Genomic DNA, 54,693 nt, shown 5'->3' with positions numbered 1-54,693 from the left:
GTCAACGGGGCCGCACTTGTCCTCGACGGCGGAATGACGGCGGCATGAGGACCCTCTCCGATACCAAGGCGATCTCCGCCGACCTGAGCAAGATCGTGGGGCCGGTCAACGTGGAAGTCCGCCCGGCGGCCCTGGTGCCCTACCGGACGGACGCCACGTTCGGCTTCGCCGACTGGCCGACCGCGGTCGTCAGGCCGGGCTCGGCAAAGGAGGTGTCACGGATCCTGGCGTGGGCGAACGAACGCTCAATCCCGGTCGTCCCGCACGGCGCCGGCAGCAGCCTCGCCGCCGGGGCCGTCCCGGTCCAGGGCGGGATCAAGAAGACCTTCGACCCGGCGGGCATCCTCAACCCCGGGAAGGTCACGCAATGATCGATGTCTTCGACGCCGACGACCTCGGCACCTGCATCTCGTGCGGCTTCTGCCTGCCCTCCTGCCCGACCTACAAGCTGACGGGTGACGAGTCGTCCTCGCCGCGCGGCCGCATCGGCCTCCAGGACTCCTGCCACCTGCGCAACGGGCTGGGCGTCAGCGAGGCGCCCCGGCGCGTGATCAGCGCGCTCGGAGACCACATCGAGGTGCCCGGCGCGGCCGACTGCTGCGACGCGGCAGGCACCTACTCCTTGCTCAGACGCCGCGACAGCCGACGAGTTCTGGCCCCAAAGATGGTGGAATTAGCCAGCCTTAAACTAGATTTCTTGGTCGTGGTAAACCCTGGCTGCCAGCGTCAGCCGACTACGGAGGTACGCCGGGCTCGGCTCCGCACGCGCGTACTCCATCTGGCCGAACTCGTCGAGATGGCCCGGACGGGATCACGATGAGCGGCCCACCGGCAGAGGAACCCGCAGTGGAGATCGTCGATCTCGCCCCGCGCGATCCCCGGGACGCCATGTCGCTCCAGACCGCGTGGCTGCGCAGCTTCCTCGCCGTGGCCGACAAGGGCGGGTTCGGCGCGGCCACCCTCGTGCTGCATCTGTCGCAGTCGCGGGTCAGCGCGCACATCGCCGCACTGGAACACGCCCTCGGCGTGACCCTTTTCGACCGCAAGGCACGCCCCATCTGCACGACCGAGGCGGGTGAGCTGTTCCGCGGCCACGCCCTGAACGCCCTCCTTGAGCTCCAGCGCGGCGTCGAGGCGGCCCGCAGCACGCTCGACAACTTCGTCGCCCACGTCAAGATCGGCAGCTATCCGAGCGTCAGCTCCACCTACCTGCCCTCGGTCCTACGGGCCCTGACGGCGAAGTACCCGGGCATCACCATCGAGCTTCACGAGGGAACCGCCTCGACGCTGGAGGAGATGGTCGTTAGCGGCGCCGTCGACCTGGCGTTCCGGCCCCTGCTCCCGAAGATGCACGAAACGACGCTCTGCCACCGGACGATCTGGCGCGAGGACATCGTCGCCGTCATGCGCGAGCAAGATCCCCTCACCCACAAGGCCTCGCTCAGCGTCGCCGACATCCTGGAGCGCCCACTGATCGGCAACCCGGCCGGAAGCGAGGAGGAAGGCGGCGGATTCGACCTCCGCAACACGCTCGGCGAGGACGCGGCACGAGCCGACATCGCCTACCTCACCGACCAGCCGGCTACCCTGGTCGCGCTCGTCCGCTCGGCCTTCGGCATCGGCATAATCAACCACCTCGCCCTGGAGACCACCAGCACCGAAGGCCTCGCGACCCGCACCATTGACTCCCCGACCGCCCATCGAGAAGTCGCCCTCTTCTGGACCAGGCGCCGCTCGGATGCCGCCGTCGTCAAGGCCTTCCTGGACGCCCAGGAACAAGCCAAACTCCCCCCCGGCGTCCAGCCCATCAGCAGCCGGTGAACCGCCGGCTAGGTTAAGGTCAGTGGTTGTGTAAATCGGGCGGGTTTGGCCGTGCAGCTCGGCCTCATTGATTTGCGCTCCCGCGGCGCCCTCTACGCGGAGCAGCTGGTCGAGTGTCGCTGCCAGAGCCGGGCCGTCACCTCGTGCGGGCTCGACCTCGACCTTCGCCACGGGTTGAACGGCTGTCATCCAGCCTGAGCCGCGGACCCAATTCTCCGGCCACTGGTGGTCGCAGGCCTCAACCGCCAGCTTGAACGTCACGGCCGCAGCCTTCTGATCGAAGGACTCCGACTGCCAGGTGCCTGTCCTGCTACCGCCGAGGCGCCAGTGGATGCGATAGGTCTTGGTCTTACCGTCCTTCTGGACGCGGGTCTCCATTCGTGCCACACAGTAAGTTTCAGCTGGTCAGCGGCCCGGCCCAAGGAAATCGGGAAGATCATTCAATGGGCGGTGAGCCAACGGTGAGCCCACAGAGATCAACAACCGGAGTAGCAATCAAGGGATTGCCTGGTCAGAGGCTATAGAAGGGTGGAGCGGGTGACGGGAATCGAACCCGCGCTGTCAGCTTGGGAATCATCTACTGATCTTTGGGGCCTGAGCTGGGAAAACAGGGGAGCAGGTCGGGGCCGGTCGAGTGACCGTGAGTCCCCGTGAGTGACCGCGGTTCTCCGCTTGTTCTGGCACGCATCTGGCACACGATCAAGGTCCTGGCCTCTTCTCTGCCGTGATCACGTCAGGCGCGATCAACAGCTTGCAGTACCTGGAGACTAGGGACAGAGTGAACTGCATGATCGAGGTCGACGGTCCTTTTTGCCGTGTGAGCGAGTCCGGTTTCGAGATGCTGATCCCTCGATGGGAAGGGCATGAACCTGAGACCGCCGAGGAGGCCGATGCGACGATCACCTTCCCCGACGGCTCCCGGCGATATGCGACTTTCATGACCCTGGACGTAGTCAGACAGATCATGGACAAGAATGCGCGCACGGGTGAGTCTCTCGGCGGCCGGTACTTCTGGTGCTCGGACTTGATCATCGTTAGGGATGTCGGGCTCGAAAGCATGGTGGCGGCGATCCGCGACCTGATCTCCTCGGGAGATATTGAAGGAGCCTGTGGTCTCCTCGACCCTCTTGATGAGGACGAGGAGGAGACCGATATTCAGAAAGAGCTGAGGTGAACTTCAGTACCGTTGGAGCGGGTGACGGGAATCGAACCCGCGCTGTCAGCTTGGGAAGTCTCTATCGCACCTGGCCGCTGAGCTGGCGAAACGCTGACCTGCGGGGGAGCGGGTCGAGTGCCCGTGATTCCCCCTTGATCACCCTCCTGACGGACACGCAACGGGCACAACGTCAGTACGCCTGCCCGGAACTGCATCAGCAGTTCCGGGCAGGCCGCTCTGATCAGCCACACATGGACCAACCCGCCGATGCTCTAGGCAGGGGCCTGTGAAACATGAAGGCCTCGGACGACCGCGTCGAGCGCGTCCTTCGTCGACTCCGACGTGGTGACCCTGAGCACCACCCCGTGATCCGCCACCCACATCATGTCTGTGCCGTCCCCGGAGACCACCGGATCGGTGGCCTTCTTGGGCTCGACGGGATTCCGCATGACATTCAGGGCAAGGATGTCCAGAGCATCGCTCATCTCGCGCTGTGGATGGTAGACGGACACCTGCACCATTCGATCACCGTCGCCTCGCCAGCGAAGCGCCGTTCCGCTCAGGTCAGCGGCCGTTGCGGGTACGGCTTCCGGCTGGCTGAGGCCATCAGGCAGGTAACGTACTTCAACCCCATCGACCTTGAGGGCAGGGGGGCCTGCGGCGGCGATTTTAGCGGGCTGTGAGGTGACGACATAGGCCGAGCCTGCCGCCACCGCGACGAGTACGGCCGCGACCGTGGCAACCAGTTTGGGGCGGGCTACTCTTCGCCGAGGCGCTATCGGAGCGGTTTCCTCTGCCAGCATCTGGGGCTCGGGCTGTGACAATCGTTCTCCTTATTACAACGAGGATCAACAGTAACGCAGATGCGGATTCGTGAAGATCGAAGTTGGCGCGGCCGAACCTCTGGCGCTTCAAAATTTTGATCTGGAATCGCTCTGATCTACGACTGTGGCCAACCCCGATATTCAGTGAGTCAGGGTGAGGAACGAACCCTGACTCGTCGATCGCCCCTAGCCAGAGCGGACTTCAGTCACGATGAGGCGATCGTCATTGTCGATATCTAGTCCCAGAAGATGAGTGACGATTCTGTCCCGGGACGTGCACGACGGGTGATCTAAGAGGTGGCGTGGACGTTCGGGGCCGGCGAGGGCGAAAATACTTCCCGCAGCGTGAGACCTGAGGTCACAGCGCCCCGGGGGGGCCGGGCAGGGCGATCTCGAAGAAGCCCTGCGCTCTATACGTGGCGAGCTTCCTGGCCTTGCCGGTCCTGACGTTCAGCGCGTAGGCGGTCATGGTCCGGTACGGCGAGTCGATTATCGCGGGCTCGTCGTCTGGCACCTTGGACGCTGGTCTGCACCGCACGGACATGGTTAGAGCCGTGACCTCCTCGGTGCTGAGCCAGGTGCGCAGCGAGATCTGGGAGACATCAGGGGGCAGCCCGCTGATGACGGTCGTCTTCCGCTTCTTGCCGGTGAGCGTGTCCATCAGGGCGAGGTTGCCCTGACGGCATGGCCTCTCGGCGGTGCTGCGGTTCTCGATCACCGCGACGGTCTTCCCATCGGGGGCGAGCGGGCTGAAGAAGTAGTGCACTGGCAGGATGACCGACGTGGAGTCGCCCCTTGAAGAGCTCGGCCACAGGTTCGAGATCGTCCGCAGCTGTGATCTGGGCGAGTATTCCGCGAGCGTGATGGTGGCGCCGTCCTGTGACAGGCCGATGGGGACCCCACGGTTCGGCAACTCGCGGACGACCCCGTCGCGCATATCGATGAGCAGCGCGGGGTCCTTGAAGTCTGGGACCTTGCTGAAGGCCACGAACCGCCCATCGTCCGACAGCATCAAACGCGAGATGCTTCCCAGCAGGGACTTCGGCACCTTGCTCGCAGCCGTCGTCTTCTGGCCCGAGGCCAGGTCGCGGACCTGGAAGGTGCCTTCCTTGGCGCTGTAGTAGGCAATCTTCTGGCCGTCCCGACTAATTGCCAGCGGGCTGTCGCGCAGGCCGGTACGGCCGGGGGCGAGGCTGGGAAGCGCCTCCGGCACGTGGTAGGTCTTGCCGCTCCGGGTGACCACCCGCCAGCCTCCGTCCCGGCAGCCCGACGGTGCCTTCCCGCTGTCCGGCTTGCAGAAGGTCTTGTACGCGTGGCTCAGCGGCCCCACCCCGCGCGCCGGCAGGTCGTCTTTGGAAGCGGCTTCCTGCGGCCCGTCCGGCAGCAGCCGGATGGTGGCCGTCGTACCAAGAGCGATGGCCACGACCATGGCCGCCGAGAGGAGCGAGATCACGGTACGCCGCCTGCGATCATGCGTCGCGATCGTGCGTTCGGCCAGGTCCACCTGTGGAGAGTCGTCGGCCAGGTCGACGAGCGCGTTCCGTAGCCAAGTCATCGGTAGGCCTCCTCGGTTTCCAGGTCGGAGAGCTTCGGCGCCAGTTCGGGCGCCAGTTCGCGTAAGCGGGCCAGCGCGTAGTGGGCCTGGCTCTTCACCGTCCCGATTGAGCAGTTCAGCAGCTCGGCTGTCTCACGTTCGGTCCTGTCCTCGTAGTAGCGCAGTACGATCACCGCCCGCTGCCGGGGCGGTAGCCGCATGAGAGCCTGGCGCATGACAAGCCGCACGATGGTGGAGTCCTCGCCCGAGTACGGCCGGTCAGGCGGGTCGGCGGTCGGGAGCTCGGTCCTGACCCGGCGCCGCCGCCACGAGATGTGCTGATTCAGCAGCGCCTTACGCGCGTACGCCTCGGGGCGCTCGACACGTGACAGCTTGGACCAGCGTCCGAGCACTTTGAGCAGGACGCTCTGCAACAGGTCCTCGGCCTGGTGGGCGTCTCCCGTGAGCAGGTAGGCGGTGCGCATCAGCGCCTGCTGATGGCCGGCGACGAACCCGCGAAAGCTGTCATTGCGGTTCAATGCGACTCCTCTCAACCGTTACTGACGCCGGTGACATGTCGAAAGGTTCGGTCCCGCCCGGCTAGAACTTCGGGTTGCGTTCGAGCACACCGGTCGGCACAGCCCGATACCGCTGCAAGGCAACGGCTATATCCACCAGGGCCAATCCAGCCTCACACGGGGTTTTCGGTGTAACTCCTGATCAAGGAGATACACCTGGTGAGTACTGTGATTCAGGCATGCTGCCGGGCCGGTGCAAGGGCAAGGCACACAAGGCCGAACACCTCGGCTACGCGGGCCGTCGCGTCCTGGTCTCGCGCAAGTGGTCCAACAAGACCCTCCGCGAACACAAGGCCGACCGCCGGGCCTGGGTCCTCGACATGCTCGGCCTGCCAGACGACACCGTATGGCCCGGATAGGGCATGACAACGTGCGTGCCGCGACGATCTACCAGCACACCGTACGGGGTGCCGATCGGGCGATCACGGACGCGATCGACAGGATGTTGGAAAAGCGAGACGACGGCGATGTCGATGAGATGCCCGCAGGATGATCACGGAGCTAATGGCCCGAGAAGATCGAACAGTCTTGGAAACGGCTAAGGCCCGGGTCGGGAATCCATCCCTGGCCTCGACCTGGACCATCTGGACGGCACGGTCGTCTTGACCGCCGACGCGCTCCACACCCAGCGCAAGCTCGCCGCCTTCGTCGTCGAGACCAAGGGCTGGCACTACCTGTTGCCCGTGGCCCGCAACCAGCCCCTGCTGTTCACCCGCCTGGATGCCCTGGCCTGGAAAGACGTCCCGATCGCCCACACCCAGACCGGCCGCGGACACGGCCGCATCGAAAAGCGCACCATCCAGATGCCGCCCGCACCCGAGAACATCACCTTCCCGCACGTCGCGCAGGTGTTCCTGATCGAACGTGAGGTCTATGACCTGGAGGGGAACTCACCTCGGCGATCGCCGCACTCGGCATCACCAGTCTGACCGCCGACCAGGTCACCGCAGCCCAACTTGCCACACTGGTCAGATCACACTGGTCCAGTGAAACCAGTCACTACGTGCGTGACGTCTCCTACGGCGAGGACGCCAGCACCATCCGCACCGGCACCGGACCCGCCGTCATGGCCGCACTGCGCAGCTTCGCCATCGGCGCCCTCCACCTGGCCGGCTTCCCCAACATCGCCGCAGGCCAACGCTGGTCACACAGCGACTACGCCAACCCACTCAGCATCCTCGATCTCAAAATGTGAGAACGCCGGAACCGTGCGAGCCCGCTCCCCTCATGGGGTAATTGCGTGTCCGAGGGGGGACCGCAACCAATTGCACATGTCCCCGATTACCCAGTCGGTGCTGCGTGCGTGGCTGAACTTGGTGGCCCACGTCCCCGGGAGAGTATCGAGGAGAAGGCCTGGCGCGATGTCCCCAGGACTTGGCGTCGGGCACTGCTTGGATAAAAATGATTGTTCCCAGCGCAGACACGCCTGACGTGGTGGGTGGATCGGTGTGGTCGCACGACGTGGATGGCGAGCTGTGCCTGCACGGCGCGGACGCGCGGCGGTTGCGGCCAGCGCGGCTGCTGCTGTTGTTTTCGGGGCTGGCCGCGCTGACGTTGAACGCCGCCGAGCCGGATCGGCAGGGTGCCCGAGGGTTACGGCTCCTCGCCGTGAGCGCGTCGGCGGCCTTCGTCGAAGAATTCGTAGATGGCTTCGGTGTGCGGCAGTTGGGTGAGTGGGCGGGCGGCGCCGAAGGAGATGTTCCAGAACTGGCCGGTTCGTGGTTGCCCGGGGCCGACGTAGGCGTACGGCTCGGGTATGTGCCTGTCACCCGGCGAGACGCCGTAGTTGACCTCGTCCAGGGTGACGCCGATGTCGAAATGCTCCGGCCAGAGCACCGGCGTCATGCCGGGAGCAAGCCTGCGCAGGGCCGCATCACCGTCGCCGAAGGCGCGGGCGATCACCATTGCCGCCTGCGGATCGACATGTACGCGGTCGTCGGCCGTGACCCCGGAGCCCTCGGAGTACAGGCCCTCGGGGGCGCCGGCTACGATCCCGGCGGCAGCCGCGAGTTCGGCGTAGGTCACCCCGGTCAGCTTCCCGAGCGGTCGGCCGCTGGTGAGCAGCAGGTCTCCGTTGACGGCCACGTCGGGGTGCTTGGTGGTGGCGAAGCCGCCGGGGACGGCCCGGAGCCTGATGGTGCCGCTTTGGCGGTACTGCGGTCCGGCCAGTACGAGTTCAGCCACTCCATGCAGGCTCTGCCTGGTCAGGACCAGTGTCGTCATGTCCACCGGCGTCTCCTCCCACGTCGTGTAACCCCGAAAACCCTGCCATGTACGGTCGAGTACCTCGCGCTCTGTGGGGGACTGCTAGGGCTGGGCCAGCTGCCAGAGGGCTGCTGAGGACCACAGGATTGCGATGAGGGTGAACAGGGTGCCGCCGGCGAGTGGCAGCGCCCAGGCGGGTAGGCGCCGGCTGCGGACGAGGAGTACTTTCGCGGCGAATGCGCCGTAGAAGAAGCAGCCCGCGAGGGAGTGCAGGGCGACCCGGGTGCTGTGCGTCTGTACTCCGTAGGCGGTGATGCAGTGGTAGGCGATGGGTAGGGAGAGCGCGAACAGCACGGCTCCGCCGATGCGGTGGGCGAGGGGTACCGGGCGGGGGGCGGCGCCGGCGCCGGGTAGCCGTCGGTACATCCACAGCGCCAGTATGAGCTGGTAGAGGGCCAGGCCCAGCAGGGCGGTGCCGACTTGCGCCTTCAGGAGGTTCGCGTCGTTGCCGCGGAGCCCGAACAGGCTGCTGGCGTAGTCCGGCGCGTGTATCCGGCCGAACGCGTACAGGGCCACCGTCACGGCGAGGGCGAGGGCGGCGGCTGCCGTCAGCCGCAGCCCGGCCGGGCGGGGTGGTGACATCCTGTGGTCTGCTCCCACGTTCCTCCGATCCCTGCGTGTTCTCGGCTGTCGGCGCCGCCGCAACAGCCCGCTCAACGTAGTTCAACTAGTTATGTCCCGCCTTCGCGGTGTCCCCGGCGTCAATCTCCCGAAAACCGGGGAATGCCAGGTTTTGCTGTGCTCTGAAATTCGCGGGATTATGTTACTGAGAAATACTTGGGGTTATTGCCCCGCCGGGTTTCGTCGCCCGTCAATTTATGCGTAGGCGCCGACGGTGCGATCCAGCCAGCCGCAGGTGGCCTCTATTCGGTACCAGAAACTCGCGCGGGATACCAGTTCACCCGCCCTTGACATCCGGCGGCAAGATCGACAGCGGCACGCGCCACGAGTATCGACATGCGGCGTGACCAGTATGGATGATTATTCGGCACCCGTGAGGCCCTTCGCCGGCTTGCGCATGGCCAGCCGCCAGGCCGCGAGCAGTAGGGTGACGGCGAAAGCGCCGCCGGCCTGGAGCAGGAACGCCGTGCCGATGATGTGGATGTGCCGGTAGCCGCCGTTGAGGTAGAGGTCGGCGTGGATGTAGCCGCTGACGGCGATGGCGGCGGCCGTGCTCAGGCGGGCGGCGAGGGCCGCGGACGCCTTCATGTCAGCTTGTGATTGGTGACGGCCAGGCCGCCTACGCCCTTACGGTAGGTGACAGTGCGGATGCCCAGTGCGTCCTTGAGTCGGCCGGCTGGTACCACCTGCGGGAGGGGTCCCGGCCCGATGCCCGGTTTGGGCAGCGGGTAGGCGGTGGTGGTGGCGCTGTGAAAGGTGACGTTGCCTTCGGTCTTGGTGAACAGCTGGTGCACGTGGCCGTTCAGGCAGGTCACAGAGGAGAAGCGGCGTAGCAGGCCTAGGACCTTGATGGCGTCATCGGTGCCCCAGCCCCAGGCCGGGTACATGGCGAACAGCGGGATATGGCTGAACACCACGATGGGAGTGTCAGCCGATAGACCGGTGACGTCTTTGCGGACGAAGTCGATCTGGTCGGTGCCAAGGTGCCCGAGTTGCTCCATGTGCAGGGTGTTGACCAGAGCGATGAAGTGGACGCCATGGGTGTCGAAGCTGTACCAGCCGTCGCCGAGGGTGTTTGCACCGAATCGCTGCCGGTACGCATGTCCGGCGTCGCCGATCGAGTCGTGTTCCCCGGGCACCGTGAAGACGCGACCGGTACGCAGGCCGGTCAACATCTGCTTGACCTGGTCGAACTGGCCCGGGGTGGACAGGTGGGTGAGGTCGCCGCTGTGCATGACGAAGTCGGGCTGGAAGCCCAGGCTGTTGACCTGATTGAGCGCTTCGACGAACGTTCGGTTCACGTCGGTGTTGGCGGCGCCGGTGAAGCCGATGTGGCTGTCGGAAATCTGCACGAACCGCAGCGCGCCAGAGTCGGCGGCGGCCTGTGCGGCGGCGCTGTCCTGGCTGCCTGCGATGCTGCTGATTACTTGGCCGTCGGCCACCGTCAAGACCACGGCGGAGCCGAACCAGCCGGCGTGACGCAGCAGTTGGCGGCGAGACATCCCGTGTTCCGGCGTCGGCTCGGCTCCACGCGGATCGATAGGGCCGGTCACTGGGTCACCGTCACAGTGGCGGTCATGAACGGGTGGATGCTGCACAGGTACTTGTAGGTGCCCGGCGTGGTGAACTTGTAGGGGTAGCGGGCACCGGACGCCAGCGCGGCGGAGCGGAGCGGACCCTGGCCCTGGCTCGTCACGGTGTGCGGTTCAGGGTCCTGGTTGATCCAGGTCACCGTAGTGCCTGCCTTGACGGTCAGCGCAGCGGGATGGAAGGCGAAATTCTTGATCGTCACGGAGTTCGGGCCCACCGGCGTGGCCGGCGCGCTGCTTGTGGGTGCGGCTGTGGCCGTGTTGGGCATCTCCGGGATAGATGCCGAGCCGGTGCCGCCGGGCCTGCCGGGCAGGCTCTGGCCGGCGCCCGGGGTGATCCCGGCGGACGCCGGGCCGCGGTGCGGCGAGCCGCCGCAAGCGGTGACCAGACCAAATGCGCCGATCAGAGCAAGTGCGCCGATCAGGGCCGGTAGGCGCGGTATGCGGGGATGAATACCGTGACTCATACTCATGTCCCTCTCGATGGCTGGAGTGCCGATCCATTCAGCGCGAATCGGCATCGACACTGTGAGATAGCACGCCGGGTTACCCACGGAACTGGTGGCCGGTATGGAGCAGGAATGGGGTGACGTTGCCCCAGTGGGTGAACTCCGGTGCCTTGAAGTCCGGATGGGTCGGCCGGTAGTCGCCGGGTTTGCCGGTGGTGGTGTAGGGCGGGGTGGCGTCCGCGCCGTCGTGCGCGCGCAAGGCGAGGATGTCGCGGGCGCCTGGGCACCGGCCTGGATGCCCGCCTGTTTAACGGGGCCGCGGGATGCCAGGCAAGGTCGGCGGCCAACTGGTGGTCCAGGTTGGTCTTCTGCGCCGGGTACATGATCCTTCTCCTGATCAAGTTTGGAAGAAAGGTGACAGGCCGCTCTGGCACGTCCACCAGCGCAGACCGTGGCTGGGACTCGACTGCGCCGACGTGCTGAAACCCGATCCAGAGCGTTTTTACCCTGAACTGACCGAAGCAACGTGAAACCACTGGATGTGCGACGTTGCCACTCATATCGCCGGAGATGGATGCATAGTTAAACTATTTCCTCAGTTATGTCCCACCTTCGCGGTATCCCCGGCGTTAATCTCCCGAAACCGCGGAATGCTAGGTTTTGCTGTGCTCTGAAATTCGCGGGGATATTTTACTGAGAAATACCTGGGGTTATCGCCCCGCTGGGTTTCCTCGCCCGTCAATTCATGCGTATCGAAACGGCTCGCTTCCGTAGGTGCTGACCGAGAACACGCTTGTGCCAACCGCCGCGTCTTCCTCACGCCGTCGACGGTTACGTCCGGCACGGCCCCGGCGTTCTCGGATGGTGAGACACCAGGTGCGGCGGTGCAGATCACGAGTTGATCGCTGAGAGCGTGTCAGCAGGGCAAAACAGCACGAGGCCCCGCTAAACAGGTGATTCTCTACGTCATCTGTCCCTGCGGAGCCTCGTTGTTCGTCAATCCTGCCATCCTGATCGGCCTGGCCCTGGACGGCAAGGCCGTTCGTGGCGCGGCCGGCCCGGACGGCCGCTGCGTGCACCTGCTCTCCGCGATGCTCCACACCGCCCGCGCGACGCTGGCCATGCGCGCCGTCGACCGCAAGACCAACGAAATCACCCAAGCCGTGCCGCTGCTGAGCAACCTCGACCTGGACCATCTGGACGGCACGGTCGTCTTGACCGCCGACGCGCTCCACAGCCAGCGCAAGCTCGCCGCCTTCGCCATCGGCGCCCTCCACCTGGTCGGCTTCCCCAACATCGCCGCAGGCCAACGCTGGTCACACAGCGACTACGCCAACCCACTCAGCATCCTCGATCTCAAAATGTGAGAACGCCGGAACCGTGCGGGAGCACGGTCGAGAATCGATTTCGTTCTGAAGGGCGAGCGTATTGTCATTGAAACAAAGATGACGCGAAGGACGCTCAGCAAGAAGGATGTGGCCGAAGAGCTCATCGTAGACATCGAGCGATATAAGGGACACCCGGACTATGGGGCTCTCGTTGCTTTGGTCTATGACCCAGAGCAACGCATCGATAATCCTCGCGGATTCGAACGCGATTTAACACGCAAGCACGATGGTCTTATGGCTTATATATACGTGATTCAATGAAAAACGACTCGGCGTATCTATAATTCAAAGCGACGGGCAACCCTCTTAATCTTCAAGCAGATGAACGCCGTCGTGGTGGCGGATGGCTGGCGCTTGGTTGTGGTGCATGGCGTCGAGAACGCGGATGGCGAATGCCTCGGATGCGAGTTCCTGGACCTGGTCCGCGGTGACCCAGCGGAACGCGCGGGCCTCGTTGGTTTCGGTGAGGTGGCCGCCGATGACCTTGCAGCGGAAGACCGGGGCGACGATGCCGCGTGTCATGTTCTTGTAGACGCCGGTCAGGGTGACGGGCTCGACGTGCAGGCCGGTCTTTTCGTGGATATCTCGGAGGAGGCCGGTGGTGATGTCCTCGTCGCGTTCGAGGACGCCGCCGGGTGCTTCCCCGTGGCCGTTGTCTCGGCGTTGGGTGAGGAGCGCGCGGCCTTGGTCGTGGCCGAGCTGCCGTTTCCGGATCTGGACCCGACCAGCGATCGGGCCGTCTTCCGGCAGATCGCCGATCACGTCAGGCATGCGATCGAGCGGGGCACTCTGGCCGAAGGTGACAAGGTGCCCTCGGAAGCTCGGCTCATGCAACACTACGGCGTCGCGCGGATGACCATTCGCAACGCGCTCCAGGTCCTCCAGGGCGAAGGGCTGACGGTCGCCGAGCACGGGCGCGGAGTCTTCGTCCGTTCTCATCCTCCGGTGCGCCGGCTGGCCTCCGACCGGTTCGCCCGTCGCCATCGTGAGCAGGGCAAGGCCGCGTTCATCGCGGAGACCGAGGGTGCGGGCGGGAAGCCGACCGTCGACTCCATCAAGATCACTGAAGAGCGGCCCTCTGCGGACGTCGCCGAACTGCTCGGGATCGGCTCGGAAGATCATGTGATCGTCCGGTCGCGCCGGTACCTGATCAACGGTCAGCCGGTGGAGACGGCCGTGTCGTACATCCCAGCGGAGATCGCGCGGGATACGCGGATCGCGCAGCCGGACAGTGGTCCGGGCGGGATCTACGCTCGGCTGGAGGGGTTGGGGTTAAGGCCCGGGTTGGAATCATGTTCCTGACCTGGGCCTTTGAACTTGGAGCGGGTGACGGGAATCGAACCCGCGCTGTCAGCTTGGGAAACATCGACCGATCTTGGGGCACTGACCTGCGGAAACGAACGTCCAGCGTACAAGCGTGAGATGGGACGCCCCCGACTCTCAATGACCGCGCCTGACCGACCGTTCTGACACGCATCTGGCACGCTCCTGTGGCGAACCTTCTGATCGGGAGGTCCCCAAATGATCTCTACGACGGCTCGGGATGGCTCGGCCCGACGGTCCGGAAGTCCCGGTCAGAGGCTGTCGAGGAACTCCACGAGCAGGCGGTTGACGTCGTCGGGGCGTTCCTGCTGGATCCAGTGGCCGCAGTCCAGGAGGTGACTGCCGGTGAGGTTGGGGAGCGTTTGCGGATAGGCGTCTATGGCGTCGGAGAGCCACATGGTGGAGGCGTCACGGGTGCCGCCAAGGAAGAGGGACGGCTGCTTGATCGGGGAGCCCGCGTACGTAGCCAGGTCCTCCCAGTCGCGGTCCATGTTGCGGTAGCGGTTGAGGGCACCGGTGAAGCCCGTGCGCTCGAACTCGGCGGCGTAGAAGTCGAGGTCGTCCTGCGTCAGCCAGGACGGCAGCGCGCCGGTAGGGAAACGCTCGCGCAGTGTGCCGCCCTGGGCGATGAAGTGCGGGTCTGAGGCGTCCGCCGCAGCCATCGTGTCCGCCGATAGGGCGCTGTAAAACCCAGCGAGCCAGCCGCGCACGTTGGGCTCGATCTCGGCCTCGGCTCGTCCGGGGCGCTGGAAGTAGGAGACATAGAACTCTTGCCCGCCGCCCATTCCCGCGAACACTTCGCTTGGCCGAGGCCCGCCGGGCGGGGTGTAAGGGACGCTCAACAATCCGACCGCACGAAACACCTCGGGCTCGACGAGTGCGGACTGCGCTGCGATCGTCGCCCCCCAGTCGTGGCCGATGATCACAGCGGAGCTTTCACCGAGTGCCCGGACCACCGACACGTTGTCACTGATCAAGTCGAGCATCCGGTACGCGGCGGGGTCCTGAGGCTTGGACGAACGCCCGTAGCCCCGTACGTCGAGCGCGACGGCCCGGTAACCGGCTGCCGCCAGCACGGGAAGCTGCCGCCGCCAGGAATACCACGACTCGGGGAAACCATGGACGAGCAGCACCAGCGGGCCGCTGCCCTGCTCTACGACGTGAATCCGCTCCGCGCCCGCTTCCAAGATCCGGTGCTTCGCCGTCATTGTCCCCCCTTGACCAGGACTCGTTGATTGTCCTGACCATAGGATCGAGGGAGGTCAGGGCCCAAGTTCTGTTGCCATTCCAGCAAAAGGACACATCAACCCGACCTTCGGCGGCTGCATGCTCACGGAGATCACGTCCCGCCAGATCCGCGTCTGGCACACGGGCCTGACCAAGCACGGTCTCGGCGCATCGACGAGGGCTCGGCGGGTGTGCTCGTGCCGAGCGCCTGAGGAGCAAGATCACTTGTTCTGGCACGACGGTGAGAATCAGCCCAGAAAACAATCAATGCCCGGGTCGGGAATCATCCTCTGACCTGGGCCTTCATGATGAGAGCGGGTGACGGGAATCGAACCCGCGCTGTCAGCTTGGGAAGTCTTTCAAGATCATGCTGTCTGAGCTGGGGAAAGGCTCACCTGGGCGTATGCCAGTCGAGTGACCATGACTTCCCGTGATACCCCGCTGGTCGCCGACCGAACGGGCACGCAACGGGCACGCACCTTCTGACGATCTGTAGGTCCCCGAACAACCTCCAGAACCGTTCAGAGCTGTTCGCCCTGCTGCTCATCGGGACTGCGGCTATTCAGGTCCGTCCGAATCAGTTCATGATCGTCCGTCCGGGCGGCTCCCAGGATGGCTCCCGAAAGGTTCGCCGGATCACCTGCATGCAAACGGTGGGCAGAGTTGATCGCGTGAGGGATCATGAGCCGGAAAGTCGCCGCCACCTTCCATCGGACGGTTTGGAGACCGGAGTGAATGCCCTACCAGGAGCCCGGCAAGTGGATCCACGCGGCAACACCCGCTGGAGAACGCCCGCGATCGTACTTGCCGCGCTCCTAGCCGTCTCCCTGGTCGTCGCGGGACTCGTGTGGAAGCGTGAGCACGACAGGGCGACGGCTCAGGAGCGCGCCGCACTGGCTCATGGGCTCGCGCTCCACGCCGCGGAACTACGCGACGCCGCCCCTGGCACGGCTCGGGACCTCGGCCTGGCCGCAGTCAAGATCCACCCTGACGGGCAGACCCGGGCGGGGCTGATCGACACGCTGGTCGGGGAGCGCAGCAGCGAGCTCACACCGGACGCCTCCAGCGAAGTGGCGCTGAGCGGCGATGGACGGATCGCCCTGACCGGTGACGACGACGAGGTGAGCGTATGGGACCTCACGACCTGGCTTGACCCAAAGATCATCGAGAAGTCCGATCGGATCGCCGTGTTGAAGGGCCACAAGGAGGACGTGGGCGCGGTGGCGCTGTCCTTCGACGGGCGGACCGCGCTGACCGGCGACGACGACGGCACCACGATCATGTGGGATCTCACCGATCCGGCCAAGCCGGTCCGGATGGCCGTGGTGGTGAACGAGAGGGACACCGAGTACGCCAATAGCGTCCTGGCCGTGGCATTGTCGCGCGACGGCCGTACGGCGCTGATCGCCGGCCTCGGCGGCGACGTGACCGTGTGGGATCTGACCGACCGGTCTCGTCCGGCGCGCCTGTCGATGACAGCGCACGCCTCATCCATTGACGACCTCGGACTCAGCGCGGACGGCCGGAGCGCCGTCATCGTGGACAACGATGGGGCGGTGACGGTCTGGGACCTCTCCGACCCCTCGCATCCGGTCAAGTCGGCCGACCTGACCCTGCCCGCGAAGTCCGCGGTGGCGACGGCGATGAGCGCGGACGGGCGTGTCGTCCTCGTCGGGAACGCGCATCGGGCCGAACTCTGGAACCTCGATGACCGGTCGCGTCCGGTTCGCACGGCTGCGTTTGATGTGCCCCTCGCTGACATGTATGACATGGCCTCGGCCCCCGATGGGAAGACCGCCCTGCTCGCCGGACCGGGCGATTCCGGGATCCTCTGGGACCTCTCCGACCCATCCAGGCCGGCAAGGCTGGCCGCGTTGAAGGGATACACGCGGGAGATCGATTCCGTGGCTCTCGGCGCCGATGGCGGCGTCGCCCTGGCGGCCGGCCCCGGCGGGGTTTCCCTGTGGGATCTCCGGGGGCTCGCCGAAGTCGTCGCCGATCCGGAGGGGGCCGCTTGCCGCGGTCACACCAGCGCGGCGATCAGCAAGGCAGACTGGGCCCGCTACACGGGCAGCACGGACTGGTCGGACTACGGGGAAGAGGACTGGGGCGCCCTTGCCGTTTGCCTCATCAGTCCGGGCTCTACATGATTCTCTGTCGGCTAGAGCCGGTGACCTCGTCTTCCTTGCGCGGTGCGCACGCCTCACCCTCCTGATCTTCCCGTCTGCCTCGACCCACCGCGAAGCGGCAGCGGGCCAGCGACGGAGGGGCAAGCCCGCCTTCGCGTGTACGCGAGCCGGTCACCGTTCCTCGATCATTGGATGCCAACAGCCACAGTGGCTTCAACACCCGGACGCGCTGGGTGGATGTGGTCAAGGAGATGGGCGGCCCGGGTCTTCACTTCCATGACCTTCGTCACACTGGCAACATGCTGGCGGCCGAGTCCGGTGCGGGGCTCAAGGACTTGATGGCCCGGATGGGGGCACGACAACGTGCGGGCGGCCATGATCTATCAGCACGCGGTACGCGGGGCGGACAGGGCGATCACGGACGCTATCGAGCGGCAGATCAATCGGACGTGATGAGGATGACGGCTCGGCGGGGTCGGTGGGCTGATCACGAACTAATGGCCCGCTAATGGCCCGCGAAGATCAATCAGCTCAGGAAACAATCAAGGCCCGGGTCGGGAATGTGTCCCTGACCTGGGCCTTCACGATGAGAGCGGGTGACGGGAATCGAACCCGCGCTGTCAGCTTGGGAAGCCTCTATCGCGCCTGTCCTCTGAGCTGGGGAGACGCTGACCTACGGGGGAGCGGGGTGAGTGACCGTGATTCCCCGTGAGTCTCCCTTGATCACTCTCCTGACGGGCACGCAACGGGCACGCGAAGGGCAGGGCGCGTCTGCAACCTTCGTTGCCCTGGTGCTCGGTGGGCCGGGGTTGAGGCACGAAACCCCGGACCGTCGATCGCCCCCAGCCCCGTACGGCGATCAGCACCCCTCAGGCGATCGTGAGGGCAGTACCGGCCTCATGTGGATGCAAGCGATCAGTGGGACTGTGTGGTGGTGCGGTGCGAGTCCTTCCATCGCCGCCATTCCATGGTCACCCCGCGAACAACCAGATGCACCAGCAGAGGTACGCCCACGATCAGTGCGGCTACTCGGAAGAAGGTGGTCTCAAGCTCACCAGATAGTGACTTGAATACCAGAAAGAAGCCCATGTAAAGCTGGTAGCCGCTACCGAACCACGCCCGGATGCGCGGGATGCTGTGGAGAATGGCCACGCTAAAGAGGGCGAAGCTAAAAATCAGGAAGAACGCGGGGGCTGTAAGAGGCTCAAGGAGGAGTAGGGCCATCCCTCCGGTGAGGCCGACCACCGAGGCGGTGATCGTGACGACCTTTTGGGGCAGAGAAAGGTAGTCAAACCACGACTTCGAGTCCACAGGGATCACCTGATCACCCTTCCACAACGAGACGATGGCTGACCAGTTCCGTGATGGAGGGCAGCAACCACGGAACGGCATTCCGGTCACAATCATCATGGAGCAGGGCCGGTAGACGTCAGCCGAAGGGGCCGGCAGGGGCCGTGTAGCGGTTGGGTTGGTGGCCGAAGTGCTCCTTGGCGGTGGCGCGCCACCAGATATGGCGGGTTGGTTGGGTACGGCGCGGCGCGGGTGCGGCGACGGCCCGGAGTCCTGCTCGCGCGCCGGGACCGGCCCCCAGGCCGCATGCCCGGCGCGCGCCGGCAGGCGCAGGGCCGGGCGACGGCGCGCAGCGCCGCCGCCCCTTGGTGCGGCTCCCTGAGGAGGTCATCAGGCACGCTCTGAAGTGGATGCATACGGAGAGCTGGGATGAGGACTCGTCTTGGTGGAGGGAGCAGAAATACCCAACGCGGTAGTCCTCGCAGGAACCGGAGCCGCCGACTTGTATGTATGGTCGACTCGCCAGGCAGGCGGGCGGGCGGGATGATCAGGCTTCCACCTCAGCCAGCTACGGCCTCGGCTGAGGTGTGGGCGATCATCCTGGAGCCGAGGCCCCCTGCCGGAGGCAATATCGGACTTGCCGTTCCCAGACGAGGGACGAACAGAGTTTTGAAAGGACGATATGCCCGCTGAGGCCACTGCGGATTCTTACGCATGGATAAACCATGAAGGCTACGCCGGGCTGCTGATTTCCGGGTTGTCGGTGATTTTCGTGCGCGATCGGGACCACACATCGTTGCTAGGAGCGCTGGGCCTGCCTATGCCAGTGGATGAGGCAAGCATGCTCACACCGGGAGGGCCCTTCATCGCGTCCGTCTACGCTCACCCGGCAGGCGTCACCGTGGTCGAACGTGGCGGTTACGTGGGCGCGCTCCGCCCCGTCATCGAGGGCCTGTCCACCGGCACGATGGCCGCCAGCATCTCACAGACGTTCGAGACCGACATCTATTTCGCCTACGCGGAAGACGGTGAGGTGATCTCCGCCTTCAACATCGACGATCCGGCAGTCAGGCACGGGCGCTCGCCCGACGCCATCGCAGCCCACATTGCAGATCTCGGCTTCCCAACTTTCGATGACGACCTTGAAGAAGACGAGGACGAAGACGAAGAAGAGGACATTTACGCCGCGGTACCCGGCAAACGGCAACTGGCGCTCTGCTGCGCGCTGGCTCTGGCCACCCGGCTGACAGGGCTTCGGCTGACGGAAGACCAGTTGGCGGCGCCGCTGCCCCGATACTCGACCTCGTCGCTCTATTCCGCAGGCGGAGTCGCGGCCCCGATCGCATGAATGCGTCATAGCCCTTTGGTCCGTGGGCCCGTTTATCCTCTGGGCTCAGGCCTTGCTCGTTCACCGAGGTGATCATCTCGCCTTGCACCGAGGTGATGGCTGTGTGCTACCCCTACGAAGCGGTGGTCCGTCTGCACCACATGGCAAGGCGGGAAGAGGGGACGACATGCGCGCACGAGGCTCTCACTCAGCTCGTACGGGCGGACCGCCGTCTCCTCCGGCTGATGTTCGACCGGCTCGACTATCAGTTCAGTAGGAACAATAGACACGAGGCCGATCCCGACCTCTTCCTGAAACTGGCCGGATTGCGTTTCGGTGATCCCCACGAGAGGTTCTACATCGTGGAGATTCGCCACAGCAGGATCGTCGGCGTGATCAAAGATGACAGCGGTTATGGCTGGTGGGCACAGGACTGGGTGGCCGTCCCTGATCGCTGAGCGGCGCGGCGCTGTGGCCGCTGGCTTGATACCTATAAGAACAATTCGGCAATGTTTATTCTGAGTGCGGGATATGAAGATTGCTTAGTTTGAGAGCCGAAAATCCTCGATCTTCTGCATGATTAACATGATTGGATCTTGGCTGCTTATCTTGAGTTGGATCATCTGGCGCAGATCGTCGTCCTCAAGAAATAGGATCAGCTTGCCTTGTTCCTTCCAGTGCTCGCGACGCACATCGTGTGCTGATTTATTAGCTCTCTTTCTACCGACTAGTGCACCAAAAAGTCCAAGCCCTTTATCGGACATGTAGTTCGAGATCTGTAAAACATCGGATTTAGTAATGCCCTTGCAGCTGTTCTTTGCGTCGAACACTATTAGGTGGGCCTGGTATACGGTTCGAAGGTACGCAAAGTAGCCGTCGAGGCAATAATTCGGCAATATGATATCTCGTCGATTGCTTTTTAGTTGAGTTGCATGCTCTGTTATTGGACTCTCAAGAGGAGGGCAGAAAAGATACTCCAGTATGTCCCTGCATAGCTTTTGATACTTCACCCAATCCTGGGTGCCGCATGGCGTGTCGTTAAGTCCTTCTAGAAGGTGTTTGGATGCGTAAATGTTTGCGAGTCGCCTTGTTATTGCCCGGGATTCTGGATCGGGTGCAAGATTTCCAAGCACCCGGACTGTCTCATTTTGTAGACCGTGACGAGAAGCCTGTCTTGCAATTTCCTCTCCGTCCATAACCTTGACGTTTTGCGAGGAGAGGTAATCGATATGCTCTGAAGTTAATGCTGTCGGTATTACTAATGTCAACTCGACGGTAGGGTTGTTTGGATGCTTTTCGCGAAAGCGTTCTTCGTAATGCTTGAGCTGTTCGACTGTTTTTCTTAGTCGAGTGCTAGTTTGGGGAGTGGTGGCCTTTACTTCGAAGGCGATGACTTCATCTCCCTTTCTTGCGATTAAGTCAACTCCTGCATCCTCTCTTGAGGTGGGCGTCTCAATTGAATATCCTTTTAGTGTATATTTTAAAATAGACTCGACGAGCCGCTCGAACTCATATCCGCTAATATTATGCTGCATAATGCTCATTTTCTTGTCAGTTATTTTTGGTGAATTGTTTATCCGTCAATGTGGAGCGGGTCAGTCTAAAAGTTCCGGTCTGCGTACAGCTAAGGCCTGCCGAGCGGCGACATAACGCTCATGGAACTCTCTTGCGAGAGTTTCGCGGCGGTAGTGCTGCAACAGGAAGCGGTCGAGGTCTCCAGCCCGGTGAACGAGGTCAGTAAGGGAGCGGCGGTCGATGTCGAAGGCGGCCATACCTTGTCCTACTGCGGCGTCAAGGTCACCACGTCGGGCGTGAACTATGCCGAGATCTATATGGGCATCGGCGATTCGCATGGGGGCGTTGGACGTGCCGTCCGGGCGAGTGTGCATTTGAATTGTCTCAAGCGCGTGTTCCTCAGCTCGGTCGTTGTCCTCAAGCCAGGTGTAAGCCGTAGCGGCGTAGAAGACCCACTTGGCGTGGTCGAACACGAAGTGATGATCAGGGTTGCCCGGGAGCGGGAGTTTTGCCAAGGCATCGGCTCCACGAGTGAGAGCCTTGTCCGCTTCGCGACGGTCGCCGATGCGGGCCAAGCCGCGGGCCTCTTGAAGAGTGAGTTGAACTTGGGCGCTGGAGTGGCCGGCGACGGCCTGGCCCGTGCGGGCGGCGGTGACCACGTCTTCGTAGCGGCCCTCGACCAGGGCGAACCACGCGGACATCTCGTAGGCCCAGCCCATGAGTTCGCCGTGGCCGACCTGGCGGCCCATCTCGTAGGCGGCGCGGCGGGCGGTCTCGGCCTCCTCGCGCTCTCCCAGGTCGTAGTGAACGCACCCGAGCAAGGCCGTCAGCCATCCCGTGATGACGAGGAGTTCGCGGTGCTGAGCGAGGGTGATCCGTCCACCGAGTAGACCGTTGACCTGAGCGAGACGTTTCTGTGTGCGGTCGCGCAAGGTGGCGGCCGAAACGACGGGGTAGGCGCGGCAGAGCAGATCGACGGCCTCGGCGAGGGCTTCGAGGGTGCCGGTTCCGACGTCGGATGCCTGGAGCTGCTGGGCGAGTTCCATGGTGCCGTACAGGTCGGCCTCGGCCCGCAACGCATCCATGGGAATGATGCTGGTGGCTTCAATGAGCTGGCCGGCCCCGCGTCTGTTCGGCCGAAATCCCAGGTCTTCGGGTTGAAGTCCGGTCAACTGGGTGATGGCGATCCGGTACGGAGAATGGGGCCACCTGACCTCTCCGGCCTCCCAGCGCCGAATGCGCTCCTCATCGCAAGCCAGCGACTCCTTGATGCCGATCGGTGTCGCGTTGATCCGGTTGGCCAATTCGACGCGCGTCAGACGGTGCTCATTACGCCACGCCCGGAGCTGGACGTTGGGGATGTTGTCGGGCATCTGGGGCCTTCCTCTCGGCTGGGGGCTCAAGAGGGGGAATTCAGGGGGGCCGTGTGGGGGGCCCGTCCCGCCCCGTTTGCCGGTGGACTTGCCATCAAGCAACCACGGTACGTCAGCCCGCCTTCCGCCGCAGGGAGCGCGGATCAAAACGAGGAGATGGCGACGGTGACCCGGCCAGACGAGAACAGCGAGACACGCCCTTGCCCTGCGTGCCGGGGACGTGGAACCAAGCTGCGCAGCTCACGCCGTGCCCTTCTCCTCGGCGAGAGCAGCGATGACCACGAGACACACGGAGAACAGGAATGTCTCGACTGCCTCGCAAGCGGCCGGGCCGAAAGGAACGCCAGATGAATCCGATCATGCAGGCCGCCGCGGCCCGTCTGTACGAACAACAGCAGCAAAACGACGCCCGTCTGCTCATCCTCCTGCGGGACGCGCTCCTGCCGCTCGGCGTGCGGGCTGAGCTGCGCGACAACGACACCGCGCGGATGATCCCCCGTCCGCAGGTGGGGCTGCCGGTGTGGGTGTTCGTCGGCTACGGCGGCGGCTACTACTCCTGGCAGTCCGCCGAGAAACGCCACCCGGTCAACGACCTGGACGGCGCGGCCCAAGTTCTGGCCGACTACGTCAGTCGCTAGGCGGGCGCGGCGAGGTGGGGTCCTCCGGTCTGGAGGGGTCCGGGGAGCGTTGCCCCTGCCTCGTCGCGCTCTTCATCTCCCGGCAGGCAGCCAGACCGGTACGTGTGGTCCGCCCCCGCACCGCACGTCTTTCCCCCGGCTCTGCCTGCCGGGCTTCTGTACTTCTCCGGCCTCCCTGTCTGCCGGTCGCGTGACAGGTGAGGAAAGCCAAGTTACGCTCTAACTTGGTAAAACAACCTGTCGGGTGATGGACGGTCGTAATGTCACTAGAGTCCGTGCCGCCGAAGTACGCACAGCTCGTGCAGGCGCTGCAACGGCGCATCGAGTCGGGGGACTACCCTCCGGGCTCGCTGCTGCCCAGTGAGAACCAGCTCATCAACGAGTTCGGTGTCTCCCGGCCCACCGTCGTCGCCGCCTTACGTGTGCTGCGTGAACAGGGCTGGATCGACTCCCAGCAGGGCAAGGGACGCTTCGTGCGCGGTCGCCCGGCCATGGCCTCGGCGGAACGACCCCGTCCCGGGCAGGCCTACCTGACCGCTCCGGAGACCGCTTCTGACGGTGAGGTGCTGGAGGCGGCGGTGCTGGCCGTACCCAACCGCATCGCCTCCCTGCTCAACCTCGCCCCGAAGACCAAGGCGTTCCTGCGCCGGCGACTCATCAACCGCGACGGCGAACCCACCGAGATCGTCTCAGTGTGGGTGCCCCTGGAGCTGTCGGAGGGCACCGACCTGACCAGCGCCGAACCCCTCCCACGGGGCCTTCGTGAGCACCTCCAGGCGCGCAAGGGCGTACGGTTCGACCACATCGTGGAACAGATCACCGCCCGCATGCCCACCACCGACGAGGCCAAGCAACTCGGCATGCCGAAGAACACGCCGCTGCTGGCCGTCTACGGCGCGGTCCGCGACGCCGCCGGTCAGGCCTTGGCCGTGGTGGAGGTGCTGCTCCCGGCCGACCGGCATGAGCTGGAAGACGCCTATCCGATCGCCTGAGTTGCCGCTCCTTGCCTGTCGGGACAGTCATCATCTCCGCCGTCGCACTCAACACAGTAAGACGTGGTGTCGGCGCGCTGGGCGGTGGAGCTGGGCTGCCCTAGTCACTCCCGATGAAAGCTAAGACGATCAGCAGGGAGAGGGCCGCTCCGGCGCCGAACAGCCACGTGGCGACTTTTCGGCTGCTCTGCAATGCGATGACAGTCGCCGCCACGGGTGCTACCACCATCACGATTCCGGCAGCCGCCTTGAATCGTGCGGCTCGTTCATGGTCGACGAAGGGGCGGTCCCAACTGGCCATGACCCCCGTGGCGAACAGGTACGGAGTGCCCAGCAGCCAGACCAGGGTCAGGACCGTCAGGGCGACACCGCTCCAGACGCGTAGCTTCGCAACCTCTGACCTCATGATCTGGATTTTCGCTCCGATGCCTGGTGGTGGCCAGGGGCGAAATAGCAACTGACATCGAGTCGTTGCACTCCGGCCACGCCGTCCACGGCAACTTCACCTGGGTACTTGACCTACGAAGTTGAGCCGTCGCACTCTCAGGATGCCTCGCCTATTCGATCAAGGTTCGCGCGATGCGCGCTCCCCGCACCGGTGGTGAGCAGTCGCACGATCGAGAGGATCGAACAGGCTGAGACCGTGAGTACACTCGGCGCTCTCGTCCAGGTCAGAGCATGGAGCCAGAATGACGAAGCCCCGCGAGCTCAGTCCCGTCGGGTGCCTTGCTCTCGCCTACTCCGGCCTTGTGCTGGCCCTGGGTATCTACTCGATCGTGGTCCTGCTGACAGTACAGGATCCGATCCTGCTGTCCGGGGTAGCGCTCATCTACCTCACGTTCCCCCTCGGCTGGTTGATCTGGCAGGCGTGGGACCTGCTGCCGATCGAGATGACGAATCCGATCGTGCTCACCCTGCTCCTCGTGGGGGCGGGTTGGTTCCAGGCGTGGGCGGGCTCGCGCCTCGTGTGGTACCTGGAACGTCGGAGCGGAGAATCCGACTAATGGCACGCTAATGGCACGCGAAGATCGAAGAGTCTCGGGAACAATCAAGGCCCGGGTCGGGAATCCATCCGTGACCTGGGCCTTTGAAGTGGAGCGGGTGACGGGAATCGAACCCGCGCTGTCAGCTTGGGAAGCTGATGTTCTGCCATTGAACTACACCCGCAGCGGTCTACCGCGTCCCCTACTGTAGCGGAACTTCGCACAACTCTCGCAGTCCAGGGGCAGAGTTTCTCGGCCTGCCCGGGGACGTGGCGTTGGTAGGTTGCCTCACGTGCTGCTTTCCGATCGTGACATCGCCGCCGAGATCGAGTCCGGCAGGGTCGGGCTTGACCCCTTCGAGCCGGAGATGATCCAACCGTCCAGTGTTGACGTCCGTCTGGACCGTTACTTCAGGGTTTTCGAGAACCACAGGTATCCGCACATCGATCCGGCGGTCGAGCAGCCCGATCTCACGCGGATGGTCGAGCCGGATGGTGACGAGCCGTTCATCCTGCATCCCGGTGAGTTCGTTCTGGCCAGCACCTACGAGGTCATCAGCCTCCCGGACGACATCGCCTCGCGGCTGGAGGGGAAGAGCTCGCTGGGGAGGCTCGGTCTGCTCACCCACTCCACCGCCGGCTTCATCGACCCCGGGTTCAGCGGGCACGTGACGCTTGAGCTCTCCAATGTCGCGACGCTGCCCATCAAGCTCTGGCCCGGCATGAAGATCGGCCAGCTGTGCATGTTCCGGCTCAGCTCGCCCGCCGAGCATCCCTACGGCTCGCAGAAGTACGGCTCGCGGTACCAGGGGCAGCGGGGGCCGACGCCGAGCCGTTCCTACCTGAACTTCCACCGGACCAGTATCTGAGGAGTCCGGAGGGGACCGCCTGACAGGCGGATCACGGGACTCGCGGGCCGCCGTGACGGAAATCACTAGATTCGCGACATCTCAGGGCGCCGTGGGGTTTCCGATAGCCCGGACTCCTTCGGGATCGATGTTCACGGGGCGGCAGTGTAGGGGAACGGTGGGCCGGGCGCCCTTGGGGGGGAGGGCCGCATACGTGCTGAGTTTCCGCATAACATGGCCCAAAACGAGCAAAACAGTCATCGGAAAGATGCCCCCAAGGCTCCCTCAAGCTGAGTGTCGCCAGGTACATGCCAGATAGCGACAACTGGAAGAGTAGGTGTCTAGCGGGTGAAGTTCGTATTTCCGCTGGTAACCCTTACCCTTCTCTGCGGACCATCCCCGCACATCTGGAGAACGACGTGCGCCTGCGTCTCACGCCTAGTGAGGACAGCTACTACGACTTGTTCGCCGACTCGGCGAACAACCTCGTCACAGCGTCCCGTCTGTTGGTAGAGATCATCAGCGACGGATCGGACAGGGAAGCCCTGGCCGAGAAGATGCGCGCCTGTGAGCATGCCGGTGACGAGCGCACCCACGCGATCATGAACCGGCTCAACGAGAGCTTCATCACGCCTTTCGACCGAGAGGACATCTACCGCCTCGCGTCGAACCTCGACGACGTGATGGACTACATGGAGGCCGCTGCCGACCTCATCGTCCTGTACCAGATAGACCACCTTCCCAAAGAGGTCGTCCGCCAGGTCGAGGTCCTGGAGCGCGCCGCCGAACTGACCGCCGAGGCCATGCCCCGGCTGCGTTCGATGAGGAACCTGAACGAGTACTGGATCGAGATCAACCGGCTGGAGAACCAGGCCGACCAGGTGTACCGCCGCCTTCTCGCCAAGCTCTTCGGCGGGGAGTACGACGCGTTGACCGTCCTCAAGATGAAGGAGGTCATCGATCAGCTGGAGATGGCCGCCGACGCCTTCGAGCATGTGGCCAACACGATCGAGTCGATCGCGGTCAAGGAAAGTTAAGTGGACCTTACGCTCGCACTCGTCATCGGCGTGGTGGTCGTGGCGTTGGCGTTCGACTACACCAACGGCTTCCACGACGCCGCCAACGCGATCGCGACCTCGGTCTCGACACGTGCGCTGACGCCGAGGGCCGCCCTGTTCATGGCCGCGGCCATGAACTTCCTGGGCGCCCACCTGGGTACGCAGGTGGCGGCGACCGTCGGCAAGGGCATCATCGACGCTCCAAAAGGAACCCACGGGCTGGTGATCGTCGGCTCCGGTCTGATCGGCGCGATCGCCTGGAACCTCGTCACCTGGTATTTCGGTCTGCCATCCTCAAGCAGTCACGCCCTGATCGGCGGTCTGGTGGGCTCGGCGCTGGCCTCGTCGAGCGTCGTCCACTGGAGCGGCGTGCTGGACAAGGTCATCATTCCGATGATCCTGTCCCCGGTGGTCGGCTTCACCCTGGCCGGGATCATAATGATCGCCATTTTGTGGGGTTTCCGCCGTTCCCAGCCGGCGAAGACCAATCGGGGTTTCCGCTATGCGCAGACGGTCTCGGCCGCGGCCATGGCTCTCGGCCACGGCCTGCAGGACGCGCAGAAGACCATGGGAGTGATCTTCCTGGCGCTCGTGGTCGGGGGATACCAGAACGACGGTGACCCGATCCCGCAGTGGGTCATCCTCTCCGCCGCGGGGGCCATCTCGCTGGGCACCTACGCGGGTGGCTGGCGGATCATGCGGACGCTCGGCCGCCGGATCATCGCGCTCACCCCTCCGCAGGGGTTCGCCGCGGAGACGGCCGCCGCGACCGTGCTCTACACCGCTGCCATCGGCTTCGGCGCACCCATCTCCACCACGCACACGATCACCAGTGCGATCATGGGCGTGGGCGCCACCAAGCGGCTGTCCGCCGTGCGCTGGGGTGTCGCGGGCAACATCGTGACCGCCTGGATCCTCACGATCCCGGCCGCCGCGTTCGTCGCCGCGCTGTCCTACTACGCGCTCCACTGGATGGTCGAGTAATCACCGCGGAACGCCGGCCGGAGACTCCCGGCCGGCGTTCGCGCGTTCCGCTCCGAGCCCGTTTCGCTCCGGGCCCGGTCCACTCCAAGTCCGTCGCACTCCGAGCCCGTTCCCGTCCGCGACCGTTCTCGTGTGCGACGTCAACGCCGGTACATGACGTCGACGTCCCAACGGGTGAAGCCCAGCTTCTCGTAGAGGTGGATCGCCGCGGTGTTGCTCTCGTCCACGTACAGCATGACCTGGGCCAGGCCCCGTGCCCGCAGGTGGGACAGGCCCGCCAGGGTGAGCGACCTGCCCAGCCCGCCGCCCTGCTCGGCGGGGTCCACGCCGATCACGTAAACCTCGCCGATCGGCTCATGCCCGTGGCCGCCGTCGCCGTGCACCTTGGTCCAGTGGAAGCCCGCCAGGCGGTCGCCCCCCGTCGTACCGCCGCCCGCGCTGTCGCCGCTGCCACCGCCACCGTTGTCCGTGCCGCCGCTCCCGGCCGGTCGCACCGCCAGGAAGAAGCCCGCCGGGTCGAACCACGGCTCCTGCTCGCGCCGTCTCAGGTCTTCCAGCGTCCACGCCCCCTGCTCGGGGTGGTGGGCGAAAGCCTTGGCGTTGAGCGCCACCCAGGCCTCCTCGTCGGAGGACCCCGGCTCGAAGGTGCGCAGCCGTACACCGTCGGGCAGCTCGAAGCCGGGGAGCGCCGCGAACAGTGAGCGGCGCATCTGCCACAGAGACCTGATCTTGGTGAACCCCGTCGACAGGGCGAGGGCCTCGGCACCCGGGTGGCCGCCGTGTGCCCACAGGCGCAGGTGCCCCCCGGTCCGGTCCAGTACGGCCTGCAGCAGGTGCCGCCCGTGGCCCTGTCCGCGGAACGCGGGATGGATGACCAGTTCCCCGCTGGGTCCTTCGACCGGGTCGGTCGGGTCCACGTGGGCGTAGCCGGCCAGGTCGTCCCCGGCGTACAGAAGCACGGCTCCCGCCCGCTCGTCGCCGCCGTAGCGCAGGTGCAGCATCACATGTTCGTTGAGCGGCCTGACGCCGTCGGCCTCGGTGGCGGCCTCGACCACCGTGAGGACGGCGGCCACCTCTTGTCCGTCGAGCCGTCCCCGGTGTTCCACACGCACGTTCATGCTTTGGACTCTAGGCGGCCCCGGACGCCATCGGATCCCCAGCGCTTGGCAAAAACCGCCACCTCCCATCAGGAGAATCGTTACCTTTCAGTCACTCCATGCATAGGTTTCAGTCCTAATGTCATGGTTCATGATGTCCCGTTCTCTCCCTCGCCTGGCCATGGCCGGCGCTCTCGCCGGGGCCAGCCTCGTCCTCGTGATGGGACCGGCCGAGGCGGGCGGCCCGCCCGCCAAACCCGTTGCCAAGACCGTGCCGGTCCGCATCCTCGCCCTCAACGACTTCCACGGCAACCTGGAGCCGCCGACCGGCTCGTCCGGCCGCATGGTCGACGAGCACGGTGACACGGTGGACGCCGGCGGAGCCGCCTACATCGCCACGCACCTCAAGCAACTGTCGGACAAGAACACGCTCAAGGTCGCCCAGGGCGACCTGATCGGCGCCAGCCCCCTGATCTCCGCGGCCTACCACGACGAGCCGTCGGTCGAGTTCCTTGGCAAGGTCGGCGTCACCGCCTCGGCCGTGGGCAACCACGAGTTCGACGAGGGCTACGCCGAGCTCAAGCGCATCATGAACGGGGGCTGCCACCCGGTGGACGGTTGCACGCCCGCCGGTAAGTGGAAGGGCGCGAGCTACAGCTACCTCGGCGCCAACGTGCTCCTGAAGCAGCCGACCGCGGCCGCCGAGAAGGAGGCGTTCGCCGTGCTCGGCGAGAAGACGGGCCAGGTGCGCAAGCTGCTGAAGGACTACGGCGTCCCCGCGCTGCCCCCGGTCACCATCCGCTGGATGAACGGCGTGCCGATCGGTTTCATCGGCCTGGTCACCCAGAGCACCCCGAACATCGTCACCTCCGAGGGCATCAAGGACCTGGAGTTCGTCGACGAGGTCAAGGCCGCGAACGTCGCCTCCAAGCTGCTCACGCTGGCCGGCGTCAAGGCCCAGGTCGTGCTGGTGCACGAGGGCGACCAGGTCACCCCCAACCAGTCGCCCGACGCCTGCAGCGCCCAGCCGGGTGCGGGCAACCGGATCGCCACCCAGGTGGACGCCGAGATCGACATGATCCTCACCGGCCACTCCCACCAGGCCTACCTGTGCACGGTCACCGACCCCAAGGGCGGCAAGCGTCTGTACAGCCAGGGCGGCTCCTTCGGCCGGGTGATCACCAAGATTGACTTCCAGGTGGACGTCAAGACCGGTGACGTCGTGCGCTCCTCGGTCGTGGCCGACAACCAGGTCGTGACCCGGACCGTCACCCCCGACCCGGAGATCTCCAAGTTCGTCCAGACGTGGAAGGACCGCGTCTCGACGGTGGCCGACAAGCCGATCGGCAAGATCACCGCGGACATCACCAACTCCGCGGCCCCCTCGGGTGAGTCCCCCCTGGGCAACCTCATCGCCGACGGTCAGCTCGCCGCCACCAAGACCGGCGGCAACGCCCAGGTCGCCCTGATGAACCCGGGCGGCGTGCGCGCACCCCTCACCTATGCGAGCTCGCCCGCCAATGAGGGCGACGGTGTGGTGACCTACGGCGAGGCCTTCACGGTGCAGCCGTTCAACAACCTCATGCAGGTCGTCACGCTCACCGGAGCACAGCTCAAGACCGTTCTGGAGCAGCAGTTCACCGGCGGGCCCAACAACCAGCCTTTCACCAAGATCCTTCAGCCGTCGTCGAACCTGACCTACACCTACAGCAACGGTGCGGCGTGGGGTTCGAAGGTCTCCAACCTGAAGATCGACGGGGTCGCCGTGACGGACACCCAGAGCATCCGGGTCGCCGCCAACAACTTCCTCGTCGGCGGCGGTGACGCCTTCCTGGCGTTCACCGAGGGCAAGGACCTGTGGAGCGGCCCGCTCGACATCGACGCCTTCGTCGCCTACTTCGCCGCGAACCCGTTGATCGCGCCCCCGGCCACCAACCGCATCACCGTCACCCCGTAGCTCCACCCCTTCCCGGCCGTAGCGGAAGCCCTACCGGACCCGTCCGGTGGGGTTTCCCCCATGAGCGGGTACGGCTAGCGCCGGGCGGGCTCGCGCTCCTCGGCCGCCTCGTTGCCGCGCTCGGGGACGAACCGGTAGCCGACGTTGCGCACGGTGCCGATCAGCGATTCGTACTCGGCGCCGAGCTTGGCGCGCAGCCGCCGGACGTGGACGTCCACGGTCCGGGTGCCGCCGAAGTAGTCGTAGCCCCAGACCTCCTGCAGGAGCTGGGCGCGGGTGAAGACCCGGCCGGGGTGCTGCGCCAGATACTTCAGGAGCTCGAACTCCTTGAAGGTCAGGTCCAGCACGCGACCGCGGAGCCGGACGGTGTAGGTGGCCTCGTCGATCGACAGGTCGCCGCTGCGTATCTCGTCCGGGACCTCCTCGGCGGCCGACAGGTTCAACCGGCCCACGGCCAGCCGGAGCCGCGCCTCGACCTCGGCGGGGCCGGAGCTGTCGAGGATCACGTCGTCGGCGCCCCACTCGGCGGTCATCGCCGCCAGGCCGCCCTCGGTGACGATCACGAAGAGGGGGCAGGAGACGCCGGTGGTCCGCAGCAGCCTGCACAGGCTCTTGGCGTGGACGAGCTCACGCCGGGCATCCACCAGAATGGCATCGGCCGGTGGGGTGTCGATCAGCGCGGACGCCTCAGCGGGGACGACCCGGACCGAGTGCAGCAGCAGTCCCAACGCCGGGAGCACCTCGGCTGAGGGCTCAAGGGCGTTGGTGAGCAGCAGGAGATTGCTCACTATGCTCCTTCCCGCGTCATGCCGGCGACAGCCGTACAAACACGTAAGGACCCGGGGGCTACGTCGCCCAGGTCCCGTAGTAAGTGAGGATAGCCCAGGGGGAAAAGGCGCCCACTGGGCGTCCACCTGGTGAACGCTCGCTTTCCCCTATGAATTCATAGTAATGGTGCGGTAACCGTGTGTGCGCGGAGGGGTTGGTCCACAGATGGCAAGGGGCGTGATCCGCTACTGGGCGGCCGCGAAGGATGCGGCGGGTGTCGCGGAGGAGCCGTTCGAGGCGGCCACTCTGGCCGAGCTGGTGACGAGAATCACCGGGGGCCGTGACGAGCTGGCCCGCGTCGTCCTGCGGTCCTCCTTCCTGGTGGATGGGGAACCGGTGGGCAGACGGGCCCATGATGCCGTCGTTCTCGCCGACGGAGCGACGGTCGAAGTGCTTCCCCCCTTCGCGGGAGGCTGATCATCGCGTGGCCGTAACGCGTGCCCGGAACAGGCGCGAGGCGGAGGGCGGGAGATCGTCCTCCGGAGTGGACGATCATTGACAGAGTGTTTTGGATAAAATTACTGGGGAATGTGCTGCGATGGCACGCTGGCCCAGTCCAGAGAACGAACGGGGGGCCGGATGCGTAAGCTGGCCGTTTTTCTGATCTTCCTGCTCGTTCTCCTCGCGATTCTGGACCGGGTCGCGGTCAGCGGAGTGCAGCGGGAGATCGCTACGAGGGCGACCGCCAGATACGACCTCGCGACCTCGCCCGAGGTGACCATCAGCGGCATCCCGTTCCTGACCCAGGCGATCGCCGGGCGCTACGACGAGGTCAAGGTCGTCTCCGGCGCGACGAACGTCGCCGGGCTCCGGCTGTCCAGCGTGGACTTCGTTCTCCACGGGGTCACCGCGCCGCTGGGGGACCTGATGTTTCACCCTGACAAGGTGGACGTGCGCGCCGAGCGCGTGGTGGGCACCGTGGTGGTGTCCCCGGAGACGCTCAACCAGAGGGCTCCGCGGGGGATCAAAATCGAGGCCGGCGCCGACGGGCTGAACGTCAGGGGAGAGATCACGGTGCTCGGCCAGAAGGTGCCGGTGAAGGCCAGGATGAGGGTCGATCTGGTCAAGGGCGGCGTGCGGTTCGTCCCCGAACAGATCACGCTGGGCGGAGGTATCGCGGTGCCCCAGCCGGAGCGGTTCCTCTCCTACCAGATCCCGATCAAGAATCTGCCGTTCAATCTCAAGGTCACCGAGGTGAAAGCCGTACGGGAGGGCCTCCAGGTCTCCGGCGAGGCCTCCAACGTGCCCCTTCAGGGGTGAAAGCCGCTCTCATGTCCGAACCGCTCTCGTGGCCGAGCCGGTCCCGTGACTGAACCGATCCGCCCCGCGATACGTCGTGAGGGGGTGAGCCAAGCCGGAACCGCTGACGAGCAGCTTGTCAGAGCGCTCTTCGACGAACACGGCGGCCCACTCTACGGCTACGTTCTGCGGCTGACGGGTGACTCGGGGAGGGCGGAGGACATCGTGCAGGAGACGCTGTTGCGGGCCTGGCGCCATCCCGACGCTCTCGGCGGGCGCCCCATCCGGGCGTGGCTGTTCAGGGTGGCCCGCAACCTCGTCGTGGACCAGCATCGGGCGCGCAAGGCGCGTCCCCTGGAGACCGGCGCGGAGGCGCTCGCCGTGCTGCCCGCCGACGACGAGCTTGAGCGGGCAGTGGATTCCTGGGCGATCGCCGAGGCACTGGCCACGCTGCGGCCCGAGCACCGCGAGGTGCTCGCCGAGGTCTACTACCAGGGAAAGTCGGTCAAGGAAGCGTCCGAGGCGCTCGGCATCCCGGCGGGAACGGTGAAGTCGCGCACGTATTACGCGCTCCGGGCGCTCAAGCTGGCGCTGGAGGAGCGGGGGCTCGCGCCATGATGATGACATGTGACGACGTACGGATATCGCTGGGCGTTTACGCGCTCGGGGCCCTGGAGCCCGAGGAGTGCGTGCTCGTCGAGGCCCATCTCGCCGGGTGCGCCGGCTGCCAGGCGGAGTTCGACGAGCTGACCGGTGTGGCCGCGTTCCTCGGGCGGGTGTCCGAGGCTGACGTGGCGCAGGTGGACAGCCCGCCCCGGGAGGTGCTTGACCGGCTGCTCAGTGCCAGGGTCAGGCGGCGCCGGATGACCCGGACGCTGCTCTCCCTGGCCGCCTCGGTTCTTCTGGTCGGGCTCGGCGGCACCCTGTGGTCGGCGACCCAGGGGCAGGACGCCACCATGGTGTCCGCGCCATTCCCGACCGCGGCGAGCGCCGCCGCCGGGAGTGGCGAGAGTGCCGAAGCCGAGAGCAACGACACCTTCGCGGCAAGAGAGAAGAAGGCTGCCACGCCGGCGCGGGAAGGTGACGCCCGGCTCATGCTGGGGGACGCCGGTGAGCGGACGGTCCGGGGCGACAACGGCACCGTCCACGCCACGGTGACCGTGTCGCCGGGGGCGGAGGCGACCAGGGTCAAGGTCGTGCTCTCGGGGGTCGCCCAGGGCACCCGCTGCCGGCTGGACGTGGTCGGTGTCGACGGGAACCGGGAGACGGCGGGGAACTGGATCGTCGACAGGGCCGCCTACGACAGTTCGGGCGCCTTCGCCGGCACCACCACGATCCCTCCCGCGAGCATCTCCCGGTTCGAGATCGCCACCTCCGGAGGCCGGATGCTGGTCAGCGTCCACCTCCCCTGAGCGGGGAGGCTGCCCGTTCTCCTGGGCAGGGGGCTGCCCCGAGCGGCGGTCTCCCGCTCCGGGCGGTATCCGGCCGAGGGCGGAGCGCCATTGTCCTGAGCAGGATGCGCTTGGGGGAATGGGACAGTACGGCCGGGTGTTGTCGTGCTCTGTGACCGGATTGGCAGTGGTGCTCGTCACGCTCGGCGCGGCCACGCTGGTGGGCGTGGTGCTGCGCCGGCGCAGCGGCGTGCCCCGTGAGGTTGGGGGAGACGTGGAGCGGCTGACATCCGGTGATCTGGAGGCCGGGCTGGGAGAGCGGGCCACGCTCGTCCAGTTCTCCAGCGCCTTCTGCCAGCCGTGCCGGGCGACCCGCCGGGTCCTCACCGAGGTGGCGGAGATGGTGCCGGGGGTGGCGCACGTGGAGATCGACGCGGAGTCCCGTCTCGATCTGGTCCGGTCGCTCAACATCCTGCGCACCCCGACCGTGCTGATCCTCGACGCGTCGGGACAGGTGGTGAAACGTGCCTCCGGTCAGCCGCGGAAGGTCGATGTGATCGGGGCGCTGGGCTTCGCGGCCGACGAGTGAGCTGCGCACCCTATCGTCCGCTGAGCCCCTTTATCTCAGTAACTGGACGAGGATGTGACAGATCCCGGAACGTCGGGGTAATGTCATCGGCATGAAGCCTACGACAGAGCCGCTGACGAAGCGGCGCGCGGTTGATTTCTGCCGCGTGAGCACCGCACTCTGTCGCATTTCCTAAAGGGCGATCTCAAGCGGCCTCCGAGCCGCACCGATCTGCACAACCCTTCAGGAGCATCAAGTGATGCAGGCTGATCCCAGGGCTCTCCGCTTCGCGGCGGCTGTAACGGCCGTCATTCTCGCGCTCGTCCTGATCACAGGCAGCGCGTGGTTGCTGGCCGCACAGGCAGTGGTGTTCGCACTGAGCATCTTCGGCGCCTCGCCGTACGGGATGATTTTCAAAGGGATAGTGAAGAGCCCTCCCAGGGAACTGGAGGACGCCGCCCCGCCGCGCTTCGCGCAGGGGGTCGGACTCGTCTTCGCTCTGGTGGGCCTGGTCGGGTATGTCACGCAGATCACGCCGCTGGCCCTCGGCGCCACCGCCGCGGCTCTCTTCGCCGCCTTCCTCAACGCGGCCTTCGGCTTCTGCCTCGGCTGCGAGATGTTCCTTGTCATTCGCCGTTTACTGCCCGCTGCAAAATAATCCCGGAGGATTCAATGAGCCGCTCCGCCGTTCTGGTGGATGCTGACTGGGTCGAGGCCAATCTCGACACCGATGGCATCGTCCTCGTCGAGGTCGACGAGGACACCAGTGCCTACGACAAGGGCCACATCCGTGGCGCCGTGAAGATCGACTGGAGGCAGGACCTCCAGGACCCGGTCCGCCGTGACTTCGTGGACCGTGAGGGTTTCCAGGCGCTCCTCTCCTCCAGGGGCATCGCCAACGACGACACCGTGGTCCTCTACGGCGGCAACAACAACTGGTTCGCCGCCTACGCCTACTGGTACTTCAAGCTCTACGGCCACCACAACGTCAAGCTCCTCGACGGCGGCCGCAAGAAGTGGGAGCTCGACTCCCGCGAGCTGGTCAAGGACGTTCCCGCGCGCCCGGTGACGAGCTACCAGGCCACGGAGCAGGACCTTTCCCTGCGCGCCTTCCGCGACGACGTCCTCGCCGCGATCGGCAAGCTCAACCTGGTCGACGTGCGCTCACCCGACGAGTTCACCGGCAAGCTGCTCGCCCCCGCGCACGTCCCGCAGGAGGCGGCGCAGCGCGGCGGCCACGTGCCGACCGCCCGCAGCATCCCGTGGTCCAAGGCGGCCAACGACGACGGCACCTTCAAGTCCGACGAGGAGCTGAAGGCCATCTACGAGGGCGCGGGTGTCGACTTCGCCAAGGACACCATCGCCTACTGCCGCATCGGCGAGCGTTCGGCGCACACGTGGTTCGTGCTGCACGAGCTCCTCGACCAGGCCAGTGTCAAGAACTACGACGGTTCGTGGACCGAGTACGGCTCGCTCGTGGGCGTGCCGATCGAGCTGGGAGAGGCACGATAATGACCACTCAGGGTTGCGCTGCTCCGGAGCAGACGATTGCTCTTCCGGCCGGGATCGACCTGTCGACCCAGGCCGTCATCCAGGGCGTGGTGTCCGGCACGGGCACGGCGTACGCCCGCCTGCTGGACCACTCCGGCGAGTTCACCGGCGAGGTCGTGGTGTCCGACGAGGGCATCTTCCGCTTCTTCGCCGCTCCCGGTGACTGGACCGTCCGCATCATCGCGGGCGGCGGCTTCACCAAGGACATCCAGACCCAGGCCCGCCTGGGCGAGGTCACCCAGCTCGCCGTGGCTGTCTGACTCGAAAGTAACGGCCGAGGGCCGGCATCCCGTTTCGCGGGTGCCGGCCCTCGGCCGTCTCCGGGAGGTCCCTACGGGACCCGGCTCTCGACGCGTTGGAGCGCGTCGGCGTAGCCGGGGTCGGCGGACATGGCCGCCGCCAGCCGGAGGTGCGGCAACGCCTCGGCGTGACGGTTGGCCCGCTCCAGGGTCCTGCCGAGCAGGAACCTGACGTAGTGGTCGCCGGGCGCCCGGTCGAGCAGTGACTCCAGGGTCTCCCGCGCCCGGCCGAGCTGGGCCGAGCCGAAGTAGGCGCGGGCGGCCAGCAGCCGGACGGCGGGGTCGTCGCCGTGGTCGGCCAGCAGCGGCTCCAGCGTCCGCAGCGCGCCGAGAGGGTCCCGGACGTCCAGCAGAGACTCGGCCTGACGCAGCAGTCTGACCTCGTCGGGGAGCTCGCGCTCGGGCGCGGCCTGCCGCAGGAGGTCCGCCAGGGCCTCCGGCGACTGCGCGCCCGCGACGGCCGTGCCGCCTGCGACATAGGTCGGCGAGGTGGCCACGCCGATGGCCTTGCCGCGCAGGAGCTGGGAACGGACCTCGCCCACTCCCTCCCCGGCGTCGAGCGCCTCGGCCATGCCGTCCAGCCCCGCCTCGGCGGCGAGCGCCACCAGGGTGGCCCGGTCGCCGATGTCGGAGGCCTCGACGAAGTGGGCGCGCAGGATCCGCTCTACGACGGCGTCCTGCAGGGCAGAACCGCCCCGCTGGTGGGCGAGGGCGATCACCCGATGGGCGTCGAATGTGTTGGGACGCCAGACGGCGCCCCAGGGCGGGCCGAGTCCCTCCTCGGCCGCGATGGCGGAGACGCGGACCCGGTTCTCCGCCGGGGTCAGGTCGGGGTGGCAGGTCTGCAGGGCTCCGTCGGCGATCGGGCCGCGCAGCGCCTCGTACAGCGGCTCGGCCGTGGCCGGAGCCATCGGGTCGATCTGGAAGGGGCGCCAGACGATCTCCACGTCCTCGCCGAACCCGGCCTTCTCCAGGCGTCGCTTGCCGATGTAGGCCCAGGCGCAGACCATGTCGGCCCAGACTTCGATGCGCTTCATGACCGCTACAACAAACGACACCTGTCGTTTATTCGACAGATGTCGCTTAATCTTGGCCGTATGACCGAAGACGATCCGCGAGTCCGCCGGACCCGCACCCGGCTGCGCACCGCCGTCCTGGAGCTCGCCGCCGAGCGCGACCCCGATTCGATCACGGTCGCCGAGATCGCCCAGCGGGCCGAGGTCAACCGGGCCACGGTCTACGTCCACTACCGCGACCGCGACGACCTGGTGCTGGACGCGATGGAGGCCGCCATCGGCGAGCTGGCCGCCGAGGCCGCCCGCTGCCCTTACCGGGAGGCCGGTCCGGTCCCGGCGTCGCTGGTCGCCCTGTTCGAGCACGTCGGCGCACGGGCTCCGCTGTACCGGCGGATGCTCGGGCCGTACGGCAGCGCCCGCTTCTGCGCCCGCCTGCGTGAGGCGCTGGTCGCGGAGCTGCGCGGCCCGTTCGCGGCGGGCTCCCGGCCCCCAGGCCACGACGGCGTGCCGCCGGAGGTCCACGCCCACTACCTGGCGGGTGCGCTCGTCGGTGTGGTCACCTGCTGGCTGGAGGAACACCCGCCCCGCCCGGCCGGGGAGATCGCGGCGTTCACCTGGAGCCTGATCCGCTGAGTCCGGCCGTGGGGGGACCGCCGGTGACCCTCTGGCTGTCTGTCCGGCTGTTCCGTCCGCCCGGCCGTTCCGTGCTGAGGGTGGGGGAGAAGTGGACGCCCTGACGGCCGAATTGCCGTGGTGTTTCGCTGTGGCCGGTGAGGGTGGATCGCTACGATTCATCGGGTGTCCGGAACGTCTGTTATGCCCCCGACCCCGTCCCCGCCGCCCACCGTTGGCCGGACGCCGGCCACGCTCACCGCGTACACGCTGCTCCCGCACATGTTCAGGATCTTCGGTTCCTGCGCGATCTCGCTGGTGCTCTGGTTCTCCGCGGGCCGGGCGGTCCGTGCCGCGCTGATGTGGGCCGGCACCGAGGTCTCCCACGGCGACCACCGGCAGGTACGGCTCGCCGTCACGATGCTGATCTTCACGTTGATCGTGCTGAACGAGCTCGTGGTCATGGTCGGCATGCTGCACTCCGTGCGCGGTGCGCTCCGGGAGATCCAGGTACGCAGGGCGGGGGACGAGGCGGACGAGAGCCTGTTCGGCGCGCTCAACCGGACCACGCTGGTGTTCGCCACGATCTATCTGGCCTGGAGATTCCATGTGGAGGACGCCCGCGAGTTCTCCTCGCTCGACATGATGAAACGCGTCGATCAGGACCTCAAGGGATCCCTGGCCGGCATCCGGGGTGAGGGGGCCACCGGGCTCATCGATCTCGACGTGCGGCTGTCCATCGCGATCGCCGTGGTGGCCTACCTGCTCAAGACGCTGTTCGGCTGGTGGCACGCCAGGGGCAAGGTCAGGGGCAGCGGCATCCTCGCCACCTTCTCCGAACTGGCCTTCGCCTTCTACAGTCTCAACGCGATGTTCGCCTTCACCTCCGCGCGAGCCGACTGGCTGTCGCAGCGGGCCGTCGTGGCCACGGTCGGCGGCTGGCTGGAGGAGATCGACGAGGCCGTTCCGGGATGGAAGGCGTTCTGGGGGTGGGCCGGCGAGGCCTGGCCGTACGTCGTGGACGCGTTGATCGAGCCCCTGACCTGGCTGACGGTCGCCGCGCTGGTCTACGGCGCGTTCGCCGAGGACACCCGGGCGGTCGTACGCGGGACCCGGCTGGACACCGTGGCCGACCGGATGGAGCGGACCCACTCGCTCACCCGCTCCACCATGACCCGGGCCACGGGAGGGCTCCAGGAGCGCTGGGTTCCGCCCGCGAACGCCTTCCGGATCGCGGTCCGCGGCGGCGCCACGCTCTTCGGCATGTTCTGCCTCTGCTACGTCGCGCTCCGGGTGGGGGCCGACTACGCCGACCGGGGGGTGCGGACGATGGTCGGCAGCGAGGCGCCCTACTTCTGGCTGGTCATCAGCCCTCCGCTGACGTTCGTCAAGGACCTGGTCGTGACGGTGCTGACCACCTGCCTGCTGGCGGCCACGTTCGACATCGCGGCAACCCGCAGCCGCGAGGCGGGCACGGCGCTCACCGCCTGAACAGCAGCACCTGGTCCTGCGGTTCGGTCACCTCGGTGCCCGCCCGCTTGAACAGCTCGTCCACGGTCTCCTCCTCCAGCGGCACCCGGATCGTGCTCGGTATGACGTTGATCTCAACCTGGCCGGCGACCGCCCTGGGCACCAGGCTGATCAGGTCGTAGTCGTAGCCGGTGCCGATCCTGTGGTCCTTGACCTCCGTGGGCAGGCCGACGTTGACGATCTCGGCCTGCCAGGTGCGGCCGTCGGGGTGCTTCACCTTGATCTCGGGGTCGCCGCGCCGGATCACTCCCTCGGTGTTCAGGGACGTCCTGGTCACTTTGATCTTCAGCCACTGCTGGTCGGGCTTTATCGGGCGCCCGCCGGGGAGGGCGTCCACCTGCTCGATCCTGACCTTCCAGGCCACGTTCATGAGCGTCCCGGTCCCTCCGGCGGCCACGGGATGGATCCGGTAGTCGGGAACGCCGCTCCGGTAGAACACGTAACCGTCCCAGGTGGGGATCCCCACGCCCAGCGCCACGGCGAGGACCAGGGCGCCGACCCGCAGTGCCGTACGGCGCCGCGGCGGTGGGGCGGCCCCGGCGGACTCCTCCCGGGGCGCGGGGGACCCGGCGGGGCTCCCGAGGATGTCGGGGGGAGGGCGTCGGGGCAGCGGGGCCGCCGGGATGGCGGGGAACGGCTGGGTCGAGGCTCCCGGAGGCTCGCTCACCGGCTTCGGCGGGGGCGGCCAGACCTGCTCGTCCGGGAACATCCGCCGGGGGCCGGGTACCCAGCCGACCTCGGGGGCGGGGCGGGTGGGCCGAGGGGTGAAGACGGGACGTCCGGGACGCCCGGGACGGATCCTCGGGGCCTTCAGACGCCGTTCCGGGGCGCCGGAAGAGACGTCCGGGGCGGCAGGCTGGGCGCCGGGTGCGGCAGGGGACTCTCCGGCGGGGCGTTCTCCGGTGGGAGCCTCACTGGGGGTGAACCAGTCGCTGCGATCCTCGTTGGGCGGACGCGGTGTGTCCGTCACTTCTTGCTCGCCAACTGGTAGACATCCTTCGCGTTCGAGATCAGGCTCTGTGCGGCGGCCTCGTCGAGGCCGAGGTCGATCTCCACCTCGGGCAGAAACGCCTCTCCTGCGAATCCGTTCCGCGGGGCGAGCACGATCCGGGAGCCCGTCAGGGCCTCGGCCGGAATCTCGAACACCGCCACGCTCTCGGCCCACCAGCCCACCTGGATGTAGGGATTGGTGATGGTCAGCGAGGAGTCGACCTTGTCGGTGGCCGTGTAGCGCCTGCCGTCCCCGGCGAGGAGAACCGGAGGGCCGAACTTCTGCGGCTCCCGGTTGGCCGTCGCCCCCACATCGGCGATCAGGAAGATCCCGGAGGTGGTGGCCCTCTGCACCCTGTCGCCCGGATCCGTCGTCTCGATGGTCCTGGCGGCCCGGATGGCCTTCACCCGGGCGGAGAACCGGGAGGCGGCGACCTCGTCTCCCAGCCTCCCGGTCCAGGTCAGATGGGCCGTCCTCTCCTGCCGGTCCAGGCCAAGAGTCTGCAGGCCCACCGCCGCGACGGCCAGCGCCACGCCGGAGAGCAGGACGCCCGCCCGGCGTAACCGGCCCGGCGGCCCGGTGGCGGGGCGGCGGCCGGCCGTCTCGGTCCCGGCCGAGGTCGCGGTGCTCGTCAAACGGTCCCCCCCTGCCGGACGGGGAGAGTGACCTGTGCGGCGACCTTGGGCGGAGCGTCCTCGTCGTCGCCGTCCGCCACCAGGTTCCACTCCGGGGCGAGAATGAACCCCTCCGACATCTCGAAGGTGCCGACGTCGAGCTGGACCCTCCTTGGCGGGCGCTGTCCCTGCGGCAGTTCGTATCTGAGCACGACGGTGGACGCCATCCCCGGATGCAGCTGACTGCTGGACGCGTCCCCGGCGGGGACGGACACGGTCGGGCCGTACGGGCTCTTGATCTCCGGAACCATCTTCAGCAGGGATTTCGCGAAGGAGAAGCCGGGTGTCCCCCCCTGGCTCGGGCTTCCCACCACGGTGGTCTCAGCTCCCTGGTTCGTCACCTCCAGCACGACCTCAAGGAAACGCTTGCCCGGTCCGCCGAACAGGCCGGGCTGCACGGCCGTGCGGGACTCCACGAACGTGGTCATGAACTCGCCCTGATCCAGGCTCGACCCCGGGCCGAGCTGCTCGGGAGGTTCCTCGGGGGCTTCGTCGAAGCCACCGAGGGCCGCGGTGATTCCCAGGCCGGCGGCCATGGCCAGGGCGGCGATCGGCACCGCGACCGGGCGCCGGCGCCGGGTTCCGCCACCGGGGGGAGAGGTCATGACAAAAGATGGTAATAGCTGGCCTCCGTACCATCCGACTCATTCACCCCATAAGTGGGCGTGAACCTGGGGAAAATACAGCAGATTGACGGGAACGCTGCCCGGACAGAAGGTCTAACTCTTACGCTGTCACCGAGGCGGCGAGAGCCCAATGGCGGAGGTTCCGTGGCGGACGTGCATCCCGAGCATGCGCAGCTCCAGGCGGACCGGATCTACCTGGGCTGGCAGTATGCCCTGCTGCTCCCTGATCCGGGCCCGGCTCCCAAACGACCCTCCCCCGCGGAGGAGCCCGCCGAGCAGGTCGACCCCGAATGGGTCCGCAGGGAACGGCTCAACGAGTCCCTGCTGAACCGGCCGATGAAGATCTTCAGGGCGTTCATGACCGGGCTCGCTGTGCTGATCCTCCTCCTCGGCGTCACCGAGCTGCTGAGCTGGTCGTTCGTCGTCGTTGGGCTGGTCGCCACCGGAGGGGTGGCCGCGTTCTGCACGTACGCGATCCACCAGGGCAACCGGGTGGTCCTGCACCGGATCCGGGAACGCCAGGCGGTCGGTGACCGGCAGCGGCGCGAGCGCGACAGGGACCTCTTCCAGGCCCAGGAGGAGCATGCCGTCCGCTACCGGGAGTGGGCGGAGAAGAAGGAGCACTACGACCGCCAGCTCACCTGGTACGCGGTGACCGTGCCCGACGAGATCGACCGGATCGACGTGGCCGGAGGCACCCTGCCGGGCTGGTCGGCGCTGATCACCCTGCTCGGCGCGACCCGCCTCTACAGCGGAGGCCACCTGACCGTGCTCGACCTGTCCGAGGGGGCGATCGCCAAGGACCTGATCGAGCTGGCGCGCAGGGGCGGCGACGAGCCGCTGGTCTGGGTGCTGCCGGTGGACCTCCCCAGACTCGACCTGGGTGCCGCACTGCCCCCCGAGGCCTTCGCCGACGTGCTCGCGCACGTGGTGAGCGTCAGTGAGGAGCACCGCACGACCAGGGACCTGTCGTTCGACAACGCGATCCTGGAACGGGTCCTGGAGGTTCTCGGCGAGAACGCCACGATCAACCAGGTCACCGCCGCCCTCCGCGCCCTGGCCCAGGTCGGCGACCCGCGCGACGACCTCAGGTTCGGCCTGCTCAGCCCGGCCCAGCTGGAGCGGATCGGCACGCTGTTCGGCCGGGGCGTCAGCGACCGGGTGGTGATCGAGCGCGCCTGGGCGCTGGAGTCGCAGCTGCGCAAGCTGGAGACGCTCGGCTCGGAGGCCGTACGGCTGCCGCCCGCGCGCCTGCGGGTCGTGTCCATGGACCGCCAGGCGGGTGTGTTCGGCAACCGGGTCCTCGGCACCTACGTGGCCACCGCGCTCACCCACATCCTGCGCCAGTCAACCGCGTCCGAGCGGCCCTGGTACCACACGATCATCGTCGCGGGGGCGGACAAGCTCCGCGGTGACGTGCTCGACCGGCTGATGGACGCCTGCGAGACCTCCCGGACCGGGCTGGTGCTCACCTACCGGTCGCTCACCCCCACCGTGCGGGAACGGCTCGGCCGGGGACACGCGGCGGTGACGTTCATGCGGCTGGGCAACGCCGAGGACGCCCGGATCGCCAGCGAGCACGTCGGCACCGAGCACCGCCTGGAGCTCGCCCAGCTCACCGAGACGATCAGCGCCGCCGGGGCCGGGCTGGACGGCGGTTATGTCTCCACGGTCGGCCAGGCCGAGGAGGGCGAGGACGGGCGGGGTGTGAGCCGCGCGGACCTCAGGGAGGACATCACCTCCTCCACCGAGTGGGGCCGCCGCGCGACCAAGGCGATGGGGGACACCGAACGGGTGCTGCACCGGTCCCGGGAGTTCCTCGTCGAGCCCCACCAGCTCCAGCAGCTCCCCACCACCTCGGTGATCGTCACCGATGCCACCGCGCAGGGCCGCCGGGTCCGCCTCGCCGACGCCAACCCGGCGATACTGACCTTCCCGAAGACGACGCTGGGGGAGTTCGACGAGATCAAGGAGGTCGCGCTGGAGTGCGCGGAGGAGACCGAGGAGGCCGAGGAGGAGACCCGCGAGCCGGGCGTCTTCGCGGACGCGCCGCCGAACCTCGGCCCGCCGCCGCCCCGGCTGGACTGGCGCAGACGCCAATGAACCGTCCGTTTGTGGTAATGGCCTGGTCAATGCGGAGGTGCGATCCCCCGGGAAGGTTCGACCTTGGTTACTGGGGTGACCGGGCTCCGGGCCCCCGCCGGCCTGTACGGCGGAGCGATCCGTGAAGCGTCAACCCCCCGGCCTTGAGCCGGGACCCCTGGGTGGAGACCAAATGCAGCCAAGCGTGTCCCGTCCTCCGACCCCTCTGACCGGCCCCTGGTACCGGATCCAGGCGATCGCCGCCCCCTCGCGCAGTTCGTCGGCGGAATGGGATTTCGTCACGGTCCTGCCCGCCGTGCTCTCCACGGCCCAGCGCAACCGGCCCTTCGTGGCGGGCTGGCTCTCCCGGGGCTCCGGTGCCCCCCTGGAACTCATCACCAACGCCGGGCCGCTGACCCCGCCCCGGCCGCCCCGCAGGGCCGCCACCGAGGACGGACCGCTCCCCACCGGCCCCGAACCGCTGCTGTTCCCCAGCGGTGCCCGGGGCGTCCGGATCGGTGACGAGTGGCTCCGCGACCTGTCCGACCTGGTCTGGACCATCTGCCCGGGACGGCAGGCTCCGCCGCTCGGAGGCCGCCGCGAGCCGGACGCCGACGAGGTCAGACGGCCCACGCTCTTCGAGTCCACCCTGGTCACGCTCATGTCCCGGCCGTTCGCCTGGCTGGTCGTCGCCGAGCAGACCGATCTGCTGGACGCCGAGGTGGCGCACCTGCGGACCCAGCTCAACGTGCTGAGGCAGTACGGCGACGCCTCCGAACGCTCGCGCTACGACGCCGAGCGGGCCGAACGGCGTATGCAGGAGCTGGACGCCTTCCGCGAGGCCGGGCTCTGGAGTGTGCGGGTGCTGGCGGGTGCCGCCGGTCCCGAGGAACTGCGCCAGATCGCCCCCGTGCTGGTCGGCTCGGCCGAGATGAGCCACCACCCCTACCGCCTGCGCAGCGCGCTGTCCAGCCCGGTGCACGGCTTCGCTGATGCGCTCTCGGTGAGCCTGCAGGACCCCGCCGACGGCGCCGCCGCCCCGTTCGCGGCCACCGCGGGGGCGCTCGCCGCGCTCGCCGGGCTGCCCCGCAGGGAGGTGCCGGGGGTACGGGTGCTCGACGCCGGCTTCTTCGACGTGACCAGCGAGGCGGACGCCACCCCCGGCGGCCTGACCGTCGACCTCGGGTCGATCCTGGACGGGCAGGACAGGGCGGTCGGCTCGTTCAAAGTCCCCCTCGCCACTCTGAACCGGCACGCCTTCATCGCCGGGGCCACCGGCTCGGGCAAGTCCCAGACCGTCAGGCACCTGCTGGAGCAGCTCACCGGCGCCGGCATCCCGTGGCTGGCCATCGAGCCGGCCAAGTCGGAGTACGCCGCGATGGGCGGCCGGGTCGAGCACCTCGCCCCGGTGACCGTGATCAATCCGTCGGCCCCGGACAGTGTGCCGTTCAGCGTCAACCCGCTCGCTCCGGAGCCCGGCTACCCCGTCCAGGCCCACATCGACATGGTGCGGGCGCTGTTCATGGCGGCCTTCGACGCGGAGGAGCCGTTCCCGCAGATCATGTCGCTCGCCCTGCAGCGGGTCTACGAGGCCAACGGCTGGGACGTGGTCACCGGCTGGGCCGCTCCCGGCGCGGCCGTGCGGCCCGCCGTACCGACCCTTGAGCAGTTGCAGCGGCACGCGATGGACGTGATCAAGGAGATCGGCTACGGCAAGGAGGTCCAGGCCGACGTCGAGGGCTTCATCTCACTGCGGCTGAGGTCGCTGCGGGTCGGCTCGGCGGGCCGGTTCTTCGAGGGCGGCCACCCCGCCGACATCGGCGACCTGCTCCAGCGCAACGTGGTGTTCGCGATCGAGGACGTGGCCAACGACGAGGACAAGGCGTTCCTGATGGGCACGCTGATCATCCGGATCGTGGAACACCTGCGGATGCGGGCCAGGAAGGAGCGGAGCAGCGGGCTCCGGCACGTCATCGTGATCGAGGAGGCGCACCGGCTGCTCCGCGACCGCGGCGCCGGGCGCGCCAGCACGCACGCGGTCGAGCTCCTCGCCGGCATGCTCGCGGAGATCCGCGCGTATGGCGAGGGCATCGTGGTGGCCGAGCAGATCCCCACCAAACTGGTCTCCGACGTCGTGAAGAACACCGCGCTGAAGGTCGTGCACCGGCTCCCCGCCGAGGACGACCGGCAGCTCGTCGGTGCCGCGATGAACCTGAGCGACGAGCAGTCCCGGCAGGTCGTCTCGCTGCAGCCGGGCGTCGCGGCGGTCTTCGCCGACGGGATGGACCGGCCGCTCCGGGTCCAGGTGCCGCTGGGCGAGGACCGCGAGCACCTGATCCCCGGCCAGCTGCCCCCGATCTGCGGCCGTCGTTCCGCGGCGTGCGGCCAGGAGTGCAGGACCGGCCGGGCGTGCACGCTCGTCGAACTCCGCGAGGCCGACCTGCTCGCCGACGCGCCCGAATGGGCCTGGCTGCGCATCTGGACCGACACGCTGGTGCTGGCGTTCTGCACCGGCCGGTCCGTCCCCGGAGTGCCCCGGGTGCTGGCCGACCTGTGGGCCGAGCTCCCGATGCGGCGGCGCGAGTGCCTGCTGGCCACGGCGGTGGAACGCGGCGTGGACCGCCGGGCGTGGTCGCTGCGGACCATCAGCGACCCGGTGAAGCTGACCGAGCAGGTCGCCAGGGCCGCGACCCGGCTGCTGGGGCCCGATCGGGAGGTCGCCGAGCGGCCCGGTCCCACCTGGGTCATCCCGCAGGTCCGCTGGCTGCACGAGGTGGACCGGATCTTCCCCCACGGCCGGCCCGCGCCCAACCCGCGCGACCCCGCACCGGTCATGGAGTACGCGCTGTTCAACCGGCCGTCCAGCGCCACCGAGCTGCTCGGTCACCGTGCCAAGGCGCTGCGCCACCACCCGCTCTCCATGGAGGTGGACCGCAACCGGGCACTGGCCTGGCGGGTGATCCTCGGCGACGACGAGCACGAGGGCGTGGAACAGGACATCCTCACGGTGACGATCGGCGTCGACCCGGCCGAGCGGCTCCGCCACGTGGCCCAGATGATGGGGGCGAGCTGGATGGAGAGCGTGCTGTCCTGGCCGCACCGGTTCGTGCTGCCGTTCGACGCCGCGTCGGAGGAGCCCGCCGAACTCGCCTTCATCGAGTAGGGGGATCATCACCGTGGGGAGCCGGCCATGAGGGGGCCGCCGCGCACTCCGGGCCGAGGCGGAGCGTCGCCAGACGGGGACAGGACCCAAGCGGGGCTAGGATCTGCGGCATGAACGATTCGGCAGACCCTGCCCGGCAGCGGCCCGGCGGACCAGGCCCGGCTGCCGGGTCGTCCTGCGACAGGCCGCTAGGCGAGGAGACGGCATGACTCAGCTTCCGCTGCGGGCGCAGCTCGCGAGCGCTCTCGGCCGCACGGCCGCGACCCTCTCCAGGGCGACCGGCCGAGGTGACGGATCGGTGATCGGCGGCAGGGTCGGCCTGGCGCTGGAGCCCGACCTGCTGCGCCAGCTCGCGCAGGACCGCAAGCTGGCACTGGTGAGCGCGACCAACGGCAAGACCACCACGACCCGCCTGATCACCTCCGCCCTTCAGGATCTCGGCGACGTCGCCACCAACGCCTTCGGCGCCAACATGCCCGCCGGGCACGTCTCGGCGCTGTCATCGGCCAAGCACGCCCCCTACGGCGTCCTGGAGGTCGACGAGAAATACCTGCCCGAGGTGATCAACACCACCGGCGCCGGCGTGATCGTCCTGATGAACCTCAGCCGGGACCAGATGGACCGGGCCGGTGAGATCTGGCTGCTGGCCCAGAAATGGCGCCGGGCGCTCGCCGGGAAGAACACCCACGTGATCGCCAACGCCGACGACCCGCTGGTGACCTGGGGTGCCGCCACGGCCACCCGGGTCACCTGGGTGTCGGCCGGGCAGCCGTGGAAGGAGGACTCCTGGTGCTGCCCCGAGTGCGGCGGCCCGCTGGACCGCAAGGGCATGGAGTACATCCCGCCCGGCGGCCACGTCTCGAACACGGCACCCCCTCGTACGGCCGACAACGACTGGGCCTGCCGCGAGTGCCCCTTCCGGCGGCCCGCGCCGTCCTGGGCCCTCGACGACGACGCGGTGATCGACCCGCGCGGACAGCGCTGGGTGCTGGACATCCAGCTCCCCGGCCGGGCCAACCGGGCCAACGCCGTGATCGCGCTGGCCACCGCCGAGACGTTCGGCCTGCCGATCCAGCGGGCACTGCCCCGGCTGCGCGAGGTCAGGTCCGTCGCCGGCCGCTACACCACAGTGGAGCGCGGCGGGCGGCAGGCCCGGCTGCTGCTCGCCAAGAACCCGGCCGGCTGGCTGGAGGCGTTCGACGTGCTCGACCGCTCGCTGCCGGTGATCCTGTCGGTGAACGCCCAGGGCCCCGACGGCCGCGACACCTCCTGGCTGTGGGACGTGGACTATCGCGTCCTGCGCGGCAGACCGGTCTACGTGGCCGGGGAGCGGCGGCTCGACCTCGCGCTCCGGCTCGACGTGGCGGGGGTGCCGTTCCAGCTGGTGGACTCCTTCGGGCAGGCGCTCGCCGCGCAACCACCCGGCAAGGTCGACGTGATCGCCAACTACACCGCCTTCCAGCAGATCCGATCGGAGTTCGGTCGTGCAGTCTGACAGCGCCCTGCGACTCGTCTGGATCTATCCGGACCTGTTGAGCACCTACGGGGACCAGGGCAACGTTCTGGTCCTGGAGCAGCGCGCCCAGCGCCGCGGCATCCCGGTCGAGACCGTCCACGTGCGCTCGGCCGACCCGGTTCCCGAGGGTGGTGACATCTACCTGATCGGCGGCGGCGAGGACCGGCCGCAGATCCTGGCCGCCGAGCGGTTGCGCCGCGACGGCGGCCTGCACCGGGCCATCGCGCGCGGCGCCGCCCTGCTGGCCGTCTGCGCGGGTTACCAGATCATGGGCACCACGTTCGGCGGAGAGGAGGGGCAGCCGGTCGGCGGCATGGGGCTGCTCGACATCTCCAGCGGCCGAGGCGCGGGCCGCGCGGTCGGCGAGCTGGCCGGCGAGGCCGACCCGGTGCTCGGCATCCCGATGCTGACCGGCTTCGAGAACCACATGGGGGTCACCCGGCTGGGCCCCGGCGTCCGGCCGCTGGCCCGCACGGTGGTCGGCGTCGGCAACGGCGACGGCACCGAGGGCTGCTACGCCGGCAAGATCGTCGGCACCTACCTGCACGGCCCCGCGCTCGCCCGCAACCCCGGGCTCGCCGACCTCCTGCTGAGCTGGGCGGTCGGTGCGCAGCTCCCGCCGATGGACGACTCCTGGTTCGAGCGGCTCCGTCAGGAGCGGCTGGCCGCGGTGCTGCCCGCCTGAGAGCGGGAGGACCGGACACCGACGATCAGGGCCGCACCCCGTGGGGGAGTGCGGCCCCGGCGGCCGGTGGACGGGTGCCCGGCTCGGTCAGTAGACGAGCGCCTGGACCTCTTCGCCGAGGACCTCCTCGACGAAGGTGGAGGCGCCCGCGATGCGCACACCCTCGATCACGTCGTCCACGGTGATGTCGCGCCGGGCCGCGCACTGCGTGCACAGCGTCACCCGGCCCACGGCCAGCACAGCGTCGAGCAGATCCCCGAGCGGGGCGGCGTGCGGCAGGGTGAACTCCTTCGCCCGGCCGGGCAGGGCGAACCACGATGACTCGCCGGTCAGCCAGAGAGAGACGGGGACCCCGCTCGCCAATGCCGCCGCGGCCACCGTGAACGCCTGGTTACAGCGCTCGGGTGAGTCCTCGCCGGCGGTCACCTTGATCACCAATGATCGTGCCATGCCTGCAGCCTATGCGGGTCAGCGCCACGTGCGCGAGCCGTGCCGGGACGGCCCTAGGCTCGGATCCATGGACGTTCCCGAGCTGCATTCCGACCTTGAGCCGATCGCCTTCCTCGTGGGCCGGTGGGAAGGTGCCGGAGTGGGCGGATACCCGACGATCGAAAGTTTCAACTTCGGCCAGGAGATCATCTTCGGTCACAACGGCAAGCCCTTCCTGACCTATACCAGTCGCACCTGGCTGCTCGACGAGGCGGGCAACAGGGTCCGCCCGCTGGGCACCGAGACCGGTTTCTGGCGCCAGCTGCCCGGCCGCCAGCTGGAGGTGTGCCTGTCGCATCCGACCGGCATCGTGGAGATCTACGTCGGTGAGGTGGTCTTCAACAAGATCGAGCTTCACACCGACGTGGTCGCCCGCACCGCCACCGCCAAGGAGTACACCGGCGGCCACCGCCTCTACGGCCTGGTCAACGGCAACCTGATGTGGGCCTACGACATGGCGGCCGCGGGGCAGTCGCTCCAGTCGCACATCTCCGCCGAGCTCAAGCGGGTGGGCGACTTCGTGCCGGGAGTGGACTGACTGTCATCTGGGGGGAGCGGGGAGGCGCCCCGGAAAAGGGAAGAACCCCGGGCCTGCTCCTCCCGCTGTGCGGGAGGGCCAGATGGACCTGGGGCGGGATGGCCCGCCCTCTGGCAACCCGGGGTTCCGGTGATTGTCGTGGATTCGCCGAACGTCGCCAGACGTCCGGACAGAGTCCGGAGTCGCGGCGTCCTAGCGGACAGCCACCTCGCTAGCCCAACTATGATCAACCATTGTTCGGACCACCTCCTTTCGGCGTGTCTGTACACTACGAAACCGCCGACGGCCGGAGCAAGTAAATATTCACGAGCCTCGCATCCTGCTCTGCCCACCCGTTCGCTGAGAGCCGATGGGAACAGAACGGGAACCCCCTGCCAGCGATCATGCTTTCTGGGCTTTTGGGTATTTTGACATAGGTATACGGCAGTACTTATTCTGTAGGCGTGCCCGTCTCCAGCGCGTCCGTTCAGGACATCGACCGCGTAGCCTCCGCGCTCGTGGTGAGCATGCCCGCGCTGCACAGGGCTCTTGATCGGCGGGTCGACCGGGAGTTCCCACATCCCAGGCTTCCGGAGGGCCAGCTCGCGCTGCTGTGGCTCACCGAGGAGTATGAGGGGATCACGGTCCGCGAGGCCGCCGACGCGCTGCTGATGAAGCCGAACAACGTCAGTGCCCTTGTCTCCCAGCTCACCGAGCTGGGACTGCTGGAGCGCAGGCAGGACGCCGTTGACAGGCGAGTCGCCCATCTGCACCCGACGGCCACGGCCCGGCAGCAACTCGCCGAGGTCCGACGGCTCAAGGAAACCCACGTGGCGCACGCGCTGCGCACCCTCACCGACGGGGAGCTGGGTGCCCTCGGCTCGGCCCTGGGCGCGTTGATGTCGCTGACCCGGCATCTCTACCCCGCCACCGACTGATTCCACGTCTGCTTTCCGGACAACGGCTCGGTCCGCGTGCGCGTACGGATTGCGCACGCGGACCGAGCCGTTGTCCGACGGCGGTTTCCGCAGCTGTGGCTGAACGTTCCCGCATGCTCACGGCTGCGTCGTAGTTCACAGCTCGCCTTTTCGAAGTCTCGAAGTTCTCTCACAGACAAGGCATCTCCTTGCCCTCCGACACCCTGAAGCACTCCGCCGTGCCCGCGCCCTCCCCGCCGGGCACCCCACAGGGCCGGCGTTCCAACCCTTGGCTGACGCTGATCGCCGTCGCGATCGGCCTTTTCATGGTCAACCTCGACGCGTCCGTGGTGTCGATCGCGAACCCCGAGATCGGCCGGGACCTGAACGCGTCCACAGCCGGCCTGCAGTGGGTCACCAACGCCTATCTCATCGCGATGGCCGCCGCCCTGATCCTGGGTGGCAAGCTCGGTGACCGCTTCGGGCGGCGCATGTACTACATGATCGGTACCGCCGGGTTCACCCTCGCCTCGATCGCGATCGGTATGTCCGGATCGATCGAGGGCGTCATCGCCTTCCGCGCGTTGCAGGGCTTCTTCGCCGCGCTGCTGATTCCGAACACGCTCGGCCTGCTGCGCGCGGTCTTCCCGCCAAAGAAGTTCGGTATGGCGGTGGGTCTGTGGGCCATGGTGGCGTCCTGCTCCACCGCGCTCGGACCGATCGTCGGCGGGCTGCTCGTCGAGCACGTCAACTGGGAGTCCGTCTTCTACATCAACGCCCCCATCGGCGTCATCGTCCTCGCCGTCAGCGCGCTCGTGCTGCCGCAGAGCAAGGATTCCACGGGCCACCACCGCTTCGACATCCCCGGCGTGATCTTGCTCGCGCTCGGCATGGTGGCTCTGGTCTTCGGCGTGGTCAAGGGCGAGACCTGGGGCTGGACCTCCGCGGGAACGCTGGGCGCCCTTGTTGTGGGCATCGTCATCCTGGTGGCCTTCGGCTGGTACGAGACCCGCATCAAGCATCCGTTGCTGCCGATGCGGCTGTTCCGCAGCCCGTCGCTGACCATCGGCACGATCGTCACCGCTGTCAACTTCTTCGTGCTGCTCGGCGTGATCTTCTTCCTGATGTTGTACTTGCAGAACGTACGCGGCTTCACGCCTGTCGAGGCGGGCGTGCGCACCCTGCCGCTGAGCCTGGCCACCGTGGTCGCGTCGCCGCTGGGCGCGGCACTGACCGGGCGGTTCGGCCCGCGCCTGTCCATGCCGATCGGCATGCTGCTTCAGGCCGGCGCGTCCTTCTGGATGCTGACGTGGGACGCGCATTCCTCGTACGCCGCGATGTGGCCGCCGTTCCTCGCGCTCGGCTTGGGCGTCGGCATGGTGATGTCCGCCTCCTCCGACGCGATCGTCGGCAACGCGCCGACCAAGGACGCCGGTGTCGCGGGCGGCCTGCAGTCCACGGCGCTGCAGATCGGCGGGGCGCTCGGCACGTCCGTGCTGATCTCCCTGATCAGCAGCCGAGTGGGCTCGACGCTCACTGGCGAGCTGACCGATGCCGGGGTTCCGGCCTCTGTGGCAGGCGGCTTCGAGAAGGCCCAGGACGCGGTGGCGATGGGCATTTCACCGGTCGTGGATGGCATGGCCGCGCAGTTGAAGGCCGCCGTCATCGAGGGCAGCGGCAGCGCGTTCATGAACGGCGTGCACTCAGCCGTGCTAGTGACCGGCGTGCTGTGCGTCATGGGTGCGCTCCTGGCCGCGGTCGGCCTACGGCACACTCCCCAGGCCGCATCTCGTTGAGGATCAGCGGCCGGGGGTTCGGGTACAGGGAGATCCCCATCGAGCCCCGGTGCTCATAGACTCTCCATATGACCGAGACGTCGTGGCATGAGGAACTGCGGGCACGTGGTTACCGGGTCACCCCGCAACGCCAGCTGGTGCTTGAGGCGGTCAAGGCATGCGAGCACGCCACACCCGAGGAGATCTGCACGCGGGTGCGGGAGACCGCCCGCGGGGTGAACATCTCGACCGTCTACCGGACCCTCGAGCTCCTTGAGGAGCTTGGCATGGTCACCCACACCCACCTCGGGCACGGCGCCCCCACCTACCACCTGACGGCCGAGGCCGATCATGTGCACCTGGTCTGCCGTGGCTGCGGGGAGATCAGCGAGGTCAGCCCGGATCTGGTGGAGAGCTTCGTCGACAACCTCGACCAGAAGCTCGGGTTCGTCACCGACGTGCACCACCTGACGGTCTTCGGCCGTTGCCGTAACTGCCGCTGAGGCCTCGTAGGCTGGGGTCCATGCGTAGCCCTCTGCTGGACACTCCCGGCGCGGTCGCGGCCGAGACCCCTGACGCCGACGTCGCCGGTCACTACGGTGACCCGTTCGCCGAGCAGCGTGCGTTCCTCGCCGGTGAGGCGATGGTCGACCGGAGCAACCGCGAGGTCGTCCGGATCTCCGGACCCGACCGGCTGAGCTGGCTCAACAGCCTGAGCTCGCAGAAGCTCGACGACCTGAAGCCCGGTCAGCCCACCCAGACGCTGTTCCTGGACGCCCAGGGCCGGGTGGAGCACCACCTCACGCTCGTCGACGACGGCGAGGCCGTCTGGGGGCACGTGGAACCGGGCACGGCGGCCGGGCTCGTCGCGTTCCTGGACAGGATGCGGTTCATGCTCCGGGTCGAGGTCGCCGACGTGACGGCCGGCTACGCGGTGGTCTCCGTGGCCGACGCCGCGCGGCTCACCCCGCCTCCGGGGGCGATCCTCGTCGGGGACGACGTGCTGCTCCCGCGCGACCTGCTGGCCGACCGGCTCGGCGGTCTGAAGCTCGCCGGGCTCTGGGCCTACGAGGCGCTGCGGATCGAGGGGCACCGTCCCCGGCTGGGCTTTGAGACCGACCACAAGACGATCCCGCACGAGGTGGACTGGATCGGCCCGGCCCTCCATCTGAGCAAGGGCTGCTACAAGGGCCAGGAGACCGTGGCCCGGGTGCACAACCTCGGCCACCCTCCGCGCCGCCTGGTCTTCCTGCACCTGG

At 67.2% G+C, this 54,693-nt stretch carries 63 protein-coding genes, 1 tRNA gene and 2 pseudogenes (2 of these 66 running past the window's edge); 42 read left to right on the top strand and 24 right to left on the bottom strand.

Annotated features, from left to right (window positions below; translation table 11 throughout):
• From ACIN94_RS13615 to ACIN94_RS13595, 5 genes are all read left to right on the top strand, one after another.
• On the top strand, positions 1-48 hold the 3' end of the coding sequence (locus ACIN94_RS13615) for an SDR family NAD(P)-dependent oxidoreductase (protein ID WP_400704422.1). The gene continues 705 nt to the left of window position 1, outside the view; 48 of the gene's 753 nt are visible here — the last part of the coding sequence; its start codon lies beyond the left edge, outside the window; it ends in the stop codon at positions 46-48.
• A complete protein-coding gene (locus ACIN94_RS13610) occupies positions 45-371 on the top strand; it encodes an FAD-binding protein (RefSeq protein ID WP_400704419.1) in 327 nt (108 codons plus the stop codon). The genes ACIN94_RS13615 and ACIN94_RS13610 overlap by 4 nt, the downstream gene beginning before the upstream one ends.
• The gene (locus ACIN94_RS13605; protein ID WP_400704416.1) at positions 368-820 is read left to right on the top strand and encodes a heterodisulfide reductase-related iron-sulfur binding cluster; all 453 of its coding nucleotides are present in this window, start codon (positions 368-370) and stop codon (positions 818-820) included. Before ACIN94_RS13610 ends, ACIN94_RS13605 begins: the two co-directional genes overlap by 4 nt.
• A 26-nt stretch (positions 821-846) precedes the next feature.
• Entirely contained in the window at positions 847-1,821 is a 975-nt protein-coding gene (locus ACIN94_RS13600; protein ID WP_400704413.1) for a LysR family transcriptional regulator, read from the top strand.
• A gap of 787 nt (positions 1,822-2,608) precedes the next feature.
• Positions 2,609-2,995 (top strand): hypothetical protein, encoded by a 387-nt coding sequence (locus ACIN94_RS13595; RefSeq protein ID WP_400704410.1) that lies wholly within the window; start codon positions 2,609-2,611, stop codon positions 2,993-2,995.
• Between the two features lie 254 nt (positions 2,996-3,249).
• Here ACIN94_RS13595 and ACIN94_RS13590 read toward each other — a convergent pair whose 3' ends face one another.
• The 3 genes from ACIN94_RS13590 to ACIN94_RS13580 form a co-directional block, all read right to left on the bottom strand.
• Positions 3,250-3,801 carry a hypothetical protein gene (locus ACIN94_RS13590; RefSeq protein WP_400704407.1) on the bottom strand — a complete coding sequence of 184 codons (552 nt, stop codon included), beginning with the start codon at positions 3,799-3,801 and terminating at the stop codon, positions 3,250-3,252.
• A gap of 358 nt (positions 3,802-4,159) precedes the next feature.
• Complete coding sequence (locus ACIN94_RS13585; protein ID WP_400704404.1) at positions 4,160-5,356, bottom strand: hypothetical protein; 1,197 nt, start codon at positions 5,354-5,356, stop codon at positions 4,160-4,162.
• Positions 5,353-5,874: a SigE family RNA polymerase sigma factor gene (locus ACIN94_RS13580; RefSeq protein ID WP_400704401.1), complete on the bottom strand. Its 522-nt coding sequence runs from the start codon at positions 5,872-5,874 to the stop codon at positions 5,353-5,355. Before ACIN94_RS13580 ends, ACIN94_RS13585 begins: the two co-directional genes overlap by 4 nt.
• 215 nt (positions 5,875-6,089) lie before the next feature.
• Between ACIN94_RS13580 and ACIN94_RS13575 the strand changes: the two are divergent.
• The 3 genes and pseudogenes from ACIN94_RS13575 to ACIN94_RS13565 all read left to right on the top strand — a co-directional run.
• Positions 6,090-6,254: pseudogene (locus ACIN94_RS13575) on the top strand (replication initiator); the annotation flags it as partial.
• Positions 6,255-6,515: 261 nt separating this feature from the next.
• Complete coding sequence (locus ACIN94_RS13570) at positions 6,516-6,842, top strand: hypothetical protein (protein ID WP_400704398.1); 327 nt, start codon at positions 6,516-6,518, stop codon at positions 6,840-6,842.
• Positions 6,843-6,916: 74 nt separating this feature from the next.
• Complete coding sequence (locus tag ACIN94_RS13565) at positions 6,917-7,108, top strand: hypothetical protein (RefSeq protein WP_400704395.1); 192 nt, start codon at positions 6,917-6,919, stop codon at positions 7,106-7,108.
• 398 nt (positions 7,109-7,506) lie between these two features.
• Here the strand turns inward: ACIN94_RS13565 and ACIN94_RS13560 are convergent, their stop codons facing one another.
• The 6 genes from ACIN94_RS13560 to ACIN94_RS13535 form a co-directional block, all read right to left on the bottom strand.
• The gene (locus ACIN94_RS13560) at positions 7,507-8,136 is read right to left on the bottom strand and encodes a hypothetical protein (RefSeq protein ID WP_400704392.1); all 630 of its coding nucleotides are present in this window, start codon (positions 8,134-8,136) and stop codon (positions 7,507-7,509) included.
• Between the two features lie 84 nt (positions 8,137-8,220).
• Positions 8,221-8,760, bottom strand: coding sequence for a DUF6529 family protein (locus ACIN94_RS13555; protein ID WP_400704389.1), 540 nt, complete (start codon positions 8,758-8,760; stop codon positions 8,221-8,223).
• A 399-nt stretch (positions 8,761-9,159) separates the two neighbouring features.
• Positions 9,160-9,387: a hypothetical protein gene (locus ACIN94_RS13550; protein WP_400704386.1), complete on the bottom strand. Its 228-nt coding sequence runs from the start codon at positions 9,385-9,387 to the stop codon at positions 9,160-9,162.
• Positions 9,384-10,352 carry a metallophosphoesterase family protein gene (locus tag ACIN94_RS13545; RefSeq protein ID WP_400704383.1) on the bottom strand — a complete coding sequence of 323 codons (969 nt, stop codon included), beginning with the start codon at positions 10,350-10,352 and terminating at the stop codon, positions 9,384-9,386. The genes ACIN94_RS13550 and ACIN94_RS13545 overlap by 4 nt, the downstream gene beginning before the upstream one ends.
• Entirely contained in the window at positions 10,349-10,855 is a 507-nt protein-coding gene (locus tag ACIN94_RS13540; protein WP_400704380.1) for a cupredoxin family copper-binding protein, read from the bottom strand. Before ACIN94_RS13540 ends, ACIN94_RS13545 begins: the two co-directional genes overlap by 4 nt.
• A 79-nt stretch (positions 10,856-10,934) precedes the next feature.
• A complete protein-coding gene (locus tag ACIN94_RS13535; protein WP_397073887.1) occupies positions 10,935-11,096 on the bottom strand; it encodes a hypothetical protein in 162 nt (53 codons plus the stop codon).
• 64 nt (positions 11,097-11,160) lie between these two features.
• Between ACIN94_RS13535 and ACIN94_RS13530 the strand changes: the two genes are divergently transcribed.
• The 3 genes and pseudogenes from ACIN94_RS13530 to ACIN94_RS13520 all read left to right on the top strand — a co-directional run.
• A complete protein-coding gene (locus ACIN94_RS13530; protein WP_400704376.1) occupies positions 11,161-11,367 on the top strand; it encodes a hypothetical protein in 207 nt (68 codons plus the stop codon).
• 459 nt (positions 11,368-11,826) lie between these two features.
• Positions 11,827-12,204 (top strand): hypothetical protein, encoded by a 378-nt coding sequence (locus ACIN94_RS13525; RefSeq protein WP_400704373.1) that lies wholly within the window; start codon positions 11,827-11,829, stop codon positions 12,202-12,204.
• Between the two features lie 27 nt (positions 12,205-12,231).
• Positions 12,232-12,486 (top strand): annotated as a pseudogene (locus tag ACIN94_RS13520) (hypothetical protein); the annotation flags it as partial.
• 45 nt (positions 12,487-12,531) lie between these two features.
• On the opposite strand, the gene ACIN94_RS13515 reads toward ACIN94_RS13520, so the two are convergent.
• Complete coding sequence (locus ACIN94_RS13515; protein WP_400704370.1) at positions 12,532-12,996, bottom strand: NUDIX hydrolase; 465 nt, start codon at positions 12,994-12,996, stop codon at positions 12,532-12,534.
• On the opposite strand from ACIN94_RS13515, the gene ACIN94_RS13510 reads away from it, so the two are divergent.
• Positions 12,916-13,527 (top strand): GntR family transcriptional regulator, encoded by a 612-nt coding sequence (locus ACIN94_RS13510; protein WP_400705079.1) that lies wholly within the window; start codon positions 12,916-12,918, stop codon positions 13,525-13,527. The two genes, ACIN94_RS13515 and ACIN94_RS13510, sit on opposite strands and share 81 nt — an antisense overlap.
• A gap of 272 nt (positions 13,528-13,799) precedes the next feature.
• Here ACIN94_RS13510 and ACIN94_RS13505 read toward each other — a convergent pair whose 3' ends face one another.
• On the bottom strand, positions 13,800-14,756 hold the full coding sequence (locus tag ACIN94_RS13505) for an alpha/beta fold hydrolase (RefSeq protein WP_400704367.1): 957 nt from the start codon (positions 14,754-14,756) through the stop codon (positions 13,800-13,802).
• A gap of 777 nt (positions 14,757-15,533) precedes the next feature.
• On the opposite strand from ACIN94_RS13505, the gene ACIN94_RS13500 reads away from it, so the two are divergent.
• Complete coding sequence (locus tag ACIN94_RS13500; RefSeq protein ID WP_400704364.1) at positions 15,534-16,925, top strand: WD40 repeat domain-containing protein; 1,392 nt, start codon at positions 15,534-15,536, stop codon at positions 16,923-16,925.
• 894 nt (positions 16,926-17,819) lie between these two features.
• Here ACIN94_RS13500 and ACIN94_RS13495 read toward each other — a convergent pair.
• Both ACIN94_RS13495 and ACIN94_RS13490 read right to left on the bottom strand, forming a co-directional pair.
• Positions 17,820-18,224, bottom strand: coding sequence for a hypothetical protein (locus ACIN94_RS13495; RefSeq protein ID WP_400704361.1), 405 nt, complete (start codon positions 18,222-18,224; stop codon positions 17,820-17,822).
• A 109-nt stretch (positions 18,225-18,333) separates the two neighbouring features.
• Positions 18,334-18,585 carry a hypothetical protein gene (locus tag ACIN94_RS13490; RefSeq protein ID WP_400704358.1) on the bottom strand — a complete coding sequence of 84 codons (252 nt, stop codon included), beginning with the start codon at positions 18,583-18,585 and terminating at the stop codon, positions 18,334-18,336.
• A 291-nt stretch (positions 18,586-18,876) separates the two neighbouring features.
• On the opposite strand from ACIN94_RS13490, the gene ACIN94_RS13485 reads away from it, so the two are divergent.
• Complete coding sequence (locus ACIN94_RS13485; RefSeq protein WP_400704355.1) at positions 18,877-19,542, top strand: DUF6461 domain-containing protein; 666 nt, start codon at positions 18,877-18,879, stop codon at positions 19,540-19,542.
• Positions 19,543-19,766: 224 nt separating this feature from the next.
• Positions 19,767-19,979, top strand: a complete 213-nt coding sequence (locus ACIN94_RS13480) for a hypothetical protein (protein WP_400704352.1) — start codon at positions 19,767-19,769, stop codon at positions 19,977-19,979.
• Positions 19,980-20,063: 84 nt separating this feature from the next.
• Here the strand turns inward: ACIN94_RS13480 and ACIN94_RS13475 are convergent, their stop codons facing one another.
• Entirely contained in the window at positions 20,064-21,056 is a 993-nt protein-coding gene (locus ACIN94_RS13475; protein ID WP_400704349.1) for a restriction endonuclease, read from the bottom strand.
• A gap of 60 nt (positions 21,057-21,116) precedes the next feature.
• Positions 21,117-22,409 carry a hypothetical protein gene (locus ACIN94_RS13470; RefSeq protein WP_400704346.1) on the bottom strand — a complete coding sequence of 431 codons (1,293 nt, stop codon included), beginning with the start codon at positions 22,407-22,409 and terminating at the stop codon, positions 21,117-21,119.
• 347 nt (positions 22,410-22,756) lie between these two features.
• On the opposite strand from ACIN94_RS13470, the gene ACIN94_RS13465 reads away from it, so the two are divergent.
• Both ACIN94_RS13465 and ACIN94_RS13460 read left to right on the top strand, forming a co-directional pair.
• Positions 22,757-23,047: a hypothetical protein gene (locus ACIN94_RS13465; RefSeq protein ID WP_400704343.1), complete on the top strand. Its 291-nt coding sequence runs from the start codon at positions 22,757-22,759 to the stop codon at positions 23,045-23,047.
• A gap of 260 nt (positions 23,048-23,307) precedes the next feature.
• Positions 23,308-24,039, top strand: a complete 732-nt coding sequence (locus ACIN94_RS13460; RefSeq protein WP_400704340.1) for a GntR family transcriptional regulator — start codon at positions 23,308-23,310, stop codon at positions 24,037-24,039.
• 100 nt (positions 24,040-24,139) lie between these two features.
• On the opposite strand, the gene ACIN94_RS13455 is transcribed toward ACIN94_RS13460, so the two are convergent.
• Complete coding sequence (locus ACIN94_RS13455; protein WP_400704337.1) at positions 24,140-24,445, bottom strand: hypothetical protein; 306 nt, start codon at positions 24,443-24,445, stop codon at positions 24,140-24,142.
• A 283-nt stretch (positions 24,446-24,728) separates the two neighbouring features.
• Here ACIN94_RS13455 and ACIN94_RS13450 point away from each other — a divergent pair, with 283 nt between their 5' ends.
• Positions 24,729-25,043: a hypothetical protein gene (locus ACIN94_RS13450; protein WP_400704334.1), complete on the top strand. Its 315-nt coding sequence runs from the start codon at positions 24,729-24,731 to the stop codon at positions 25,041-25,043.
• 89 nt (positions 25,044-25,132) lie between these two features.
• Here the strand turns inward: ACIN94_RS13450 and ACIN94_RS13445 are convergent.
• Positions 25,133-25,206 (bottom strand) — tRNA-Gly (locus ACIN94_RS13445).
• Between the two features lie 108 nt (positions 25,207-25,314).
• Here ACIN94_RS13445 and dcd point away from each other — a divergent pair.
• From dcd to ACIN94_RS13430, 3 genes are all read left to right on the top strand, one after another.
• Positions 25,315-25,890 carry a dCTP deaminase gene (gene dcd / locus ACIN94_RS13440; RefSeq protein ID WP_400704331.1) on the top strand — a complete coding sequence of 192 codons (576 nt, stop codon included), beginning with the start codon at positions 25,315-25,317 and terminating at the stop codon, positions 25,888-25,890.
• A 398-nt stretch (positions 25,891-26,288) separates the two neighbouring features.
• On the top strand, positions 26,289-26,906 hold the full coding sequence (locus tag ACIN94_RS13435) for a DUF47 domain-containing protein (protein ID WP_012887642.1): 618 nt from the start codon (positions 26,289-26,291) through the stop codon (positions 26,904-26,906).
• Positions 26,907-27,911, top strand: coding sequence for an anion permease (locus ACIN94_RS13430; RefSeq protein ID WP_400704327.1), 1,005 nt, complete (start codon positions 26,907-26,909; stop codon positions 27,909-27,911).
• A gap of 140 nt (positions 27,912-28,051) precedes the next feature.
• On the opposite strand, the gene mshD is transcribed toward ACIN94_RS13430, so the two are convergent.
• On the bottom strand, positions 28,052-29,029 hold the full coding sequence (gene mshD / locus ACIN94_RS13425; protein WP_400704324.1) for a mycothiol synthase: 978 nt from the start codon (positions 29,027-29,029) through the stop codon (positions 28,052-28,054).
• Between the two features lie 130 nt (positions 29,030-29,159).
• On the opposite strand from mshD, the gene ACIN94_RS13420 reads away from it, so the two are divergent.
• Positions 29,160-30,965 (top strand): bifunctional metallophosphatase/5'-nucleotidase, encoded by a 1,806-nt coding sequence (locus ACIN94_RS13420; RefSeq protein ID WP_400704321.1) that lies wholly within the window; start codon positions 29,160-29,162, stop codon positions 30,963-30,965.
• Between the two features lie 74 nt (positions 30,966-31,039).
• Here ACIN94_RS13420 and ACIN94_RS13415 read toward each other — a convergent pair whose 3' ends face one another.
• Entirely contained in the window at positions 31,040-31,753 is a 714-nt protein-coding gene (locus ACIN94_RS13415; RefSeq protein ID WP_400704318.1) for a response regulator transcription factor, read from the bottom strand.
• Between the two features lie 205 nt (positions 31,754-31,958).
• On the opposite strand from ACIN94_RS13415, the gene ACIN94_RS13410 reads away from it, so the two are divergent.
• The 9 genes from ACIN94_RS13410 to ACIN94_RS13370 all read left to right on the top strand — a co-directional run bounded on the left by ACIN94_RS13410 (position 31,959) and on the right by ACIN94_RS13370 (position 36,802).
• Positions 31,959-32,210 carry a MoaD/ThiS family protein gene (locus ACIN94_RS13410; RefSeq protein ID WP_400704316.1) on the top strand — a complete coding sequence of 84 codons (252 nt, stop codon included), beginning with the start codon at positions 31,959-31,961 and terminating at the stop codon, positions 32,208-32,210.
• 162 nt (positions 32,211-32,372) lie between these two features.
• Positions 32,373-33,053 (top strand): DUF2993 domain-containing protein, encoded by a 681-nt coding sequence (locus tag ACIN94_RS13405; RefSeq protein WP_400704313.1) that lies wholly within the window; start codon positions 32,373-32,375, stop codon positions 33,051-33,053.
• An 84-nt stretch (positions 33,054-33,137) separates the two neighbouring features.
• Complete coding sequence (locus ACIN94_RS13400) at positions 33,138-33,650, top strand: sigma-70 family RNA polymerase sigma factor (RefSeq protein WP_400704310.1); 513 nt, start codon at positions 33,138-33,140, stop codon at positions 33,648-33,650.
• Positions 33,647-34,444, top strand: a complete 798-nt coding sequence (locus ACIN94_RS13395; RefSeq protein ID WP_400704307.1) for an anti-sigma factor family protein — start codon at positions 33,647-33,649, stop codon at positions 34,442-34,444. Before ACIN94_RS13400 ends, ACIN94_RS13395 begins: the two co-directional genes overlap by 4 nt.
• Positions 34,445-34,595: 151 nt before the next feature.
• Positions 34,596-35,012 carry a thioredoxin family protein gene (locus tag ACIN94_RS13390; protein WP_400704304.1) on the top strand — a complete coding sequence of 139 codons (417 nt, stop codon included), beginning with the start codon at positions 34,596-34,598 and terminating at the stop codon, positions 35,010-35,012.
• A 91-nt stretch (positions 35,013-35,103) separates the two neighbouring features.
• Positions 35,104-35,187, top strand: a complete 84-nt coding sequence (locus ACIN94_RS13385) for a putative leader peptide (protein WP_400705076.1) — start codon at positions 35,104-35,106, stop codon at positions 35,185-35,187.
• Positions 35,188-35,250: 63 nt separating this feature from the next.
• Positions 35,251-35,649: a DUF4395 domain-containing protein gene (locus tag ACIN94_RS13380; RefSeq protein WP_400705073.1), complete on the top strand. Its 399-nt coding sequence runs from the start codon at positions 35,251-35,253 to the stop codon at positions 35,647-35,649.
• 14 nt (positions 35,650-35,663) lie between these two features.
• Positions 35,664-36,503 carry a sulfurtransferase gene (locus ACIN94_RS13375; RefSeq protein ID WP_400704301.1) on the top strand — a complete coding sequence of 280 codons (840 nt, stop codon included), beginning with the start codon at positions 35,664-35,666 and terminating at the stop codon, positions 36,501-36,503.
• Positions 36,503-36,802: a DUF1416 domain-containing protein gene (locus ACIN94_RS13370; protein WP_400704298.1), complete on the top strand. Its 300-nt coding sequence runs from the start codon at positions 36,503-36,505 to the stop codon at positions 36,800-36,802. Before ACIN94_RS13375 ends, ACIN94_RS13370 begins: the two co-directional genes overlap by 1 nt.
• A gap of 71 nt (positions 36,803-36,873) precedes the next feature.
• Here the strand turns inward: ACIN94_RS13370 and ACIN94_RS13365 are convergent, their stop codons facing one another.
• The gene (locus tag ACIN94_RS13365; protein WP_400704295.1) at positions 36,874-37,878 is read right to left on the bottom strand and encodes a DsbA family protein; all 1,005 of its coding nucleotides are present in this window, start codon (positions 37,876-37,878) and stop codon (positions 36,874-36,876) included.
• A gap of 60 nt (positions 37,879-37,938) precedes the next feature.
• Here ACIN94_RS13365 and ACIN94_RS13360 point away from each other — a divergent pair, with 60 nt between their 5' ends.
• Complete coding sequence (locus tag ACIN94_RS13360; RefSeq protein WP_184755315.1) at positions 37,939-38,490, top strand: TetR/AcrR family transcriptional regulator; 552 nt, start codon at positions 37,939-37,941, stop codon at positions 38,488-38,490.
• A 183-nt stretch (positions 38,491-38,673) separates the two neighbouring features.
• Complete coding sequence (locus ACIN94_RS13355) at positions 38,674-39,960, top strand: hypothetical protein (RefSeq protein ID WP_400704290.1); 1,287 nt, start codon at positions 38,674-38,676, stop codon at positions 39,958-39,960.
• Here the strand turns inward: ACIN94_RS13355 and ACIN94_RS13350 are convergent.
• From ACIN94_RS13350 to ACIN94_RS13340, 3 genes are read right to left on the bottom strand one after another with little or no spacing between them, the layout of a single operon-like run.
• On the bottom strand, positions 39,950-40,969 hold the full coding sequence (locus tag ACIN94_RS13350; protein ID WP_400704287.1) for a hypothetical protein: 1,020 nt from the start codon (positions 40,967-40,969) through the stop codon (positions 39,950-39,952). The two genes, ACIN94_RS13355 and ACIN94_RS13350, sit on opposite strands and share 11 nt — an antisense overlap.
• Positions 40,966-41,625, bottom strand: a complete 660-nt coding sequence (locus ACIN94_RS13345; RefSeq protein ID WP_400704284.1) for a hypothetical protein — start codon at positions 41,623-41,625, stop codon at positions 40,966-40,968. Before ACIN94_RS13345 ends, ACIN94_RS13350 begins: the two co-directional genes overlap by 4 nt.
• Positions 41,622-42,269: a hypothetical protein gene (locus ACIN94_RS13340; protein ID WP_400704281.1), complete on the bottom strand. Its 648-nt coding sequence runs from the start codon at positions 42,267-42,269 to the stop codon at positions 41,622-41,624. The genes ACIN94_RS13345 and ACIN94_RS13340 overlap by 4 nt, the downstream gene beginning before the upstream one ends.
• 165 nt (positions 42,270-42,434) lie before the next feature.
• Here ACIN94_RS13340 and ACIN94_RS13335 point away from each other — a divergent pair, with 165 nt between their 5' ends.
• From ACIN94_RS13335 to ACIN94_RS13320, 4 genes are all read left to right on the top strand, one after another.
• Positions 42,435-44,393 carry a hypothetical protein gene (locus tag ACIN94_RS13335; protein ID WP_400704278.1) on the top strand — a complete coding sequence of 653 codons (1,959 nt, stop codon included), beginning with the start codon at positions 42,435-42,437 and terminating at the stop codon, positions 44,391-44,393.
• Positions 44,394-44,565: 172 nt separating this feature from the next.
• Complete coding sequence (locus ACIN94_RS13330) at positions 44,566-47,535, top strand: ATP-binding protein (RefSeq protein WP_400704275.1); 2,970 nt, start codon at positions 44,566-44,568, stop codon at positions 47,533-47,535.
• 205 nt (positions 47,536-47,740) lie between these two features.
• Positions 47,741-49,030 carry a MurT ligase domain-containing protein gene (locus ACIN94_RS13325; RefSeq protein ID WP_400704272.1) on the top strand — a complete coding sequence of 430 codons (1,290 nt, stop codon included), beginning with the start codon at positions 47,741-47,743 and terminating at the stop codon, positions 49,028-49,030.
• Positions 49,020-49,736 carry a type 1 glutamine amidotransferase gene (locus ACIN94_RS13320; RefSeq protein WP_400704269.1) on the top strand — a complete coding sequence of 239 codons (717 nt, stop codon included), beginning with the start codon at positions 49,020-49,022 and terminating at the stop codon, positions 49,734-49,736. The genes ACIN94_RS13325 and ACIN94_RS13320 overlap by 11 nt, the downstream gene beginning before the upstream one ends.
• Before the next feature lie 87 nt (positions 49,737-49,823).
• Here ACIN94_RS13320 and ACIN94_RS13315 read toward each other — a convergent pair whose 3' ends face one another.
• Complete coding sequence (locus tag ACIN94_RS13315; protein ID WP_400704266.1) at positions 49,824-50,186, bottom strand: DsrE family protein; 363 nt, start codon at positions 50,184-50,186, stop codon at positions 49,824-49,826.
• A 67-nt stretch (positions 50,187-50,253) separates the two neighbouring features.
• On the opposite strand from ACIN94_RS13315, the gene ACIN94_RS13310 reads away from it, so the two are divergent.
• The 5 genes from ACIN94_RS13310 to ACIN94_RS13290 form a co-directional block, all read left to right on the top strand.
• Complete coding sequence (locus tag ACIN94_RS13310) at positions 50,254-50,763, top strand: FABP family protein (protein ID WP_400704263.1); 510 nt, start codon at positions 50,254-50,256, stop codon at positions 50,761-50,763.
• A 443-nt stretch (positions 50,764-51,206) separates the two neighbouring features.
• Positions 51,207-51,680, top strand: coding sequence for a MarR family winged helix-turn-helix transcriptional regulator (locus ACIN94_RS13305; protein WP_400704260.1), 474 nt, complete (start codon positions 51,207-51,209; stop codon positions 51,678-51,680).
• A gap of 188 nt (positions 51,681-51,868) precedes the next feature.
• Positions 51,869-53,455: a DHA2 family efflux MFS transporter permease subunit gene (locus ACIN94_RS13300; protein WP_400704257.1), complete on the top strand. Its 1,587-nt coding sequence runs from the start codon at positions 51,869-51,871 to the stop codon at positions 53,453-53,455.
• Positions 53,456-53,523: 68 nt separating this feature from the next.
• A complete protein-coding gene (locus ACIN94_RS13295) occupies positions 53,524-53,937 on the top strand; it encodes a Fur family transcriptional regulator (RefSeq protein WP_400704254.1) in 414 nt (137 codons plus the stop codon).
• A gap of 20 nt (positions 53,938-53,957) precedes the next feature.
• A protein-coding gene (locus ACIN94_RS13290; protein WP_400704251.1) for a YgfZ/GcvT domain-containing protein crosses the window boundary here: on the top strand, positions 53,958-54,693 show its 5' portion. The gene runs 251 nt beyond the window's last position; only the first 736 of its 987 coding nucleotides appear in the window; the start codon lies at positions 53,958-53,960; its stop codon lies beyond the right edge, outside the window.

Origin of the sequence: Streptosporangium sp. NPDC087985 (genome assembly GCF_044741965.1) — a bacterium.
GTDB lineage: Bacteria > Actinomycetota > Actinomycetes > Streptosporangiales > Streptosporangiaceae > Streptosporangium.
This window is presented reverse-complemented; position numbering and strand designations above follow the sequence as displayed.

Coding starts and splice junctions, on each gene's coding strand:
- ACIN94_RS13610 (WP_400704419.1), top strand. CDS start 45: ATGAGGACCCTCTCCGATACCAAGGCGATCTCCGCCGACCTGAGCAAG.
- ACIN94_RS13605 (WP_400704416.1), top strand. CDS start 368: ATGATCGATGTCTTCGACGCCGACGACCTCGGCACCTGCATCTCGTGC.
- ACIN94_RS13595 (WP_400704410.1), top strand. CDS start 2,609: ATGATCGAGGTCGACGGTCCTTTTTGCCGTGTGAGCGAGTCCGGTTTC.
- ACIN94_RS13585 (WP_400704404.1), bottom strand. CDS start 5,356: ATGACTTGGCTACGGAACGCGCTCGTCGACCTGGCCGACGACTCTCCA.
- ACIN94_RS13560 (WP_400704392.1), bottom strand. CDS start 8,136: ATGACGACACTGGTCCTGACCAGGCAGAGCCTGCATGGAGTGGCTGAA.
- ACIN94_RS13555 (WP_400704389.1), bottom strand. CDS start 8,760: ATGTCACCACCCCGCCCGGCCGGGCTGCGGCTGACGGCAGCCGCCGCC.
- ACIN94_RS13550 (WP_400704386.1), bottom strand. CDS start 9,387: ATGAAGGCGTCCGCGGCCCTCGCCGCCCGCCTGAGCACGGCCGCCGCC.
- ACIN94_RS13540 (WP_400704380.1), bottom strand. CDS start 10,855: ATGAGTCACGGTATTCATCCCCGCATACCGCGCCTACCGGCCCTGATC.
- ACIN94_RS13530 (WP_400704376.1), top strand. CDS start 11,161: ATGCCAGGCAAGGTCGGCGGCCAACTGGTGGTCCAGGTTGGTCTTCTG.
- ACIN94_RS13515 (WP_400704370.1), bottom strand. CDS start 12,996: ATGCCTGACGTGATCGGCGATCTGCCGGAAGACGGCCCGATCGCTGGT.
- ACIN94_RS13505 (WP_400704367.1), bottom strand. CDS start 14,756: ATGACGGCGAAGCACCGGATCTTGGAAGCGGGCGCGGAGCGGATTCAC.
- ACIN94_RS13490 (WP_400704358.1), bottom strand. CDS start 18,585: ATGACCTCCTCAGGGAGCCGCACCAAGGGGCGGCGGCGCTGCGCGCCG.
- ACIN94_RS13485 (WP_400704355.1), top strand. CDS start 18,877: ATGCCCGCTGAGGCCACTGCGGATTCTTACGCATGGATAAACCATGAA.
- ACIN94_RS13480 (WP_400704352.1), top strand. CDS start 19,767: ATGTTCGACCGGCTCGACTATCAGTTCAGTAGGAACAATAGACACGAG.
- ACIN94_RS13475 (WP_400704349.1), bottom strand. CDS start 21,056: ATGCAGCATAATATTAGCGGATATGAGTTCGAGCGGCTCGTCGAGTCT.
- ACIN94_RS13470 (WP_400704346.1), bottom strand. CDS start 22,409: ATGCCCGACAACATCCCCAACGTCCAGCTCCGGGCGTGGCGTAATGAG.
- ACIN94_RS13465 (WP_400704343.1), top strand. CDS start 22,757: ATGAATCCGATCATGCAGGCCGCCGCGGCCCGTCTGTACGAACAACAG.
- ACIN94_RS13460 (WP_400704340.1), top strand. CDS start 23,308: ATGTCACTAGAGTCCGTGCCGCCGAAGTACGCACAGCTCGTGCAGGCG.
- ACIN94_RS13455 (WP_400704337.1), bottom strand. CDS start 24,445: ATGAGGTCAGAGGTTGCGAAGCTACGCGTCTGGAGCGGTGTCGCCCTG.
- ACIN94_RS13450 (WP_400704334.1), top strand. CDS start 24,729: ATGACGAAGCCCCGCGAGCTCAGTCCCGTCGGGTGCCTTGCTCTCGCC.
- mshD (WP_400704324.1), bottom strand. CDS start 29,029: ATGAACGTGCGTGTGGAACACCGGGGACGGCTCGACGGACAAGAGGTG.
- ACIN94_RS13420 (WP_400704321.1), top strand. CDS start 29,160: ATGATGTCCCGTTCTCTCCCTCGCCTGGCCATGGCCGGCGCTCTCGCC.
- ACIN94_RS13410 (WP_400704316.1), top strand. CDS start 31,959: ATGGCAAGGGGCGTGATCCGCTACTGGGCGGCCGCGAAGGATGCGGCG.
- ACIN94_RS13405 (WP_400704313.1), top strand. CDS start 32,373: ATGCGTAAGCTGGCCGTTTTTCTGATCTTCCTGCTCGTTCTCCTCGCG.
- ACIN94_RS13395 (WP_400704307.1), top strand. CDS start 33,647: ATGATGATGACATGTGACGACGTACGGATATCGCTGGGCGTTTACGCG.
- ACIN94_RS13385 (WP_400705076.1), top strand. CDS start 35,104: ATGAAGCCTACGACAGAGCCGCTGACGAAGCGGCGCGCGGTTGATTTC.
- ACIN94_RS13380 (WP_400705073.1), top strand. CDS start 35,251: ATGCAGGCTGATCCCAGGGCTCTCCGCTTCGCGGCGGCTGTAACGGCC.
- ACIN94_RS13375 (WP_400704301.1), top strand. CDS start 35,664: ATGAGCCGCTCCGCCGTTCTGGTGGATGCTGACTGGGTCGAGGCCAAT.
- ACIN94_RS13370 (WP_400704298.1), top strand. CDS start 36,503: ATGACCACTCAGGGTTGCGCTGCTCCGGAGCAGACGATTGCTCTTCCG.
- ACIN94_RS13365 (WP_400704295.1), bottom strand. CDS start 37,878: ATGAAGCGCATCGAAGTCTGGGCCGACATGGTCTGCGCCTGGGCCTAC.
- ACIN94_RS13360 (WP_184755315.1), top strand. CDS start 37,939: ATGACCGAAGACGATCCGCGAGTCCGCCGGACCCGCACCCGGCTGCGC.
- ACIN94_RS13355 (WP_400704290.1), top strand. CDS start 38,674: ATGCCCCCGACCCCGTCCCCGCCGCCCACCGTTGGCCGGACGCCGGCC.
- ACIN94_RS13340 (WP_400704281.1), bottom strand. CDS start 42,269: ATGACCTCTCCCCCCGGTGGCGGAACCCGGCGCCGGCGCCCGGTCGCG.
- ACIN94_RS13330 (WP_400704275.1), top strand. CDS start 44,566: ATGCAGCCAAGCGTGTCCCGTCCTCCGACCCCTCTGACCGGCCCCTGG.
- ACIN94_RS13325 (WP_400704272.1), top strand. CDS start 47,741: ATGACTCAGCTTCCGCTGCGGGCGCAGCTCGCGAGCGCTCTCGGCCGC.
- ACIN94_RS13315 (WP_400704266.1), bottom strand. CDS start 50,186: ATGGCACGATCATTGGTGATCAAGGTGACCGCCGGCGAGGACTCACCC.
- ACIN94_RS13310 (WP_400704263.1), top strand. CDS start 50,254: ATGGACGTTCCCGAGCTGCATTCCGACCTTGAGCCGATCGCCTTCCTC.
- ACIN94_RS13295 (WP_400704254.1), top strand. CDS start 53,524: ATGACCGAGACGTCGTGGCATGAGGAACTGCGGGCACGTGGTTACCGG.